Below are 53,880 nucleotides of genomic sequence, written 5' to 3' on the forward strand. Positions count from 1 at the left end.
CTTGCGAGCTTGCGGGACAGCACATGTGCGACAGCAGGCTAAGGGATATGTTCGAGGAGATGATACTCGCGTCAGTTCCCAATTCGTTCGTTAACGGCAAAGACGCACCCCGCGTGCCGAACACATCCAACATCGGTTTCAGAGGGCTTGAAAATCAGGCTATAGTGATAAATCTTGACCTTGAGGATATTGCCGCATCAACAGGCGCGGCTTGCAGTGCAGCGAAAAAGGAAGCGTCACACGTTCTGACGGCTATGTGTATGTCGTCTGCGGAAGCGCGCTCATCGGTTCGCTTCTCTTTCAGCAGGTATAACACGGAAGAGGAGATAGTGACCGCCGTTGAAAAGATACGCACAACAGTTGAAAGGATGAGGAAAAGACTTGCAAAATAAACGTGTCATAGCCGCCATGAGCGGCGGAGTGGATTCGTCTGCGGCGGCGGCAATGCTGGTTGAACAGGGCTACGATGTGATAGGCGTCACCATGAAGCTCCGCGAATGTTCAGAAACGGAGGAAAGCCCCTCCTGCTGCGGTGTGGACGGCATACTGAAAGCGTCCGCCGCGTGTGCGAAGCTCGGCATCAGACACTATGTCTACGATTGTATAAAGGATTTCGAGGAGATGATACTCAAGCCCGCATGGGAGGAGTATTCAAACGGCAGAACGCCAAGCCCCTGCCTTAACTGCAACGAAAAGGTGAAGTTCGGGCTTCTGATGAAATTTGCAGACGAACTGGGTGCGGATTACATAGCCACAGGGCATTATTCCAGAACAGTAACGGATGAGAACGGCGTGACATGCCTCATGCGCGGACAGGACAAGAACAAAGATCAGTCATATTTCCTTGCTGGGCTAACCCGTGAACAGCTCAAAAGGGTTCTGTTTCCGCTTGGCGAGATGGTGAAACCGCAGGTTCGTGAATATGCCAGAACGCACGATATCCCAAGCGCAGAAACCCCCGACAGTCAGGACGCCTGTCTTGTGGGCGCGTTCGGCAGTTTTTCCGAGATGCTCCGTCACAGGTTTTCCGGCGTTGCTCTGAAAGGGGATGTTGTTGACGAACAGGGCGTTAAGATAGCACCCCATGAGGGCATCCACAGATTCACCGTCGGTCAGCGGCGCGGACTGAATCTGAATACCCATAAGACCTACTGGGTTAAGAATATATCCGGCAATACGGTAACGGTCACTGACAACAGCGAGAACGTCTTCGGCAATTTCCTGATAGCTGATAATATGTCCACCGTATACGAATATGCAGAGGGCGAAACCGTGCGCTGTCAGGTACAGGTGCGATACAGACAGAAGCCTGTTAGCGGCACATACACCTGTCTCGGCGGCGGAAAGGGCAGTGTCGTGTTTGATGAACCTGTCTCAGCCATAGCACCCGGGCAGGCTGTCGTTCTTTTCGACGGTGAGAAGGTTCTTGGTCGCGGACGCATAATCTCTTCTTAACAAACAATAATCACATCTTTAAGGCACGGCTTTGACCGTGCCTTTTTTTTGCCTGAAAACAGTGTCGAAAATTATACACAGGTACATTTTCCTATGCAGAATAGTCGGCATGAGAACATACCGAATCACCCATTCACCATCTCTTTGTTTGTCTTCTAAAGCCTTTATATTTAAATCTTTTTATGCTTCCAGTGCCGTTCCGGAACAACTTGGCATGTTTAATGTTATTGTTCTGGAAGAATTTATTTTCAGGAGGCGATCTTATGAAAAAGATCATTATGACACTGTCCCTTATCATTTGCGTTGCGGCTCTCGCTATTGCTGCCCCCCTCAGCATCACTAAGAAAACAGGCAACTACACAGTTGTTTCCGTTTTCGACAAAAACCCTGCGACTATGGGCAAAAACAAAGTGAACATCACCATCAAAGACGGCGACAAGGCTGTTGACGGTGCAAAAGTTGCCGTTTACTACTCAATGCCCGCCATGGCAGGGATGCCCGCAATGGAATACAAAGTGATTGCAAACGGCAAAGGCGGTTCTTATTCCGCAGTGCTCGATCTGGGAATGTCAGGTCCCTGGAACGTTGATGTCAAATTTGTTCTGCCCGGTTCAAAAGCAGTTCAGCAGGCATCTTACTCCATCGACGCCAGATAATCATGCATAGAGGGGGGAGGTTTTCCTCCCCTTCTTTTGCGGAGGAAAAACGTGAAGATACAAGCATATTTACTTTCAATTTTCATTTTAACGGCAGGCGCGGCAAAGGCTGAAACGGTAGATATTGACGCTCTCACCGAAACCGCCCTTTCAAAAAATATAAAACTGGAATCCATGAAATACGGCGTAAGTGCGTCGGAAAATGCAGAGGTTTATTCTGGAAGCCTTACAGACCCGATGGTGAGCCTCGGCTTGGTCAACGAAGGAACCAACTATACCGTCGGTCAGGCGGGAATGTCCCGTTATACCGTGATGGTGAGCCAGATGTTTCCGTTCTTCGGAAAGCTGGGCGCTAAACAGACAGAGGCGAAATATAAAACTCAGGCTCTGCGCGAAAGTGTCCGTGCCGAAAAACTGGAGGTCATCAATTCAGTAAGGTCACTTTATCTTGACCTTTATAACATTCAGGAATCGAAAAAACTGCTGAACACAAAAATGAGGCTGATCCAGATGACGGAAAGCTCCGCACAGGCGAAATACAGCTCCGGCATGATGGATTCTAAAGACGTTCTCATGGTTCAGCGTGAAAAATATATGGTGATGGAAGCACTTGAGATGATGAACGAGAAAGAGCGGATGCTTAAGACCTCGCTTGCACACATCACAGGAAAGGATTCGGACGATTTCGGTGAGTTTGCACTTCTGCCCGACAGAGAGGGTGAACTCGACGTTCAGGCGCTTTATAAGATGGCAGTGGAAAGCTCCGTCACTCTTAAAAGCATGGAGAACGAGGTCAACGCAATGGCGGCGAACGTAAAGATGAAGGAGCTTGAAAAATATCCTGATTTCACAGTCACCCTCGGTTATGAACCCAGACCCGGCTATACAATGTCCGATGTCTATTCAGCAAGCATAGGGTTCAACATTCCGCTTTATTACAGCAGCCGTCAGCTTCCCGCCATAAACGAGGCGAAGGCGCAGAAGCTGAAAGCAGATACGGTCTACAGCAACATGCGCCACGAGCTTAGAAGCATGCTTACGGAGCTTGTTGCAAATGCGGATTCATCAAAACGCATAATGGACATATATCAGTCAGGTATTTCCGCCAAAGCTGACCAGACAAGAGACGCCGCACTTGCCGCATATAAACAGGGCAGAGGCAACGCATCGGACGTTATCGCGGCGGTTAACACTTCTGTTGAATACAAAATGAAATATCTCGAAAAATATTCCGAGAGAGAAAAGAGCCTCAGCAGGCTCAACGTGCTTACGGGAGGAAAGCTCTATGGAACGATCATCGAGGATTAAGATATACGCAATGACATTTCTTGCCGCTCTTGCGCTGGCTATGCCTGCGTTTGCGGATGAGTTTGATATATTTGACGAGCAGAAGCTTCTTGAGATAAAACCGGCAATCCTGCAAAAGATGGGAGTGCGCCTTACAAAAGTTAAATACGGCGACAGTACAAAATCAATAAAACTGCCCGGTATCGTGAATACCGACGAGACTTCAACCTTTACCGTTAACACAAAGTTCGGCGGCTGGATAGAGAGGCTCTATCTGGATTATACAGGCAAAACAGTGGGCAAAGGCGCGAAAATAGCGGAAATATACAGCCCCGAAATGGTTGCCGCACAGGAGGAATACCTTTCGTTCCTGCGTCATGCCAACGGGTTTAAAACCCAGCAGGATTCATACGGCGGTGTGTTTGCCGACGATGCGAAACAGCTTGCCGCCGGCGCGCGTGCAAGGCTTAAATACTGGGATATGAGCGAGGCGCAGATACGCGAACTTGAGCGCACGGGTAAAACGCGCCGTACTGTTTCAGTATACAGCCCGTCCAACGGCTACGTTCTGGCGAAGAACGTTTCCGCGGGTATGATGGTTCAGCCCGGAATGGCTCTTTTCACTCTGGCATCAACCGACAGAATGTGGGTTATTGCCGACGTGTATGAAGAGGATATGAAATTCATCCGGCAGGGTGCCACAGCTAAGTTTACGCTGTCAAGCCAGCCTAATGTCGCTTTTGACATAAAGGCGGATTACATATATCCCGAAGTTTCACCAAATACAAGAACGCTCAAGGTTCGTTTTCCCGTGGTCAACCGCGGAAACAAACTTAAACCCGCGATGTACGGTGATATAACTCTTAACGTTAAATCAGGAAAGATACTTAAGGTTGAAGAGGATGCCGTTATCGACGACGGAAAACGCAAGATAGTTTTCGTTTCAAAGGGCGAGGGCAAGTTTGAACCCCGCGAAATAGTGACAGGCGTGAAAGCCGACGGTTTTTATGAGATACGCCGCGGGCTTAAAGCCAATGACGTTGTTGCCAGAGGCGCGAACTTCCTTCTGGATTCCGAGGCACAGCTTAAAGGTATCAACCCCGTCAAGGTGCAGTAATGATAGAGAAACTTATCGGTTTTTCCGCCAGAAACAAGTTTCTGGTGATACTGTTTATTCTGGCGGCAGTGGGCGCAGGGTTGTGGTCTGCTAAAAAGACCCCTCTGGATGCAATACCCGACCTGAGCGACGTTCAGGTCATAGTTTTCACCGAATGGTCAGGGCGCTCCCCCGACCTTGTGGAAGACCAGATAACCTACCCCATCGTCAGCAGTCTGCTGGCGGCTCCGAAGGTTAAGGTGGTAAGGGGTTATTCGTTCTTCGGATTCTCCTACGTTTACGCCATTTTCGACGACGGAACGGATATCTACTGGGCGCGCAGCCGTGTTCTTGAGAACATAAGCAAGATAAGCGGAAAACTGCCGCCGAACGTCAGCCCCGCTCTGGGACCCGATGCGACTGGCGTAGGCTGGGTGTATCAGTATGCGCTGGTGGACAAATCCGGCAAACATAACCTCAGTGAACTGCGGTCATATCAGGACTGGTATCTGAAGTACGCTCTTGAAGAGGTAAAAGGTGTTGCGGAAGTAGCATCTGTGGGCGGACACGTCAAAGAATACCAGATAAACATAGATCCCGACAAACTCCGCGGATACGGCATAAGCCTGAACCAGCTTGTTAAAGCGGTGCGCGACAGCAACCGCGACACGGGCGGGCGCTCCGTTGAGCTTTCCGGCAGAGACTTCATGGTCAAGGGTATCGGATATATCAAAAATCTGGACGATATCCGCAACATAGTCATCAAAAACGACGGAATGGGCGTTCCCGTGCTTGTCAGTGACGTTGCATCTGTTGAAACAGGACCCACCATGCGAAGAGGCATAGCCGACTTTAACGGCGACGGCGAAGCTGTCGGCGGCGTTGTGGTCATGCGCTACGGCGAAAACGCACTCAACGTAATCAACAATGTTAAAGCCAAAATAGAAACCCTGAAATCGTCACTTCCCGAAGGTGTTGAGCTGGTTCCCGTATACGACCGCTCAACTCTCATCGTGGATTCCATAAAGACACTGCGCGACAAACTTATCGAGGAGATAATCATTGTCAGTCTCGTGTGCATAGTGTTCCTGTTCCATTTCCGTTCGGCGCTGGTGGCGATACTCACGCTTCCCGTGGCAATTGTGATGTCGTTCATCATGTTCCGCTGGCTTGGCATCACATCAAACATCATGTCGCTTGGCGGTATAGCTATTGCAATCGGTGCAATGGTGGATGCGGCGATAGTTATGGTTGAGAATGCTCACAAACAGCTTGAGCATAATCCCGATGCGAACAGGGTAGAGGTGATTATCGCCGCCGCGCAGAAGGTGGGCAAGCCGCTCTTCTTCTCGCTTCTGATAATCACCGTGTCTTTCCTTCCCGTTTTCGCTCTTGAAGCGCAGGAAGGCAGGCTGTTCAAGCCACTTGCATATACAAAGACCTTTTCAATGCTGTTTGCGTCCATCCTTTCGGTGACGCTGGTTCCGGCACTTATGGTCATATTCATAAAAGGAAAGATACGCCACGAGCAGGATAACCCTATAACCAAGGCGCTGGTGTTTCTGTATAACCCGTTCGTGCAGTTCGCACTGAAATACAGATATTTTGTAATGGCGCTGGCGGTGGTATCTCTTGCCGCAACCTATCCCATAGTTAAAAAACTCGGCTCGGAGTTTATGCCCGTACTGAACGAAGGCGCCATTTTCTATATGCCGACCACTCTGCCGGGGATATCCGCATCCGAGGCGGCAAAGAGCTTACAGGCGCAGAACGAGCTGATAAAGAGCGTTCCTGAAGTTGACACCGTTTTCGGAAAGGCGGGCAACGCAACCACAGCCACAGACCCTGCCGGTCTCTCAATGGCAGAGACGGTCATTACCCTTAAACCCCACGACCAGTGGCGCAAAGGCATGACGTTTGAAAAGCTCATAGACGAGATGAACGAAAAGGTGAAGGTTGCAGGCTGGGTGAACTCGTGGACCATGCCCATCAAAGCCCGTATAGACATGCTTTCAACAGGCATCAAAACGCCTGTGGGGATCAAAGTGTTCGGCCCCGACCCTGCGAAACTTCAGGAGATTGGACAGGAGCTTGAAACGTCGCTCATGAGAGTTGACGGCACAAGAAGTGTCTATTCCGAGCGTACCGACGGCGGATACTATCTTTATATCGAGCCCGACATGTTCAAAATGTCCAGATACGGCATAACCGTTGAGGATGTCAACATGGTCATAGAATCTGCCATAGGCGGTATGCCTGTCACAAAAACAGTTGAAGGCAGGGAACGTTACCCCGTTGCAGTACGCTATAAAAAAGCGTTCAGAAACGATGTCGAGTCCATAAAGAACGTGCTTGTCCCCGTTGGCGGCATGAACGGGCAGGCAAACTATATTCCCCTCGGCGATATAGCGAACGTCTATCTGAAGTCAGGTCCCGACATGCTGAAAGAGGAGAACGGAATGTTGGTCTCCTATGTATATGTCGACCTGCAGCAGGGACTTGACGTAGGCAGTTATGTTAAGAAAGCTATTGCAGAGGTTGACAACACTATAAAGCTTCCGCAGGGGTATACTCTCAAATGGAGCGGTGAATATGAGTCAATGCAGAGGGTTAAAGAGAAGCTGAAACTTGCCGTTCCGCTCACGCTGGGACTGATATTCATGCTTCTGTATCTCAACTTCCGCTCGGTGACAAAAACTGCGATAGTCATGCTTTCAGTACCTTTTGCACTGGTTGGCGGATTCCTCTACCTGTATTTTCTGGGCTACAACATGTCCGTTGCGGTCTGGGTGGGGCTTATAGCCCTTGCGGGGGTGTCAGCGGAGACGGGGGTTGTTATGATAGTCTATCTGGACGAGGCGTTTGACGAATGGAAGGCGCGGGGACAGATGAACAATGACGAAGACCTCAAGGCTGCCGTTGTTTACGGAGCAGTGCAGAGAGTGCGTCCGAAGATAATGACCGTGGCGACGCTTATCATCGGTCTGGTGCCTATCATGTGGGCAACGGGAAGCGGTGCGGACGTTATGAAGCGTATCGCGGCACCAATGATCGGCGGTATGGTCACGTCAACCATTCTGACCCTTATAATCATACCAGCTCTATATTTCTCATGGAAAAAGTGGGAAATTAAAAAGCAAACAGTATAAATCATTTGCCCCTTTTGCAAACTCAAAAGGGGCTTTTCTTTTAAAATAATCTGTTGACACAAAACGTTTCGTGGAGTATTGTTCATTCATCTAGTAAATCTATAGGTAATATGATAAATAGAGGAGAGGATAATATGGCAAGGATAGCAAACACACTGACAGACCTGATAGGAAACACACCCCTGCTCAAAATAAACAGAGCGGCAGAAGGAGCCGGAGCGGAGATAGTTGCGAAGGTTGAATCTTTCAACCCCGGCGGAAGCGTTAAAGACCGCATCGGTTTCGCAATGATCGAAGACGCGGAGAAGAAAGGGCTTATAACAAAAGACACAGTTATCATCGAACCCACAAGCGGTAACACAGGTATCGCGCTGGCGCTTGTTTCTGCGGCTCGCGGTTACAAACTAATCCTGACTATGCCCGAAACAATGAGCGTTGAACGCCGTTCACTGCTTAAGGCTTACGGAGCGGAGATAGTTCTCACCCCCGGCGCACTGGGCATGAAAGGTGCTGTTCAGAAAGCGGAGGAACTTGCTGCGGAAACACCCAATTCGTTCGTTCCTCAGCAGTTCAACAACCTTGCCAACCCTGCTATACACAGGGCTACCACAGCGGAAGAGATCTGGAGAGACACAGACGGCAAAGTTGACATAGTTGTGGGTGGCGTGGGTACAGGCGGAACGATCACTGGTATCGGTCAGGTGCTTAAAGGGCGAAAAGCAGACCTTCATGTTGTTGCTGTCGAACCCGTTGAATCACCCGTTCTTTCAGGCGGAAATCCCGGTCCTCACAAAATTCAGGGTATCGGTGCAGGTTTTGTTCCCGGTGTACTGGACAGAGAAGTTATATCCGAGATCTATCAGGTGCAGAGTGAAGAGGCTCTTGTCGCCGCACGCAAACTGGCGAAAGAGGACGGTCTTCTGGTGGGTATCTCATCCGGCGCGGCTTTCCATGCGGCATACGAGATATCAAAAAGACCTGAGAACAAAGGCAAGCTGATAGTGGTTATTCTGCCCGACACAGGTGAAAGATATCTCTCCACAGTTCTTTTCAACGAGGTAACTGCGTGATAGAGTGTCTGAGCAAAAGTTTATAACTTTTGACATCATGTTTTGGGGATATAAATGGCAGAAAAAGAGATAATTAAAGATTGCTCCGTTTGCGGCTCGCTTAATTGCTATAAAAGGGACAAGAACTTCTCAAAAAACTGTCCCACGGAGAATCTTGATGCTGAGCTGAATGACAGTTCGTTCAGAGAGTATTTCGATGATGAGTTCACTGCGAAGGCCTCCAGAGTTTCGGCGGAGGTCGAAGGCAAGTTTTACGGGAAGATAACCCGCATTGAAGAGATAGCGGAATTTGCATCCCGCATGGGGTACAAAACTCTCGGCGTAGCCTCCTGTGTGGGGCTGGCGAAAGAGACGGCGGTATTCGCCAGGTTTCTCAGGGGCAAGGGCTTCACCGTACACGATTTTGTGTGCAAGGTAGGCTCCAGAGACAAGACGGAAAGCGGTATTCCCGAAGAACACAAGATAGCGCCCGGAAATTTTGAAGCGATGTGCAACCCCGTGCTTCAGGCACAACTTCTGGCTGAACACGGGACAGAGTTTAATATAATAGTGGGGCTTTGCGTGGGGCATGATTCAATATTCATACACCACTCCAAGGCTCCCGTTACATACTTTATTGTGAAAGACCGCGTGCTGGCGCACAATCCGGCGGCGGCGGTCTATACCTGCGGTTCATATTATAAAAGGATTTTTGATTAAAAATTAACGGGGAAAAACATGAATATCGAAACGAGGCTTGCCCATTCGGGCAGCAGACGCGACCCTGCCACCGGAGCCGTGACGGTACCGGTGTACAATTCGGCGACATACAGGCACCCTGCGCTTGGGCAGAGTACGGGATATGATTACTCCCGCTCGAAAAATCCCACCAGACAGGCGCTTGAGGATGCCATAGCAGATGCGGAGGACGGAGCGAGGGGGCTTGCCTTCTCATCCGGTCTGGCGGCTATCGACAACGTGATAAGACTGCTTAAGCCGAACGACAGGATAATCGTTACGGAAGACCTTTACGGCGGAACCTACAGACTGTTTCAACAGGTTTATTCCGTTTACGGGATTCAGGCGGTATATGTTGATACGTCAGACATTGCGGCTGTAGAAGAGGCGCTTAAAGACAGCGCCGTAAAAATGATATTCATAGAAAACCCCACAAACCCCATGCTTAAAGTTGCAGATATAAAAGCTATTTCGGCGGCGGCATCCGCAAAAGGTGTACTGACTGTGGTGGACAATACGTTTTTGTCTCCCTGCCTGCAAAATCCGCTCAGTCTCGGTGCGGATGTCGTTCTGCACAGCGCCACAAAATACCTCGGCGGTCACAACGATGTGGTGGCGGGTGTTCTTGTGACAAAAGATGCTGAACTGGGCGAAAAACTGGCTTTCTTTCAGAATGCTGTGGGTTCGGTTCTGGGTCCCAACGATGCGTGGCTTGTCCTTCGCGGAATGAAGACCCTGCATCTCAGGGTGAAACAGCAGGAGCAGAACGCACTTGAGATTGCAAAATTCCTTGAACAGCATCCGCTGGTGACAAAGGTGAATTACCCCGGACTTAAAACCCACTCCGGTCACACGCTTCTGAAAAGTCAGGCGAAGGGGTTCGGCGCGATGGTTTCTTTTGAGGTGAAAGATCCTTCTTTGGTGCCTTCGGTGCTTGAACGTGTTAAAGTGTTTCTGTTTGCGGAGAGCCTTGGCGGTGTGGAATCGCTGATAACGTTTCCCGCTGTGCAGACCCATGCCGACATTGAGCCTGAGATACGCGAAAGGCTTGGAGTTTCAGACAGACTTTTAAGAATATCCGTCGGTGTGGAGAACGTCGAAGACCTTATAAACGACCTTGCACAGGCGCTTCAGGGAGGCATAGATGGCTAAGAAGAAAGCGGGAAAAAACACCAGACTTGTTCATAACGGATTCGGCATTGATCCTGCCACCGGAGCATTGAGCGTGCCGCTCATCCACGCATCCACATTTGCGCAGGTTTCTGCTGACAGTTTCGGAAGGTATGATTATTCCCGTTCGGGAAACCCAACCAGAGAGGCGCTTGAAACCATCATAGCCGAGCTTGAAAGCGGCAGTCACGGGTATGCGTTCGCATCGGGAATGGCGGCGATATCGGCAGTTCTGATGATATTTTCCCCCGGCGATCATATAGTCGTCTGCGAGGACGTGTACGGCGGAACGTGGCGCGTGCTGACCGGACTTCTGTCCAGATTCGGCATAGAGGCGACCTTTGCAGACGCCACGTCTGTGGAAGCTTTTGAGGCGGCAATAAAGCCCAATACAAAGGCACTCTATCTGGAAACACCATCCAATCCCCTGCTTAAGATAACAGACCTTAAGGCAATGGCTGATCTGGCGAAGAAACACGGACTTATATCAATTGTGGATAACACTTTTATGAGTCCGTATCTGCAAAGACCCATCGAGCTTGGATGCGATATTGTTGTCCACAGCGGAACTAAGTTCATCAACGGTCACAGCGACGTGCTTTGCGGGTTCGCGGTGACAGCGGATAAAGATCTTGCCAAACGCATTAAATACATCCAGAACGCTGTTGGTTCCGTACTGCCTCCCAACGACTGCTGGCTGGTGATACGCGGACTGAAAACCCTCGGCGTGCGGCTTGAGGCGGGGCAGCGTTCCGCAGGTATCATAGCGGAAGCACTGTCTAAGCATCCGAAGGTCAAAAAAGTATATTATCCGGGGCTTGAGAGCCATCCGGGATATGAGATAAACAAAAAACAGGCTGACGGTGCAGGAGCCGTGCTGTCTTTCGAGCTTGAAACCCCCGAACTTGCCCATAAACTGCTGGAAAATGCAAAATATGCGGCGTTTGCTGTGAGCCTCGGCGGTGTTGAGAGTATTATCTCCTACCCCGCGAAGATGTCCCATGCGGCAATGCCTGCGGAAGAACGTGCGGCAAGGGGGATAAGCGACAGTCTTGTTCGGTTGTCTCTGGGTGTTGAAGATGCCGAGGATATTCTTAATGATATTCTTAACATAATCGAACTGTACTGTAAAAAGAAATGATAGAAAAAATATATGAAAAGGCGCTTGGCGGCGGGCTGATATGCCTCAGCGAAGCCTGCGCACTGATAGACGGCGACCTTGAAGGGGTCATGGGCTATGCCCGCAGGCTGCGTGACAGGTTCACTGGGAAAACGGTTAAAACCTGTGCCATTGTGAATGCAAGAAGCGGACATTGCAGTGAAGACTGTGTTTTCTGCGCTCAGTCTTCTCATTACGGCACAAAAGCTCCAGTATTTCCGTTCATTGATATCGCCGAGATCGAAAAAGCGGCAAAACGCGTCAAAGAGCTTGGAGTTGAGCGGTTCAGCATAGTTTCAAGCGGACTTTCGCCCACGCCGGAAGAATTTTTGAAGATAAAACAGGCGGTGTCGCTGGTCTCCTCAATTGGTCTGCAAACCGATATATCTGTCGGGTGCCTGTCTTATGAACAGCTTAAAGAGCTTAAAAAGGCGGGGCTTGATTCGTATCACCACAACCTTGAGACCTCTCGGAGCTTTTTCCCGGAGATATGCACCACCCACAGCTACGACGACGACGTGAACGCTGTTAAAGAGGCTCTGCGGGCAGGGATAGACGTATGCAGCGGAGGGATATTCGGCATAGGTGAGAACTGGGAACACAGATACGAACTTGCGGTTCTCCTGCGTGAGCTTGGCGTGCAGTCAGTGCCGATAAACTTCCTGAACCCTGTTGCGGGCACTCCGAAAGAGGGCACAGACGTGCTTTTGGAAGAGGAGGCGATGCGCATAATCGCCGTTTACAGGTTTATTCTTCCCGACCGTACGCTTCGTGTTTGCGGTGGACGCAATGCAGTTTTTAAGGCAGACAGCGCCATGAAGATTTTCTCAGCCGGAGCCAGCGGTATGATGGTGGGTGACTATCTCACTGTTAAGGGAACTGATATTTTTGAAGATATGGATTTCATTCACCGTAAACTCGATTGACAAAGATAACCTGCTGAAATAGAATTATTTTATATTCAATTTTTTCAGCGGGGTTATTGTGTTGCAAAATGTTATTTTTTTAATCTTTTTTGTTATTTTCCCTCTTTTTTCATTTGCAGACGGTCTTTCAGCAGTGCAGAAAGATTTCATTAAAAATCACGGTACGGTTAAAGTCTGTGTGGATCCCGACTGGTACCCTTTTGAGATGCTGGACGGTAATGGCGGACACATCGGCATCGGAGCCGATCTTTTGCGGCTTGCGGCTAAAAAGGCGGGTGTCAAACTTGAAATTGTCAGAACAGCCGATTGGGATGAAAGCTTAACGTTCTCCCAGAGCGGCAGATGTGAGGTTTTGAGTTTTCTTAACAGCACGCCGGAACGCGACACATGGCTGAATTTCACCCGACCCGTATTCACAGACATCAACGTATTCGTAACCCGCGAAGAACACAGATATATCCCTGATCCTGCGGAGCTTTCCGGCGAAACAATAGTGTTTCCCAAAGGAACCGCCATGGAGGAGCTTATCCGCAGGGATTATCCTGAATTGCGTGTGCTGACATGCGAGAGCGAGAGGGATGCTTTTCAGATGGTTTCCGACAGAAAAGCCGACATGACAATGCGTTCGCTGATAATGGCGGCGTATACCATTAAAGAAAAAGGGCTTTTTAATCTAAAAATATCAGGACAGCTCCCTGACTATACGAACGAACTGAGAATAGGCATTATCAAAAGCGAACCTGCTCTGGCGGAGATACTGGATTTTGGCGTTTTGCATATAACCAATGCAGAGAGGCAGGAGATAGTCAACAGACACATCTATATAAAAGCCGAAACTGGCACGGATTACGAACTCGTTGCGATAATTCTTGGGATCTTCGCAATCTTAGCGGTTTTGGTCGGCTTCTGGGTTGTAAGCATCCGCAGGCTGAACCGCGAGCTGGTGCGCATTTCTCAGGTTGACAGCCTTACCCAGATCAGCAACCGCACAAGGCTGGACACTATATTTGAGCAGGAGCTTGACAGAGCGCGCAGGTATGGCAGAGAACTTTCTATTTTACTTCTGGATATAGATTATTTTAAACGGATTAACGATGAGTTCGGGCATCTTGCCGGAGACCGCGTACTGAAGGATTTTGTTAAGGCGGCTAAAGACAGCATCCGCACAACGGATTTCATAGGCAGATGGGGTGGTGAGGAATTTCTTGTTATATGCCCCGAAACCGGCATTGAACAGGCAGAGCTTATAGCTGAACGTGTGAGAATAGCCGTCAGCAATTTCATGTTCCCCACAGGCAGACAGCATACTGTCAGCATAGGGGTGACTTCTTACAAAGAGGGTGATACGGCTGATATGATGCTTATGCGTGCGGATGCGGCGATGTACTGCGCAAAAAATTCAGGCAGAAACAGGATTTGCTGTAAATAGAAACAAAAAAAGCACGCAGATGCGTGCTTAAATTAGTTTTAATACGTTTTTGCCGCTTAGTTGCTGCAATTTTTGCAGACACCCTGAAGCATCACTGCGATGCGCTCATATTTGTGTCCGCTCTGTCTTTCAGCTTCCTTGAGCATGGGCGCAGTGTCGATATCCATGATATCAGATACCTCCCCGCATTTTGTACAGCAAAGATGCACATGGTCGCCTATGTTGATTTCGTAAACGGGTTTTCTTCCGTGGATGGGAACCTCTCTGAGGATGTTTTCCTCAACAAGAATGTGTATGTTCTTGTATATTGTTGCAAGGCTGACAGAGGAATATACCTCTTTAACCCTTTCGTGGAGGTCTTCGATTCCGGCGTGTCCCATTTTTCTGATCTCTTCAAGGATGAAAATCCTCTGAGGAGTGACCTTGAGTTCTTTGTCTCTTAAAATTCTGTCGTACATTGTTATTCTCCGCAAATAATTAATTAATCTCGAAAGCCAAGCAAAAAACTTGTATATTTGGTAGTAGCTATAATATTCTATGATAATAAAAAATATCAATAGTTTTTTTTGCGGAGTTAACTATGTTTATCAGAATTATAATTCTTTTATTTCTGCTTTTTTCGTCTTTCGGCGCATATGCTCAAAAGACTGTAACCGTGTCTACTACACAGATATACGATATAACGAAAAATATAGCGGGAGATGATATCCGCGTGCTTTCTATTCTTGCTCCGGGGCAGGATCCGCACACATATACCCCTGTTCCTGCGGACATGGACAAGGTTAAATCCAGCGACCTGCTTATCGAAAACGGTTTTCACCTTGAGGGGAAAAACTGGATGAGATCGCTGGCTATTGACGCAAAAAAACCAATAGTAACAGCTACTGACGGAATTCAGCCCCTCACCCTTGAAACCGGCGGGGAAAAGATAAAAGATCCCCATTCATGGTTCACACCTGCAAATGCCGCAGTGTATGTGAACAATATCACCCGCGCACTCATTAAACTTTCCCCTGAAAACAAAGATAATTTCATCATGCGGGCAAGGCTTTACCTTGCACAGCTTCGCGCGCTTGATTCCTGGATACGCAAGGAGGTCTCCGTCATTCCGCCTGCAAAACGGATACTTGTGACAAACCACGATGCGTTCGGGTATTTTGCACATGAATACGGATTTGTGAACACTGCGCCCGTTGGCTGGTCTACAGGTGGTGAGGTCGGCGGCGGTGTTACGCCCCAGAGACGCGAGGCGGCGGTGAACTCCATCAGACAGCACAACGTTAAAACCATTTTTGTGGAGACCACCATCAACCCGAAACTCATCCGCGAGATAGCAAAGGATGCGGGAGTTACAGTCGGCGGAACGCTCTATTCCGATTCCATGGGCGATTCAGGTACACCCGGCGAAACATACATAGGCATGATGCGCGAGAATGTGTTAAAAATAGTGAGGGGGCTTAGATGAAGTTCTTACTCACCATAGCTGTTTGGATCGTCACTGCATGCATAGTTCTGTTCTTTTTCATATACAGAGGCACACAGCGCACCGAAACAGACCACACGCAGTTTTCTGCTGAGCGGGAAATAACTATGGATATCACGACGACCTTTGCCACGGCGAAAGATCCCTTTGCCCTTGATATAGGTGAAAAAACGAAAGGATTTTCCGTCCTTCTGGACGGCAAAAAGATATATGAGACCGACAGCGGCATATCCAAAGGTGTTCCGCTGGAACTCAAGGCTGCGCACATTGCAGACGGAAAACACGAGATAACCGTGAACGCAAGCCCTGTTTCAGACGGAGGAGCGAATGCGGTACGCATCCGTGCGCTTGAAAACGGGATCGTGATAAGCGAAGAGACGCAGTGGTTTGACGACGGGCAGGATATCGTTGCCGCTCTAAGATTTGAAACAGGAAAAAATAATGGTCAGCAGTGATTATGCAATTCAGGTCAGGAACCTGACAGTAAGCTACGGTCCCAAACCTGCGCTTCTGGATGTGAGCTTTATGATACAGAAGGGCGAGCTTGTTGGGATAATCGGACCCAACGGGGCGGGCAAATCCACTCTGATGAAAGCTATGCTGGGGTTTGTGAAAAGGGACATAGGCGAGGTTCTTGTGTTCGGAAAACCTGTTGAGCAGACCCGCGGGATGATAGCCTACGTCCCTCAGCGCGGAACCGTGGACTGGGATTTCCCCGTCACGGTTGCGGACGTTGCCATGATGGGGCGTTACGGGCATCTCGGCTGGTGGAGAAATCCTTCTAAGGCTGATGTTGAGATAGTTGACAAATGTCTTGAGATGGTTCGGATGAGCGATTTCAAAAAACGTCAGATAGGTCAGCTTTCCGGCGGTCAGCAGCAGAGGGTTTTCATGGCGCGGGCATTGGCGCAGGGGGCTCAGATACTCTTGCTGGACGAGCCGTTCGCGGGTGTTGACGCCGCGACGGAGAGCGCTATTCTTGACGTTCTGGCGGAGGCAAAGAAGGCGGGCATAACCCTTGTGGTGGTGCATCATGACCTTGCCACCGCTTCAGAATATTTTGATAAACTGCTTCTGGTTAAGCAGAGGCTTTATGCCGCAGGTCCTCCCGATCTGGTTTTCAGACAGGAGCTTCTTTCCGAAGTTTACGAAGGCAGGCTGAAGGTTTTCACCGACCTTCTGAAAGGGTGACGGCATGGATACATTATATACACTGTTCATAGACCCGCTTACGAAGATATATTTTTTAAAGGCGCTTGCGGGAGGCAGTATCGTTGCCATCGTTTGCGCCGTTACAGGATGTCTTGTTATTCTGCAAAGGATGGCGTTTCTTGGTGATGCCCTTTCACACGCCATGATAGCAGGCGTCGGCGCTGGGTACCTTTTCATGAAGCTGGTGTTCGGGGTTGAGGCGGCGGCGGGCGCAATGCTCGTGGGTTCGCTTATTTCCGCATTCATCACAGTGTTTATGATAGGCTTTGTTGCAAAGGTTTCACGGATAAAAGAGGATGCGTCCATTGGCATAATGTATACGGGTGTGTTTGCGGCGGGTGTGGTGCTTGTTTCCGTGTTCGGGAAATATATACACATAGACCTTATGCATTTCATAATGGGGGACATTCTCGGTATCTCGGATTTTGACATGGTGGTTTCCGCCATAGTTTCAGCCGCTGTGCTTTCTGTCATCATATTGTTCTTCCGTTACTTCAAAATAACCAGTTTCGATCCCGTTATGGCGGCGTCCATAGGGATTCCGGTTCTGTTGTTCAAATACGTTTTTACAGGATGCGTTTCCCTCATAGTCGTTTCCGCAGTGAGCATGGTCGGAGTCATACTTGTCGTCGGGCTTCTCATAACCCCCGCAGCGACTGCATATCTGCTTACGGACAGACTGGAAAAGATGATGGCTCTGGCGGCGCTGTTCGGTTTTACAAGCATACTGGGCGGGCTTTATCTGTCTGTCTGGCTCAACTCCGCAGGCGGCGGCGCTGTTATGCTTTTTGCTACGCTTCAATTCCTTGCGGTTCTGATGCTGGCGCCCAGATACGGACTGCTTGCCGACTGGCAGCGCAGGCGGAATATGGTTCCTCAGCAGGTGATAGAGGATATTATCGCCAGTATGTTCAAATCCGCCAAGCCGGTTGCTGACACGGATATAACAAAATATGTTGAGATGAAGCCCAAAATGATGAGAAACGCCATGAAATATCTCATTGAAGAGGGGCTTGCGTCAGGAACTGATATGTACGAGCTGACTGACAAGGGCAGAACCGAGGCGCTGCGACTTAAAAAAGCACACAGAGTCTGGGAAACTTATCTGCATTATATGGGGGTTCCCGACAGTGAACTTCACGAGAAAGCCCATGTGCTTGAACACTATAATGACCTTGAATCAATAGATTATATTTACGAAAAAATGGGATATCCCGATACGGATCCCCACGGGGCTAAGATACCGCCGGTATATTCCGACGGTTCGTTCTGTCTGACCGCTTTATACGGTTTTTCGGATAAGGATGTTGAGATAGTTTCGGTTGATACTGATAAGGATGTAGCTGTCGGCGATATTGTGCGGATAATCCATACGGACGACGGCTGGAGTGTGCAGAAGGACGGTGGTACGATAGATCTGACGGATTCAGAGGTCGAAAGTATGACTGTACGGTTTTTGTCATAATATTTTGATTTTTCCGCCGGAATCTGTTATCGTACTTGCTTCAAAAGGGGGCATATGTTGAGATTTATTCTACTTTCACTGATTACGGTGCTTTTTCTTTCAGGCTGCGGTTATGATTTTTACATGAACAAGCCTGTAACCAAACAGATAGTGAGTGTTACCCGCGGCGATCAGACGCTTTCGCTTGATTCCGAAGTTGCTGTGGGCAATGACTTTTTTGCGACAAAACTTAAGTCAAACTTTTTCAGAGGCTATGCAGATATAAAGTATGAGAACGGTCAGTATTATGTGAAATACCGCAATCTGCCCATCGATGAAGACAAGATTAAGCAGCTTGAAAAAGATATATACGCCATATACTTCGCGGGAGATTACCCGTACATTGCTACAAGTAAGATGTTCGGCAAAACAACCATGTCCGGCAGAACAAAGACAGTTTACGATACGGACGGTTACGAGCTTTACAAGGTGACGTATTCAAACAATCAGATATATCTTTACAACAACTTAATGGAGTATTCCATTGTAATAGATGTGGGTGCCGACTCGTGGGGTCAAAACTGATTGACAGACGGTATCGGCTGAATTATTTATGATACGGTTAAGACCGTTTAGAGGTGGTTGTATGAAAAAACTGTTATTATTGGCGGTTCTTGCTTCGTTCCTCGTTCTTCCCGGCTGTTCAAAAAAGAAGGAAGAGGAAGCGAAAGCTCCTGAGGCGAAATCCGCAGAAGCGGCTTTACCCGCAGGAAAAGACATCAGAGCGGCGTTTGTTTATGTCGGACCTGTCGGCGATGGCGGATGGACATTTGCACATGACCTCGGCAGACAGATGATGGCAAAACTTCCCTATGTGAAGGACGTTACATTCATCGAATCAGTTCCGGAAGGCGCTGAATCCACAAGGATAATCACCAGTCTTGCACAGAAAGGCTATAACCTGATATTTACAACCAGCTTCGGCTATATGGATCCCACCATCGAAGTTGCGGCAAAATTCCCCGACGTTGTGTTCATGCACTGCTCCGGCTACAAATCTGCCGAGAACGTGGGAACATACTTCGGACGTATTTACCAGCCCCGCTACCTTGCGGGTATGGTGGCGGGTAAAATGACAAAGAGCAACATCATCGGCTATGTTGCGGCTTTCCCAATTCCCGAAGTTATCAGAGGCATCAACGCCTTCACACTCGGCGTACGCAGTGTTAACCCCAAAGCAGTTGTCAAAGTTGTCTGGACACAGACGTGGTTTGACCCCGGCAAAGAGCGCGATGCGGCAGAATCCCTGCTTGATGTGAAAGCAGACGTCATTACTATGCACCAGGATACTCCCGCACCTCTTCAGGCTGCTGAAAAACGCGGCGCATTCGCCATCGGTTATAACTCCGACATGGCTTCACAGATACCCGGCGCATGGCTCACTGCTCCCGTCTGGAACTGGGGAACCCTGTATGAAGAGATAGCAAAAGAGGTTCACGAAGGCACTTGGAAGTCCAGCAAGATATGGTACGGACTTGAACATAACCTTGTTGACCTTGCACCCATGAGCAAACTTGTTCCTGCCGACGTTCAGGAAATCGTTAACGCGAAAAAAGCTGAACTTGCATCAGGCAAGGACGAGATATTCATGGGACCCATCAAGGACAATACTGGCAAGGTTGTTGTTGAAGCAGGAAAGACCCTTACCGACGACGAGAAACTCAGCATGAACTTCCTCGTTGAAGGTGTTCAGGGTACCATCCCCAAATAACTATAAGACATTTAGAAACTTACGGTCCCCCCGCTTAACAAAAACGGGGGGACTTGTTTTTTTAAGGACAGAAATTGGAAGCATTACTCAAAGTTGAATCCGTTGTTAAGACATTCCCCGGTGTTAAGGCGCTGGACGGTGTCTGCCTGAATGTCTATCAGGGTGAGATACACACACTGCTGGGCGAGAACGGCGCAGGCAAGTCCACCTTAATGAACGTTCTTAACGGGCTTTACAGCCCCGACAGCGGAAATCTTCTGATAAACGGTCAGCCGTATATATTCAGATCTCCCAAAGACTCCATAAAAGCAGGAATAGGCATGGTACATCAGCACTTTATGCTGGTGTATAACCATACCGTGTTTGAGAATATACTCCTTGCCGTTTCCGATCTTCCATTCTGGCTGGATAAAAAGAAACTGCGTATACGCATCAAAGAGATAGTGGACAGGTTCGGTCTCAGCATCGACCTTGACGAACCTATCCGCAAGCTGTCCATAGGTCAGCAGCAGTGGGTTGAACTTATCAAACTGCTCATCCGCGACTGTAAAGTTCTTATCCTCGACGAACCTACGGCGGTTCTTACCCCGCAGGAATCCGACAGACTGTTCGGGTTTCTGAAACGTTTTAAAGAGGAGGGGAGGTCTGTAATCTTCATAAGCCACAAGATGCGCGAAGTTATGGAGCTTTCCGACAGGGTGACGGTTCTTAAAAAAGGTACGACCGTGAAAGAGCTTGCCCGCGGCGAGTTCGACGAGAATGTTCTCGCAGGGCTTATGATCGGCACCGACGAGATACCAGTCTGGGAAAGAGAGAAGAAACAATTCACCGAAAACGTTCTTACCATAGAGCATCTCTTTGCGGATAAAGAGAAGAATATGAGCGACCTCATAGACTTCAGCCTTGAACTGCGCAAGGGCGAGATTCTGGGCATCGCAGGAGTTGCCGGAAACGGTCAGAAGACTCTGGCAGAGGTTCTGACAGGGCTTAAACCGCCTGTTTCAGGGAAAATATTCGCCGACGGAAAGGACATCACAAACGCTGACAGCCGTAAAGCATATATTGCAGGTATAGCTCATGTTCCAGAAGACAGAAAGAGTATGGGCATCGCCCCTGAAATGACTGTGGACGAGAACCTTATACTCAAAAGTTACAAGGAAAAACCGTTCAGGAAGTTCATCTTCCAGAACTTTAAAGCTATCAAGGAAAATGCTGAAAAGCAGATAGCTGATTTCGCCATAAAGGCGGGACCAAAAGGAACACCTATCAGACTGCTTTCCGGCGGAAATATACAGAAGGTCATAATCGCGCGGGAACTTTCCATGCGCCCCAGCGTTCTGGTTGCGCTTTACCCAACCAGAGGGCTTGATATGGGTTCCGCAGAATACGTCCATAAGGTCATTATGGATGCGAGAAAGGACAACATGAGCACCATTGTAATATCGGAAGACCTCGACGAACTGCTTAAGCTGTCCGACAGGATAGCCGTAATGTTCAGAGGACGCATAACAGGCATAGTTGATCCCGAACACACAAGCCGCGAGGAGATAGGACTTCTCATGAGCGGGGAGACAGTGCAATGATAAGATTTGAAAAGCGCAAAGATGCATCAAAACTTTTCACGGTTTTTGCTCCCTTTATGTCGGTTCTGTTCGCTTTGGCAACTGCCGCTGTAATAATGCTTTTCGCGGGGATTAACCCAATCGCGGCATACGCCGGAATGCTGAACGAATCCCTCGGCTCGTTTTATGGCATCTCCGAAACACTTGTAAAATCCACCCCTCTGATACTCACAGGTCTGGGGGTTTCAATAGCGTTCCGCATGAAGATATGGAATATCGGTGCGGAAGGTCAGCTCTATATGGGAGCCATGGGTGCATCGTATGTTGCACTTAACAGCGGACTGACAGGCTTTGTCGGACTTGCCGCAATGTTTGTCATGGCGGCTGTTTTCGGCGGCATATGGGCCGGTATCTCAGGCTTTCTTAAGGCTAAGGCGAACGTCAACGAGATAATTGTCACCCTGCTTATGAACTACATAGCTATTGCATGGGTTTCTTATCTTGTTTATGGACCATGGAAAGATCCGAACGGGTTCAACTTTCCCCTTACGCCCCGTTTTTCGCCGGATCTTGTGCTTTCAACATTTTTTAATACACGCCTTCACACAGGGTTCATAATTGCCCTTGCGCTTGTCGCTGTCATGTATATCTTCATGGAGAAGACAGTCTGGGGTTATGAGATAAAGGTCATCGGAAACAACCCTAAAGCCGCTAAATACGCCGGAATAAGCATAGACAGAAAAATAATCGGCGTGATGTTCATCAGCGGGGCACTGGCAGGAATCGCAGGTTTCGGCGAGGCTGCGGGTGTTCAGGGCAGGTTGCAGGAGGGGATATCCCACGGCTATGGCTATACTGCGATAATCGTTGCATGGCTTGCCGGACGAAGCGCCATAGGTGTTTTCATTGTTTCAGTAATTATGGCTGTGATACTGGTCGGCGGTGACAGCCTCCAGATTCTTATGCAGCTTCCCGTTGCTTTTGTTAATTTGTTTCAGGGACTTATACTGTTCTTTATCCTTGCCTCCGACTTTTTAATACAGAACAAACCCGTCATGAAAAGGAGCGGAAAATGATCGAGATACTGCTCTTTGCGACAATAAAGGCGGGAACTCCTCTGCTTTTTGCCACGCTCGGTGCAATCCTTATGGAGCGTTCCGGCGTGATAAACCTTGGTGTTGAGGGGCTTATGCTGGTGGGTGCGCTTACCGGATTTGCGGCGGCACATACTGCGGACAGCCTTTTCATAGGCGTTATAGCTGCCTTTTTTGCGGCTATGGCGGCGGGCGCGATACACGGGTTCATATGTGTGTATCTGCGCGGCAACCAGATAGTGAGCGGTCTTTCACTCACAATGTTTGGAATAGGGATAACATCTCTGTTCGGGCGTTCCTTTGTGGGGCTTACCATCGCAGGATTCTCAAAGGTTGAGATACCTGTACTGTCAAAGATACCTTACATCGGTCAGGCAATTTTCAATCAGGACGTTCTTGTGTATTTCTCCATCATTCTGGTGGCAGCGATGCACATATTTTTATATAGAACAAAAACAGGTCTTTATCTGCGCTCCGTTGGTGAAAACCCGGGTGCGGCAGATACGTCGGGGATCAACGTAGGGCTGTACAGAATGTCTGCCGTGCTTGTGGGTTCCGGACTGGCAGGAATAGGCGGAGCTTACCTTTCGCTGGCGTATACACCTTTCTGGGTGGAGAATATGACAGCAGGAAGGGGCTGGATAGCCGTTGCTCTGGTCATCTTTGCACAGTGGAACAGCACGCGCGCAATGGCGGGTGCATATCTTTTCGGCGGAATAAACGCCGTACAGCTTCGGATGCAGGCAATGGGAACCAGCCTTTCGCCGCATCTGCTTATGATGCTTCCCTATTTATTTACAATTGCGGTACTTGTCATGGCAACACTGAGACTCGAAAAAGGCTCCACACCGGAACCGGAGGCGCTTGGAACTGCGTATGACAGAGAGGACAGAAAGTGACGAGAGAATCCAGAAAACTGCTTATCAAAGCGCTGAGAGACAAGGGAAAAGTTACAGATAACATTATTAAGGTCGATACGTTTTTAAACCACTGCGTGGATATGAATCTGGCAAAACACATAGGTCAGGATATCGCGCGCTATCATGCGGGAACAAGCATTGACAAGATAATCACTGTTGAGGCGAGCGGAATAATACCCGCCATGGCGGCTGCCATGTACATCGGCTGTGATATGGTATATGCTAAGAAAAAAATTCCGTTGACAATGGAAAAGCATTATTCGGCAAAAAGCTACTCTTTTACAAAGCAGGAAGAGACCACTCTGCACGTTTCCGAAGAGGTTTTGCACAAGGGAGACAGACTGCTTTTTGTTGATGACTTCTATGCCGGCGGGAACACGCTGAAAGCTGTCGAATCCATTGCCGAACAGGCGGGCGCGAAGATAATCGGACGCGCAGTCATAATCGACAAGGCGGGCAGGGACGATATTTTCAGCATAGTTACTCTTGACGAGATAAAAAAGGTCTTTGCTGCACAGGAGATAGAGGACGACGATGTTTGCTTACGTTGCGGCTTTGGCTGCTGGCCTGATGGCGGGGATGCTCCTGGCTGCTGGCTTCGCGGCAAAAATTAAGAATACGTTTTTCAATTTTTCGCTCCTTGCTCTTCTGTTCTTTATGGGTGTCAGCCTCGGAAAGGATAAGGATATCCTCTCAAAAATAGCTGATTTCGGCATAATTTCAGGCATCATGAGCATTTCTGTAGTGATTTTCAGCATTATCGGTGTGCTTATCATAACCAAACTCTTCAAAAAGGCGGAAAAATGATTATTGTCATGATGATAGCCATACTGGCAGGGGCTTCTGCGGCATATCTCGGTTTTCTGCCGGAACAGGTTTTAAATCTCAGCGGATCGCTGACCGACTGGTCGCTTATCCTTCTGCTTTTTCTCATAGGATTTGATATAGGCAATAACAAACAGTCCATGAAAACTCTTATGTCTGCCGACAGATTCACCGTGCTTGTGCCTGTGGGAACGATTCTCGGCACACTTTTCGGAGGTTACGTCGTTTCCTTCATCACGGTGCTTGCACCGAAGGATGCGCTTGCTATAGCTTCCGGTTTCGGGTGGTACTCTTTTTCAGCGGTCATGATTGCGCAGGTGAAAGGCAGTGATCTGGGCGCAATCGCTTTTCTTTCAAACGTTTTCAGGGAAACGATAACTCTTCTCTGCGTTCCTTTCGTTGTAAAATATTTCGGAGCTTATGCGGCTGTGGCACCGGGCGGAGCGACCACTATGGACGTCACCCTTCCTGTCATAGAGAAATATGCAGGAAAACGCGCAGCTATCGTCGGATTTGTCCACGGCGTTATTCTTTCCGCACTTGCTCCCGTGTTTGTCCCTCTGTTTTTATGATTTTTTACATGGTCATCACAGAGAGTACATAGGATAAAAAAAATCTCACACTTACCCTTTCAAACAACAGACATAACCAGACTATCAGACCGGAACAAACTCCTATAATCATTAAGTATTTCATCCCCATACCCCAGTTGCTCCGCAGGAAAATAATCTAATAATTCTGAACAGAATGAGCGCTATAGGTTATAAATAACCTGGTAGTAACACCTATAGTTCATATTTTATTCAAAGTCAACACCTATAGACGGTATTTAACATGAAAAAAACACCGATACTTATAATATGGTGCAACATGTCTGACTTACTTTTAAAAATGGGACTGAAAATCAGAGAGCTTAGAAAAAAGCGTGGTCTGTCTCAGGAAAAGCTTGCTGTGAAAGCGAATATCAGTTCAAAGTATGTCGGCGAGATAGAGCGCGGCGAGGTCAATATTTCTGTGTCCGTACTGTTTGTGATAGCGGATGCACTTGGTGTTTCGTGTGATGAACTTATGGAAACAGATCATATCGCCGACAAGGCTGAACTTGTGAATAAAATTCATGATTTCATCAAAAAGGCGGATGAAGAGAGTGTAAAGAAGGTCTATCTGTTCATTAAGAATTTCTGTTGAGCATACATATCGCTGCACAGCCGGAGAGTCCGGCATTATTGCGGAGACCTGAAAGTTCTATAATAACCCTTTCTTTGTAAGACGGATAAACGTGCTTTGAAAATACCTTTATGGCGTTTGGCAGGAACGCTTCCGCCATTTCGGAAAGCCCGCCCCCTATCTTTATCTTTTCCGGAACCAGAATGTTCGCCAGTGTTGCCATGCCTATGCCCAGACACCCGCCCAGCACGTCAAAACTGAGTTTAGCCACCCTGTCGCCCGATTTATACAGCGAGAATACTTTGTTTGCTCCGTCCGGTTTAACGTTGCCGGACGAAAGGTTTTCATATGTACGCAGAAGCCCGCCCACATTTGCGTAGGTTTCCAGACATCCGCGTTTTCCGCATCCGCATCGCGGACCTTCGGGGTTTATGTTTATATGTCCCGCCTCAAAAAGCGATATGTCGGAAGTCAGAAGCTGGCCGTTAAGTATCGCTCCGCCGCCGACACCCGTTCCGAGGGTGAGGAATATCATATTTTTTATTTTGTTGCGTTCAAAGAAGAAATATTCGCCCAGCGCCGCCATGTTCGCATCGTTTTCAAGGAACACAGGAATATCCAGCGCGTTTTCCAGATCGTGTTTCAGGTTATGTCCGTTCAGAGCCGTGAGGTTCGGGCAAAAAATGACCTGTCCGTCCTGAGGCATACAGGTGCCGGGAACTGCAACAGCACAGGCGCATACGCCTTTGAAACTTTTTGCTGTCAGTATGAGTATTTCAAGTATCTGTCTATACTCTGACGGGGTTTTGACGGATATTTTTTCAACCATTTCTCCGTCGTGTCCGAAAAGTCCTGTCTTAATGTTTGTTCCGCCTATGTCAAAACAGATATACATATCAGCCCAGCACGAATCTGTTGAATGTGAACTCTTTCCCGTCGGTAGAGGTTATTATGTTCAGTTCACGCATACGCTTAATATCGTTTCTTGCCGTATTTTCCGTATAGCCTTTATAAAGTCCGCTGAACACGGGATTCGTGAGCAGGTCGGCGAAAGTGAACGGTTTTTCGTATACGAACAGAATCTCAAGCAGATCTTTCTGACGTTCGGTTATTTTTTTCTGAGCGCGCAGTGTGCGGATGTAGTCGCGCAGACCTATTGCGCGCAGTCCGCTGACCGCCATATCCGTCAGCAGTCTGTACGCGCGTGTTGCACCGTCCAGACAGAACACAAGAAACGGCGTCATATCGAATCCGCCTGTTTTTTCGTTCTGTATGAAAGCTTTTATATAGTCTTTGCGGTTTCGTCTGTAATATTGGGAGAGCGCATGGTGCAGGTATCTGTGTCCGCTCTGTTTCAGAAGCATCGCCTCCGCAGCTCTTGCCGTTCTGCCGTTGCCGTTTGTAAACGGCTGGAGCATCCCGATGTGGTAATGGGCAAGGAAAGCACGTACAGCAGGATGCTGTTTCTGCATATCCTCAGATGCGAACCACTTGCAGAGGTCTTCCGTAAGCTGTTGAAGAGAGGTTGCAGGTGGTGTGTAATCGCGATTTCCCTCCTGACGTTTGCTGTCGCGGAATACACCGGGCATGGCATTTTCGGTGTCCAGAGTGAACATCATATGGAGTTTGCGCAGCTCTTCCGTGTTCATTTCAAAGGTTTTATGGTTGCGGTCAATATATTCAAATGCCCGCTTAATATTGTTTACGAATCTTAGCTGTTTTTCGTCCAGAGTGTTTGGGGAATTTTTCAGAAACAGGCGCACATCCTGCTCGTCCAGCTCCGGTCTGCCTATGAGCGCAGTGGAGAAAACGGAAGAGGCGACCAGCTCGCCTGTGAGAAAATTGCGTACGTCGGGAACTATAGGCAGCTTGGCAAAGTGGGAAGCGCGCACGTCAAGCTCTCGCACCATAACGGAGACCGCTTCGCTGTCGTATTTATCACTGAAATGTACGTTCTCATAGTTGTCCGTGATTACCTTTCTGATCATAAAAACCCGCAAGTTCAGACTGCTTCGTCGTATTGCTCCTCGCAGAGACAGGGTTAGTCTTCGCGAGGAACGGAGTGACGCGGCGATCCCGTATTTTGTATTCTGAATCTAACTGATTATATCAGATAGATTTTTCAATGCAAGTCCGCATAGTCTGTCGCTCTTATACATATAGAAAATGTTCTATCGCTTATAATCTCCGGAAAACGGAGAGGTGTATGGCAAGACCTACAGCGGAAAAGTGGAGACAGATGAAGCAGGACTATGAAGAGGGTGTTTACGACCTTTCAGAGATAGCCGTGCATTATGAGATTGAGATTGAAAATGTGCGCAGACAGGCGGCGGAAAAGCACTGGAAGCGACCTGAGACAGACAGAACGGTGCGCAGACTTAAAGCTCACCGTGTGCAGATGCTTCAGGCAATATGCACAAGCACAATGGAGGGGCTTAAAAAAGCTGATGACCTTCTTGCGGAGTGCGAGAGTCTGCGCGATGTGGAGGTTCACTCTAAAACAGTGAAAAATTACCGCGATATCTGCCTTGGCAAAGCGACGGACGAGATGTTTGACAGCTCTAAACGTCCTGCGCTTTCCGAGCTTCAGGCGGAGCTTGAGAACCTGTCGGAAGAGGATATCCGTGCAGTCCTTGAAAACGCCTGAGAAACTCACGGCGCTTAAAATGGCGAGGGAAAACCTCGCCTCTTTTGCCGTGCTGACATGCAGAGGATACCGCCCTAACTGGCACCACAAAGTGCTTGCTGAAAAACTCACCGCGCTGATGCATGGGGAAATTGACCGCCTGATGGTTCTGATGCCTCCGCGCCACGGGAAATCGGAACTCGCCTCAGTTCGCTTTCCCGCATGGTTTCTGGGGCATAATCCGCAGAAACGGGTCATAGCCACATCCTACAGTGCAAGGCTCGCAGAGACCTTCGGCAGACGGGTGCGTGATATCTCTGACAGCTGGGTTTACCGCCTCGTTTTTCCATCTCTTTTGCTTAAAGAGGGTGCTAAATCGGCTAACCGCTGGGAGACTTCCGATGGGGGAGGGTATGTTTCGGCAGGTGTGGGAGGCTCCATAACGGGGATGGGGGGCGACCTGCTGATAATCGACGACCCGTTCAAAAATCAGGAGGAAGCAGATTCCGAGGTGTACCGAGAGAAGGTGTGGGAGTGGTACCAGTCCACCCTGTATACCCGTATCGAAAAGGGTGGAAAGATTCTGGTGATTTTGACGCGGTGGCACGAGGACGACCTCGCGGGCAGACTTCTGGAACAGAGCGGCGAGGAGTGGACGGTTGTTTGTTTTCCGGCGGTTGCGGAGGAGGAAGAGGAGTTCCGCGCCGTAGGTGAACCTCTCTGGGCAGACAAATACGGCATCGACACTCTGAAACGGATGGAACGCGCTGTGGGGTCGCGGGTATGGAACGCGCTCTATCAGCAGAGACCGGCACCGGCATCCGGCACGGTCTTTCGGCGCGAATGGTGGCGATTCTACGACGAACTGCCCACAGGGCTTAGGCTGTTTCAGTCGTGGGATATGACGTTTAAGGACAGCGCCGGAGCAGATTACGTTGTTGGGCAGGTGTGGGGTAATAAGGGGGCTGACTATTACCTTATCGACCAGATACGCGACAGGATGGATTTCTCGCAGGCGCTCAAGGCGCTGAAACATCTTTCGGAGCAATACCCGGAAGCCACGGCAAAGTATATTGAGGATAAAGCCAACGGACCCGCTGTGATATCCGCTCTGAAGGGTTCTGTGGGTGGTCTGATAGCAGTTAATCCGCGCGGAAGCAAAGTTGCGAGGTCAAATGCCGTCTGTCCGCTCATCGAGGCAGGGAACGTGTATCTCAAGCGGGGAGCGGCGTTCACGCGGGAGCTTATCGAGGAGGCGGCATATTTCCCATCCGGCAAACATGACGACATGGTGGATGCCATGACGCAGGCGCTCTCCGCAGGTAAAGAGAAGAGTGCTCCGAAGACGGCATTTTCAGGCTTAAACAGGGGCGTCGGAAGGATGATAGACAGGTATTAAAGAGAGATTGCTTCGTCACTGCGTTCCTCGCAATGACGTCTCTGCGAGCGGAGCGAAGCAGTCTATAGGAGTTAATATAATGAAAAGACTTACAAACGTGCTTACGGCAGGAACAGGAAACTGGTTCGGAAACATAATGCCCAATCCCGATGTACTTTTCGGCAAGGGCGGCGTGCGCATGAGCATCTTCGACGAGATGCTTCAGGATGCGCACATCTATGCGAAGCTGGAACAGCTCAAAGACACAGTGCTTTCAATGCAGTGGGATGTCAAACCGTCCGACAGCGAATCCGCAGAACAGGCATCGTTTATTAAAGGCTGCCTGCAAAAACTCGGCGTTCAGGGGATGTTGCAGGATATCCTGACGGCAGTGGAATACGGTTTTTCGGTAACGGAGATTGTATGGGAGCTGAAAGACGGCAACTGGATTCCTGTGAGGTCGCTGGGCAGACGGTCGGACAGGTTCGCGTTTGCACCCGATGGCGAACTGTCACTTATGGACGGCAGTGTCGCAACGCCACTTGAAGAGCAGTATAAATTCATTGTTCACCGCAACAGCCCGAAGGACGAAAACCCTTACGGTACCCCCGTGCTTTCCAAATGCTACTGGCCGTGGATGTTCAAGAAGGCTGGATTCCGCTACTGGCTCACAGTTGCGGAGAAATACGGGGTGCCCACCGTGCTTGCGCTGTTCGAGTCTGCCGATGACGACGAATCCCGCGACAGGGCAAGGGAGCTTGCGGAGAATCTGTACAATATCCAGAACGATGCTGCGGTTGCCCTTGCAAACGTTGACAGTGTGCAGGTGCTTGAAACAAAGGGCACTTCCTCGGATTTCTCCTCACTTGTTCAGGTGTGCAATACGGAAATATCAAAAGCCATCACAGGTGAGGTGCTGACCAGCGACACAGGCTCAACAGGTTCATATTCACTGGCGGCACAGCATCAGGAGACGCTTGAGCGCAAGGGCAGAAAGATTGCACGCGCGGCGGCGGAGACCATAACGACGACTATCGTGAACTGGATCTGGGAACTGAATTTCGGCGGCGAATGTAGGGCGGAGTTTGTGCTTTCAGAACAGGCGGAGGCTTCGTGGGATGTTGTGCGTGAGGCAAACGAAATGGGAATGAAGATTGACTTTGATGAAGTTTCCAGAAGGTTTGGAATACCTTTGGCTTGAGACTGCTTCGTCGTATTACTCCTCGCAGAGACAAATAAATGTCATTGCGAGGTCGTAGACCGAAGCAATCTATTTACAGCCCCAGTGTATCTTTTAAAAGTTTCAGATATCGTCGGCTGACGGGAACAATTCTGCCGGAAAGCGTATACGCATCTGCGGATGAGTTCTCGTTCAGCACGATGCGGTCTATCTTTGCCAGATTTATCAGATATTGCCTGTGGCAGCGGAACAGCCCGCTTCTGCACTCTATAAGTTTAAGTGTCAGGTCGGTGAGATATTCCCTGTCTGATGTGACCGCATGAACGCCTGTCATATCGGAATAAACGTACTCTATGTCTGCCATGTCTATCAGCTTTATTGTGTTTATCAGAGCGCAGGGAATTTTTGTCAGCGGCTGGCGTTCGTATATCGGAACCTCTCCCTTTTCCAGAGAAAGCAGTATCTTTTCAAGCGTTTTTTCCAGTCGTTCCTGTTCAACAGGTTTCAGCAGATAATCAAGAGCCTTCTCCTCGAAAGCTTTCAGCGCGTACTGGTCATATGCTGTTACGAACACGACATAGGGCATTATTGATTTTTCTATCATGCTCAACATATCAAACCCGTTGATTACAGGCATATTTATGTCGAGGAATATGATGTCGGGATGATTTTTGTTCACCAGTTTAACGCCTTCAACAGCGTTTCCAGCCTCGCCGACGATGTCGAATATTTTAGTTTTTTCCAGTTGAAATCTCAGTTCCTCTCTTGCGTAGGGTTCGTCGTCAATAATCAGGGCTTTGTATCTCATGCTGTCCTCATGGGCAGGTGTATTTCCACTATTGTGTATTCTGATTCTATGCTGCGGACGACGAGTCCGTATTCAGCGCCGAATTCGTTCTTTATGCGGGTGTCAACGCTGTTCATGCCTATGCCGTTGCTGCTTTTTCCGTCGGCGCGCCACATCCCGGCGTTGTCCTCAACCCTTATGACACACTGACTGTTTTCCGCGTGTGCAGATATCTTTATCCTTGCTTCGCCCAGAATGTTTGATAGTCCATGCTTAATTGCATTCTCAATTATCGGTTGTATTGTGAACGCAGGCATGGAGACGTTTCCGACGTTCTCGTCTATGTCTATTGTAACTTTCAGCCTGTCGCTGAACCGTGCCTCTTCTATAACGAGATAGGAGCGGATATGGTCTATCTCTTCTGCAAGTGTTGCCGTTTCGGACGAACGTTTCAGGTTGTTCCTGAAAAAGAGCGACAGGTGATTGATGAGTTCCTTCGCTTTTTCCGGCTGACTGCGGACGACCGCGCCTATGGTGTTAAGTGTGTTGAAAAGGAAATGGGGATTGACCTGCGCCTGCATGAGTTTCAGTTCGGCTTCCGTCAGCAGCCGCTTCTGCTCCTCATATTTTGAAAGAAAAAGCTGTGTGGAAAGCACCTCTGCGATGCCTTCACCGAACGACTGGTTGAATCCGAGGAACCTTCTGTTTTTCGGCTCATACATTTTTATGGTTCCTATTACTTCGCGTTCAAGCATCAGCGGAACTATCAGTGCGGAACCCAGCGGGCAGTTTTCGCTGATCGAGCATATATAATGCTCGGTTATGCCGTCTAAAAATATAACCTCACCAGTCTTTATGGCGAGTGCCGTTTGTTCGGAGGATATCGGATTGTCGGGGAGGTGGTGGTCTGCGCCTATCCCCTGAAAAGCCAGAACGTTAGTTTTGTCGGTTATCGCAACCGCGCCTACACCCGTTTCGTTCAGTATCACACGGGCCAGAGCCTGTGCAGAGCAGCTGTTAAGTCCTTTGGAAAGCACCGGAAGGGTTTTATTGGCGATGTTAAGCGCCTTGCGTGAGAACTCCGCACCGTAGCTGTCCAGAGCATTTTTGCTGTCTTTGAATATACTGACGAAAAGTCCCGCGCCCGCCGCATTGGCGAACATCATAGGCAGAGCTATTACTTTAACCAGCTCCCACGCATCCGAATAGGGGCGGGAAAATGCGAGGATTATTATCATCTGAGCCATTTCGCTTATGAACGTTGTGAGAAAAGCCGCTTTAAAGCTGAAAACGCTGTCCGGCTGTCCCTTCTTTTTCAGCCAAAGATATACAAGTCCGCCGATAAGTCCTTCCGTAGTGGTGGATATTCCGCAGGATGCAGCCGTGAAGCCGCCCAGCATATATCTGTGCAGACCGCCAGTAACACCAACTGCAATACCCATCCACGGACCTGCCAGAAGACCCGCCATAACGGCGCCTATCGCTCGTGTGTTGGCTATTGCTCCACCGACTTCCACACCTAGATATGTTCCCATGATGGTGATGGCTGTGAAAAATGCGTACACGGCTACATTGTCCAGCGGCTTAAGCAGTCCTGTGGACAAAGGGCGGAAAGCCGGCGTCTTGCTGAAAAGGTACGCAGCCACCGCAAAAACAGACATTTCCTGAATAAGACTGAAAAATATGTTCATAAAACAGCATAAAACATGTCCGTGATTTTTTACAGAACAAAATATGATATCAAAGGTGTATAATGAACCGTTGTTGGGAAGGAGTTTGATCCTCTGTGCGTATCAAATCTGTCAATAAGACAGGCTTTCAAGAGGCTATTTGATAATTTTATAACACGGTTTATGTTTTTGTGAAATATTGCGTCCCGCTCTGCAATAGTCTGTTTATGCGGGACTTTATCATTTTATTGCTGTATATTGTATACAATCCGGTTGACACGGAAACACTATTATGATAACTGTTGTAATTGAGATTTTAACAGTGTTTGTATCTTAAATACTTTTTTCAGGAGTGTAAGATGCCGAGGAAAGACCTTGAAAATTACCCTAAGAAAACAGGGTACCGCAAACACCCCGGAATGGTGGCGTGGCTTCTTCACCGTGGCACAGGAGTGATAATCGGACTTTATCTGATCCTTCACATTCTGGGTGTCTCCGGTACAGTTGCTCCCTTTCTGGAAGTGACAAAGCTTTCTGTTGTGAAAGCGCTCTTTCTTGCCAGCTTCTCTTTTCACGCTTTTAATGGTGTCCGTATCGTCCTTATGGAATTCGGAGCCGCAGCCGAAAGGGAATCTTTCAAGAAATACTTTATGGCCGTTGTGTTTCTCACACTTATAATCACAATTATCGGAATCATTCCGATATTCGCAGCGTAAGGGGGAATTGCAATGAGACATTACAAGTATAACGGAACCAGCGACGCTGGTACTATCGGATGGATAATGCAGAGAGTTTCAGGTATCATCCTGATCCTCGTTGTGTTCACACACTTTTTCTCAATGCTGAAAGGCGGAGAGGCAGGTATGATGCAGATCGTAACGGGTCCCATCGCTGCATTCGGCGTATTCCATACTTTTAACGGCTTTAAAATGATCACAGACGACTATGTGGCTTCTGCCGGATGGCGCGGCGTTATCTACGGCATCTACTGGCTGCTGGGAATCGCTCTGGTGATCCTTGCTGTTAAAATATAAGACAGGAGTTGTAAGGATGTCAGTAAAAATAGAATATCATAAGTTTGACGTTGTGGTTGTCGGTGCGGGCGGCGCAGGTCTGAACGCGGCTCAGGTCGCTTCACAGTACTGCAAAACTGCGGTTATCTCCGAAGTTTACCCCACCAGAAGCCACACCATTTCGGCACAGGGCGGTATTTCCGCTGCTCTTGGCAACCTCGAAGAGGATCACTGGCACTGGCACATGTATGACACGGTAAAAGGTTCTGACTACCTTTGCGATCAGGATGCCGCAGAATACATGACAAAACAGGCTCCCGAAATGATCATCGCTCTTGAGCACATCGGTCTGCCCTTCTCAAGAACACCCGAAGGCAAGATCGCACAGCGTCCTTTCGGCGGTCACACTGCCGAATTCGGTAAAAGAGCCGTTAAAAGAGCCTGCTACGCCGCAGACCGTACAGGTCACGCGATGCTGCAGACCCTTTATGAGAAATCAGTCGCACAGGGTACACACTTCTACAGCGAATTTTACGCTCTCGAACTGCTTGTAAACGACGGCGCAGTGAACGGCGTTCTCTGCTTCGACATACAGAACGGCGAACTCCACATCTTCAACGCGAAAGCGGTTGTTTTCGCAACAGGCGGTAACTGCCGTATCTTCCAGACTAACTCAAACGCACACATCAACACCGGTGACGGTCTTGCACTTGCAATGCGCAAAGGTTTTTCATGGAGTGACGCTGAGTTCTTCCAGTTCCACCCCACAGGTATCTACGGCGCAGGAAACCTTATCACTGAAGGCGTGCGCGGTGAGGGCGGTATCCTTCTGAATGCTCAGGGCGAGCGCTTCATGGAAAGATATGCTCCCACCATCAAAGACCTTGCACCCAGAGACATCGTTTCCCGTTCAATGACCAAAGAGGTTCTTGAAGGAAGAGGCGTAGGTCAGTTCAAAGACCACACTCTGCTTAAAATAGACCACATCGGCGCGGCAAACATTATGGAAAAACTTCCCGGTATCCACGAGCTTGCTCTTGTGTTTGCGGGTGTTGACTGTACAAAAGAACCCATCCCCGTTAACCCCACTGCCCACTACCAGAACGGCGGTATCCCCACAGGATATCTGTCTCAGGTTATCAAAGGCAACATGGAGAAAGAGGAATTCGTTCCCGGATTCTTCGCTGCGGGTGAGTGCGCTTCCGCTTCCGTTCACGGTGCGAACCGTCTCGGAACAAACTCTCTGCTCGACCTTGTCGTCTTCGGACGTACTGCTGGCGAACAGGCGGCAAAATATGCAATGGCAAACAGCATCGTTTCCCTTAAAGATGATGCCGGTTCAGAAGGTCTCGCAAACCTTCAGAAATATGCCAATGCAAACGGCAAGCACACATTCGGCGAAATCTGGGGCGAACTGACCAGAACAATGCAGACAAAAATGGGCGTTTTCAGAACTGAAAAACTCATGAAAGAATGTTATGCAACTCTGCTTGAACTGGAAGCCAAAATGGACGACTATCGTGTTAACGACAAATCTTCCGTTTACAACCTTGACCTTATCGAGGCTCTTGAGCTTAACAACATGATTCTCGTTGCCAAGGCTTGTACACAGGCTGCTATACTCAGAAAAGAGTCAAGAGGCGGTCACTTCCGCGATGACTATCCGGACAGGGACGATGTCAACTTCCTGAAACACACAGAAGTGTATCTTGAAGAAGACTGCAAAACTCCGAGAGTGGACTACAGAAAAGTACGTCTTCAGCCTCTCACTGTTGAAACTTTCCCGCCTAAGGCAAGAGTTTACTAAGGGGAGATGGAAATATGACTACAGTTACTTTTGAAATTTTCAGATACGACCCTGATAAGGATAAAGAGCCTTACTACCAGGCATATAAGGTTGAGCTGAGAAGACCCGGCTACCTTATGCTGGATGCTCTTAATCAGATAAAATGGGAGCAGGACCCCACTCTTACATACCGCCGCTCTTGCCGAGAAGGCGTTTGCGGATCTGACGGTCTGAATGTTAACGGCGTTAACATGCTTTCATGTATGACAAAAGTTGAGGATCTGGGTTCTGACCACATAGTTGTTCAGCCCCTTCCCGGTATGAACGTTATGAGAGACCTTGTTGTCGATGTCGACGATTTCTTCAACAAGTTCATAGCTGTTAAACCCTACCTCATCAGAAAGTCTCCGAACCCTGATAAAGAAATCTATCAGTCACCGGAAGACAGAAAGAAACTGGACGGACTGTATGAGTGTATCCTTTGCGGATGCTGCTCATCTTCTTGCCCCTCTTTCTGGGCAGACAAAAAATATCTCGGACCCAACGCGGCACTGCGCGCATGGAGATATATTGTCGACTCAAGAGACGAGGGCGCGGAAGAGCGTCTGCCTATCCTGAACGACAAGCACGGCGTGTGGAGATGCCACACCATTTACAACTGTGTGGAGGCATGCCCGAAAGAGCTGAACCCCACAGAAGCTATCATGAATATCAGGAAAATGCTGCTGGATCAGCAGGTTTAATAGAAGGGGAGCTTCGGCTCCCCTTTTTTTTGGCGCTTATATGCTTTGCATTACTGCGTCAGTTTTTCAATTTTTCGGGTCATGTACTTATGTGTACACTCCCCTTCAAAATCAAAAATCTTCCTTGTACTGCTTGCATCTAAGCACCAAAATCCTGCTCCTCCCTTTGATAAAGCATTTGCCTTCTTTTGTGGAATGTTTCTGAACCAAGTAGCTTTAAAATTATCCTCACATACTTCTATGTATGCTCGTCAATTTTTACTCGTCCGCCTTGAACTACTCGGTTCTGAAAAGCAAAAGCATATTATTGTTTTTGCTTCACAGATACGTTTGATCTGATGTATTATCTATTATGAATATTGAAAAAGCACCTGATTCAGAACTACTTTTTTATCAATCAGAAAACGGAGAAACACGGATTCAGGTGCGTGTCCATGAAGACACCATCTGGATGAATCAAAAGAGTATTGCAGAACTTTATCAAGTTACAGTTCCTACCATCAATCATCATTTAATGAACATCTATGAAGATGGAGAACTTGCACCCGAATCAACTATTAGAAAATATCTAATAGTTCAAACCGAGGGCAGAAGGGATGTTGAACGTTTGGTTGATCATTACAGTCTTGAGATGATTATTGCTGTTGGTTATCGTGTGCGCTCAAAAGCCGGTACTCGATTCAGACAATGGGCAACAGATAAAATCAAAGAATATGTAATTAAAGGCTTCACCATTGATGACGAAAGACTGAAAGGCAACCGAAGTGTTGACGGCAAAGACTACTTTGATGAACTGCTGGAACGCATCAGAGACATCAGGGCATCAGAGAGACGTTTCTATCAGAAGATTACAGATATATACGCTTCATGCAGCGTTGATTACGACAATAATTCTGAGATCACAAAGGAATTCTACGCCACGGTACAAAACAAACTTCACTGGGCAATACATGGTCACACAGCGGCAGAAGTCATAAAAGAACGTGCTGACGCAGATAAACCTAATATGGGGCTTACTACCGTCTTTGGACGCATTACGAATAGAACACTCGTTTCTTCTCTGAACTTTTCCTGTAAAAAATTTTCTTAGTTCCGCTATCATTTTGACGCGCGTTAATATATAATCCGCGCAAACTACACTGAGGTGAAAAGTATATGGAGTGGCTTGCCGATCCGTCCCAATGGTTTGCATTTGCAGTGCTTCTGCTGCTTGAAATCGTTCTGGGTATCGACAACATCATATTTATCAGCGTCCTGACAAACAAACTTCCCATAGAAAAAAGGGAAAAAGTGCGCAGGCTCGGGCTTACCCTTGCAATGGTGATGCGTATCCTGCTTGTTATGGGTATCTCATGGGTAATAGGACTCACTGAACCCGTGTTCACAGCTTTTGAAAAGGCGATATCATGGAAAGACCTGATCCTTGTCGTGGGCGGTCTGTTCCTTCTGGCGAAAAGTACAATGGAGATACATCACTCCGTTGAAGACGGCGGACATGAAGAGAAAGAGGTTAAGCTCTCAGCAAATATGACGGGGATCATCATACAGATTCTGATGCTCGACCTTGTTTTCTCAGTAGATTCCGTGATAACTGCCGTCGGCATGGTGAAATTTGTGTCCATGATGGTTGCGGTGATAATCATATCCGTAGCCGTTATGATGTTTACCAGCAAATACATTGCAGACTTCATCGAAAAACACCCGACATTTAAGATGCTGGCTCTCAGCTTCCTTATGCTCATTGGGATGAGTCTTGTCGGCGAAGGTCTGCATTTCCACATTCCTAAAGGATATCTGTATTTTGCGATTTCCTTCTCACTGATTGTTGAGGTGCTGAATACGAAGGTGCGTAAGAAACATCAGAAGAGCATGCTGCTGCGTGCGCCTGCTGTCAGTAAAGATTAATGAGACTGCCGCGTCGGCTTAAAGTCTCCTCGCAGAGACAGGTTATTTTGACGTACTGTTTCAAAGCTCGATAATGAAACTAAGACCGGCGGAGTCTTTGCGAAGATGCATTGCTCCGCCGTGTTTTTCCACTATAACGTTTGAAATGACTATGCCCCAGTAATCGAAACTCTGGGAGAGAACCTGATGGTTCCATGGCTGGAGCATGGTATTTATGATGGCTGTGTCAACGTCAACGTAGTGCAAATGTATCTCTATGATAAATCTGTCTTTTCTTTGTTCTGTGGTTATTTTGAACTTAAGCGGTACATACTCGTCGAAAAACCGTATGGAATCTTTGATTATGTAACATATCGCCATCTTAAGGAACATGCGGCTGCCGTGGGCTGTGAAGTTTGCGTTATCTTTAAATTCGGTTGTCATGGTGTACTGGTCGAGGAAGTTGTAAAGGAACGCGGAGAAGTTCTTTGAAAAGTTCTTGTCACGCACCTCGCCTATCACCGTGCGGAGAAATTCCGCTATGTCGAAATCCTCATCAAGCCTCATGGATATTGCGTTTGTGTAGTCGTTGTATCCCGTGACTATCTCCTCGATAAGTCTGCATTTATGCTCAACAACGTTCCATTTCTGTTCCTGCTGTTCGTTCAGCTGTGATTCCGAGCGTATCTTTCTGAGAAATCCTGCGGCAACTGTGAGCGCATTGAGAATGTTGTGCGAAAGGTGTCTGGAAAATCCGGCGACGATAGCCTTTTCCTCCAGTTTTTTCATATGCTGTTCGATGAGCAGTTTTTTGCTGATGTCTTCAAAGATGATTTCATAGTGGGGGATAGCGTTGGTGACCATTGTGGCGTAGGCATTAACGGTGATATATGCACCGTTTTCCGCTCTGAGCTGCATCTGTAGATTTGCAGTCTTCTCCGTTGCCACCAGATTCAGCGTATCCTTGAAATGATTGATGTCCTGAGTGTGGATGAGCGCCGAAAAATCTTTTCCCACAGATGCCTGCATGTCGTATCCTGTTGTGTCGGCAAACTTCTGGTTGGCATATGTTATGTGCATATCCTCGTTCAGCTCAACGATGCTTTCGCCTGCGGAGTTGATAATGTTCTCCAGCTTGGTTTTAAGGAATTCTATCTGGTGGTTTTTGTTGTCTATGAGGTTATAAAGTTCCACAAGCCCTTTGTTCGCTTCGGAAAGCAGGGCATTTTGCTCCTGCAGAAAGCTGATGCGGTCTATGCGGGGTGAAATAGAATAGGTTTTTACTACAAGCTTAATCGCTTCCAGCATATAAGATGTTGGGATATCAGGACTAATGCTGACATGGTTTTCCGGAACGTTTTCGGATATTATTATATTCAGCTTATTTTCTTTAATGAAATCCGTATTGTCCGTGACGATTATATCGGATTCGTCCGGATCGTCTGTGATACGGAAGCAGGTTTCAAGCTCTGCATCCAGCTCCTTAAAATTGTTCAGCCTCTTATACACTGCGGCTTTCAATTTCTTTGAAAAGCTCCTTCTTAATATCTTCGAGAATAGCAGAATCAGTGAGTTTGCGTCCTTCGGCATCTGTGAGATAGAAGGAATCCACAACTCTGTCAACGTCGGTGGATATTTTTGCTTTATCCACGCTGACGCCCATGCGGTTAAACACTCCCAGTATGCTGTAAAGCAGTCCGAGCCTGTCCTGTGCGTATATATCTATTACAGTGTACTGCGAAGATACTTCGTTGTCGAATGTGATTTTTTCTTTTTTGCTCATGAGCTTCGGCTGTGCCAGAATAGAGTTTGATGAGCGCTCCAGAAGCTTTTCTATGTCGGTGGCACCGTTTATGGTGTCGATGATGCGGTTTATCAGAAGTTCTTTTTTGCTGTCAGGTATTTTTGAGCCTGCAAAAGGGTTGTCCACCAGAATATTGTCGATGGTTATGTCGTTGTTCATTGTGTATATCTGCGCCCATTTGATGTTATAGCCCAGAGATGCCAGCGCACCGCATATTTTGCGCAGAAGACCGACGTGGTCATATGTACAGACGAGTATCTGCATGGTGTCCAGCTCTTCTCTGGTGTCCACCTCGACGATGATTCTGTTGCTTTCGTTTATTTTAAGCGCCATTGACAGATAGCTGATTATCTGACCGACCTTGTTTCCGTAGATGAACTCTTCGTCAAGAGTTTTTGATGCTTCGTATATCTCCGGCGTGAGTTTGCAGCGTTCTTCCAGTTTTTCCCGACGCAGTTTCACCACGGCGTTGTACTCTTTTACGAGGTCTTCGTTGTTCAGCGCCTGTTCGGCTTTTTCATGCAGTTCCTTGAGCAGGCTGTTTTTCCACTCGTTGAACGATGCTCCGCCGACGGCGTTCATGTCTGCGTATGTAAGCAGGAAAAGGATGTCGAGTTCCTGCTGGTTGTTAACGTAGCTTATGAAGTGGTTTATAACGTCTATACTGTGCAGGTCGCGCCTTTGGGCGATGTGGCTCATCAGAAGGTGATGCTCCACCATACTGCACACAGTGTCCGTATCTTCAAGCCCCATTCCGAGGAATTTACAGATTGAACGTGCCATCTGTGCGCCCACGATGCTGTGGTTTTTGCCCTGTCCCTTGCCTATATCGTGCAGAAGCAGTGCAAGCGCCAGCAGGTCTTTGCGTTTAAGCCTGTTGAACGCCTCCTGATATCTTTCAAGGTGGGGCGGAAGAGTGCCTGTGAGCTTGTCCAGATAGCTGAGGGCAAGGTATGTGTGTTCATCCACCGTGTAGTGGTGGTAATAGTCGAACTGCGCACGGCAGATGATGTATTCAAATTCGGGTATGATCGCCTGTAAAACGCCGCATTTTGCCATGTTTGATACTATGCGGCTGGATTCTGGAAAAGACGCTATCGCTTTAAGAAATACGGAGCCGTATTTCTGTGTGAATTCGGAATCTATGAGATATGTCTTCTCTTTGATAAGGTCAATGGTGGAATCCGCCAGTTTAAGCCCCTTGTTAGCGGCATAGGTGAATACTGATATCAGTTTTCTGGGGTTTTCGTCGAAAATATTTTTGCTTTCCACTGTAAGGGTGTTTGCGTACTGAACGAAACCGTCTGAAAGTCTGAGAGAGAATACTTTCTTCTGGAACCATTTATGGGAAAGCTCCGCCAGAGTACGGTTGATTACCTTCTGGGTTATTTCCGAGGTGGATTTCGCCATTATATAATAGTCGCGCATGAAAATTTCGACGCTCTGCACGCTGGAAGTGGCGGTATAGCCGAGGTTCTTGGCTATCTCCATCTGCGCCTCAAGGCTCATAACATCGTATTTTCTGTTGTGATAATAGTGCAGTTCGTTGCGCACGCGGAACATAAATTCCGCGTTCTCTATCAGTTTTTCGTATTCGCTGTTGGTGAGGATGTTGTGTTTAACTGTTTCGTGGAGACTTTTTGTTTTATAGAGTATTTTGCAGATCCAGTAGATGGTGTTGATATCGCGCATGCCGCCGTTGCCCTCTTTTATGTTTGGCTGGAGGCGGAAGATGGAGTCGCGGAATTTGCTGTTCCGGTTGCGCACCCCGTCTATCTTCATCAGGAGAAATTCGTGTTTTCCTTTCTCCATGACCTTTTCGTTGATTATCTTAAGAAAGGCTTCATACTCCTTGCGGGAGCCGAAGATGAATCTGTTGTCAATGAAGGATGTGCGGACAACTTCGTCTTCAAGTGCCGCCTTAGCGACCTCTTTAAGCTCCTTCACCTGAATTCCGGGGTTAACGCCTATGTCCCACATGAAGGTCGTGAACTCGCTTATGAACCGCTCATAATTTTTGTTCATTCTTCCTTTATGGAGTATGAGTATGTCGATATCCGAGAAGGGAGCCATCTGTTCTCTGGCATATCCGCCGAGGGCAAGAACGGCTATTCCGTCAGTTTCTCCGGCAGACTGACAGGTTTTGATGACTATCTCGTCTGCAAGCTCCGTAAGTCTCTGGCTGAGCTGCCATGATGTAGTGTAGGAAAAGCGGTTCTTTTTTATGTTTTCCCACGTTTCCTGATAATATTTTTTAATGGCTTGAGAATTACACATAACCTTCTCTTTCTAACCTTTAAACAGCAAATAAGACACACCGCGAAAGTTTTTCAGGAACTTTCCGTGCTGTGGAAGCATCAATTTGTGTTAAAAGATAATTCTTTGCATGAATATATTAATTATATACATAATTTGTAAAATACAAATCCTTAATTTTGATATCAGGGTAATATTCCTCAATTTTCATGGCGATAAGCTGTTTTGCCCTCATGCGTTCCGCTTCGGAATTCAGCTCGTCAGGCGTGAGCGATGTCATCACGGAATTGATGATTATTGCGACCCTGTCCTTGCGCTTTTGTATTTCTTTCGCGCTGGCTTTGTCATATGTCTCAAAAGAAAGGTCGTATCTGTAATACTGTTTTCCGCCGGAACCTGTACTTGTGACCAGATCCTTGAGTTCAACGCGGAATATTCCGTCTTTGAAATTGGTCTCGGTCTTATAATCTTCAAAGGCGTTTTTTCTGGTACCAATATCGCCGATGCTGAAAGACAGGTTGCCTTGAAGGAAATAAACCATATATGCGAGCAAGCATACAAATAAAATTAAAAGGATAAACTGAAAAAACTTTTTCATAAAAAACTCCGGGCAAAGTTTTTCTACAATATAGCACTATACTTTTGAATTAAAACAGATATATTCTTTTTAATGAAAAAAAGCACTTCCGCTATAAACGCTGAAAGTGCTTTTTTATATCTAAAACCTACAGGGGAATACACCTGAAAAAATGAATATATTTATCTATACCTTTGGATGCAAAGTAAATCAAGTGGAAAGTGAAAATATTGTAAATAATGCAAAAAAATACGGTTTTACTCCTGTTTCCAATATCGAAGAAGCTGAACTGATAGTGATTAATAGTTGTGCAGTTACAGAGAACGCAGAGAAAAAGTTCCGCAATCTTATAAAAAAACTGAAAAAAGACAATCCTGCTGTTATTGTCGCCGCAACAGGCTGTGCAGCGGAGAAAGAGAAAGAGAAACTTAAGAATATAGGCGCTGATATTGTGGTTACTAACTCCGGAAAAATGGACATTTTGCAGTATATTTCTGAAAATTCCGATTTTTTGCGCAGTATTTCGGAACCTCATGAGTTTGTTCTTGCTGAAAACCCGAAGATGATCACCAGAACACGAGCATTCGTAAAAATTCAGGACGGATGCGACAGTTTCTGCGCCTACTGCATAATCCCGTCTCTGCGCGGAAAACCTTCAAGTCGCGATATGGATTCTATTGTGAACGAGGTCAGGCACCTTGTTGAAAGCGGACACAAAGAGATAGTCCCGGTCGGTATACACGTCGGGAAATACGGTTTGGATCTCGGAGACGGAGTTAACCTAGTTACCCTTATAAAAAAACTGCTTAAAGAGATAGACGGGTTCCGCATAAGGCTCACCTCCATAGAACTTAACGAGCTTACTGATGAAATGGTTGCTCTGCTGACAGAAAATCAGGACAGAATATGCCGTCATTACCATATACCACTCCAAAGCGGTTCCACAGAAATACTTAAAAAAATGAGAAGACACTACACCGCCGAAGAGTATATTGAAAAAGCGCAGATGCTCAAAAAACTGGTGCCGGACTGTACCATTGGCGCGGATATCATCGTCGGTTTTCCCACAGAGACGGACAAAAATTTTAAAGAAACGATGGACACTGTCCGCAGGGCGGCGATAGATCATATACATGTATTCAGCTATTCCGACCGTTCCGGCACTGAAGCTAGTCTTATGAACGGCAAAATAGACGGCAAAACGAAGTCCGCCCGTGCAAAAGAACTGCGCGTGACAGCAGGCGAAATGAAACGGATGTCGGCTGAAAGAATGGTGGGCAAATGCCTGAAAACTCTGACTCAGAATGATAATACGGGGCTGACGGATAATTTTTTTACGGTCATATTCCCAAATGGGGTTGTGCAGAATCAGCTTTTAGATGTATTAATAACAGATGTCGAAAGCGATAATACACTGAAAGCGGAGATAATTGAGCATGAACACTAAAATAGTTATAATCGGAGGGGTCGCCGCAGGCGCGACAGCGGCAGCGAAAGCCAGACGCACCAGCGAGGACGTCTCAATCACTATGGCGGAAAAGGGCAGATATATTTCGTTTGCCAACTGCGGTCTGCCATACTACACAGGCGGAACCATCGCCTCCAGAAACAGCATCCTTCTTCACACCAAAAAAACCTTCGGCGACAGATTCAACGCCGATGTAATGACAAACACCGAGGCTCTTTCAATCGACCCTGTGAAAAAAACTGTTCTTTTCGCAACAGAGAAAGGGCAGGTTGAAACACCATATGACAAATTACTCATTGCAACAGGAGCAAAGACTTTCATCCCGAAGATTGAGGGGATAGACACCGTTCCGTATTTCACCATGCGTACGGTGGACGATGCCGACGGCGTTAAAGCGTGGATAGAGACGAAAAAACCTAAGAGCGCCCTTATCATCGGCGGCGGTTTCATCGGTATCGAAACTGCGGAGGCAATGCTTCACTGCGGTATAAAACCTGTTGTTGTTGAAGCGCTGGATGAAATAATGCCGAATCTACCGCGCATCATAGCCATGAACCTGCGCGAGAAGATGGTGTCCGATGGTTGTGATGTAGTTATCAGAAAATACGTCAAAAAGCTCACCCAAACGGACAGAATTCATGCCGAACTTTCTGACGGAACGGTTATTGATACCGATCTTGTTATCCTCTGCACAGGTGTGCGTCCCGCGACGGAGCTTGCTGCTGCGGCAGGTGTTGTGGTTGGTGAAAGGGGCGGTATCCTCACAAACGAACGCATGGAAACCAATGTAAAGGATATCTATGCGGCAGGTGACGTGGTCGAGAAGACCAATCTCATCACGGGTAAAAAAGTGCTGATGCCCCTTGCGGGTCCCGCAAACAGAGAGGGCAGAGCCGCCGGATGCAACATGGCAGGCGGCGATATGGTATTCAAAGGTGTCATAGGCTCATCCGTGGTGGGTTTCAACGGATTTGTGTCTGCCCAGACCGGACTTACATACGAACAGGCTATTGCCGCCGGATTCGATGCCGACTACGTTTATACTGAAGACGTTAACACCTCTTCATATTATCCGGGACACGGGTATATATTCATGATGACAGTATTTGATAAAAAAACGGGCAGACTGCTGGGGCTTTCCGCCTGCGGTGCGGACGGAACGGAAAAGAGAGCTGACGAGGCGGCTGTTGCCATCTATGCCGGACTTTCCGTTTACGATCTTGAGCATCTTGAGTTCTGTTATGCGCCACCCTTCGCATCAGCGAAAGACAACCTGAACATAGCGGGTTTTGTAGCTTCAAACAGTTTGCGCCACACAGGTTTCACCGTCACTCCCGAATTTATATACGAAAAGATAAAGAAGGGTGAAAAACTCCAGCTTCTCGACGTTCGTTCCGCGCCGGAGCATAAAGCCTATGCTATAGAGGGTTCTAAGCACGTTTTTGTAAATGATGTGAGAAATAGTACGGATAAAATTGACAGAAGCCAGCCTGTTTATGTATATTGTGCTGTCGGATTCAGAGGCTACCTTGCCGTGCGCAGTCTCAGAAACCTCGGTTTCGAGGCGTACAACATAACCGGCGGCATAGAGGCCTATTTCAGAGTGAAGAAAATTTCCTGAAACAGAGGTAACTTATAAATGAACACGGTTCTTTCCACCGAGCTTAAAGGGCTCAAACTCCTCGGAAGAGGTAAGGTCAGAGACATCTATGATCTTGATGACAGGATGCTCATCGTAACAACCGACAGAATCTCGGCTTTCGACGTTATCATGCCAAACGGCATCCCCAACAAGGGCAAGATACTCACCGAGATGTCACTTTTCTGGTTTGAGAAGACAAAACACATTATCAAAAACCACCTTATCACCGCTGATGTGAACGAAATGCCTGAGGTCTGCCGTCAGTATGCTGACATCCTTGAAGGCAGAACAATGCTTGTTCACAAATGCAAACCCTATCCGGTTGAGTGCGTGGCAAGGGGCTACATCACAGGTTCCGGCTGGAAAGACTATCTTGCCACAGGCGAAATATGCGGAATTAAGCTTCCCGCAGGGCTGAAAGAATCCGAAAGATTCCCCGAAACCCTTTTCACTCCCGCATCAAAAGCTGATCTGGGCGAACACGACGAAAACATTTCATTTGAACAGATGAAACAGAAGATCGGCGCTGAAACAGCACAGAAACTGAAAGACTATACCGTTAAAATATACGAAACAGCGAGAGACCTCGCACTTGAAAAGGGCATCATCATTGCCGATACCAAGTTCGAGTTCGGCGAGCTGAACGGCGAGATCATACTTATCGACGAGATACTGACTCCCGACTCATCCAGATTCTGGAGCAAGGCTGACTATGCCGCGGGTAAACCTCAGCAGGGTATGGACAAACAGTTCGTCAGAAATTATCTGGAAACACTGGACTGGGGCAAGAAAGCACCAGGACCGGTTCTTCCCGAAGACATCGTTAAAGGCACAGAAGCCATATATCGCAAAATAGCGGATATTCTGAAAAGTTAACTATCAATACAGCGGGTGTACAAAACACCCGCCTTTTTTAATCTGTAAATCTCTCCTTAAATATTTTGTAAAATGAGTAATTTTCTAGTGGCAAAATAATTGAGGTGTGCTATTTTTTAAATAGATATCCGATATTACTACACATATGGGTGTTTATGAAGAAATATAGCGACAACTTACTGACTTTATTGCTTGCAGCCATATTGGCGGCAGGAATGTTTATTGCTTTTTTATTGAACGACAACAGACATTTACATCATATTGATCATATGTATATTATTTCTCTCCTTTTTATAGCATTTGGCTTATTCGTTTTGAAACTCTATCGTGATAATGAAAATAAAAAGTTAACTTCCGTTCTGTCTCTTGTGGAGACCATTGGAAGCATGGGCAGTTTTGAATGGAACAGCAGAGACGGGAAATTCTATTTTTCAACTCTTGCTGCCTCCCGTCTTGATCTTCCGCCAAACAGACGTGTGGGAATGGAAGAGTTTCTGGATAAAGTGGCGGAACATGACAGAACAGCGGTTTCAGGTGCTTTTCTTCTTGATTGTTCCGTTAATAAGGAAGAGATAAACCTTACTTTCGAGACAGCGGAAAACCGCAGGCTTATAAAACTCACTGCCGTTCCCGTAATTTACAGGGAGGGATATGTCAGTGGCATTAAAGGTATAATGGAAGATATCACGGAACAGGTGAAGATAGAACGCGAGAGGGATATGCTTTTTCTTCTTTCCCGCGACGGCATAGCCATTCTGGATATGGATACCTATTTCAAAGATGTCAACGGTGCCTATGAGGCTATGACCGGATACGGGAGGGACGAACTTCTTAAAATGTCCTGTCTGGAGCTTACTCACAAGGACGATATCCCTGCGACAGTTGCTATGATGAAAACACTTGTGGAAACCGGCTACTGCGACAGATTTGAAAAACGCTGTATCAGAAAAGACGGCACATACATAAACGTCCAGATGAATCTTATCCTGCTGCCTAACGGTACCATAATGATCACCACAAGGGATATATCCGACATCATGGAATATCAGCAGAAACTGAGACGAAACGAACAGAATCTTAGGCAGCTTTTCGAGGTTTCGCCGATACCGATGTGTCTTACAGATGGCAAAGGGAAGCCTATCCTTCTGAACAAAATGTTCACAGACATTTTCGGATACGACATACATGACCTGAACACCAGCTCTGCATGGTGGAAACTTGCTTTTCCGAACGAACAGTACCGGATTATATCCAGAGAGCGCTGGAAAAAATATACTGTAAAGATTGCCGCCGGGGAAACTCCTCAGCCAATCCAGGCTACTGTTACCTGTAAAAGCGGGGCAAAACGGGAGATTGTTTTCCTTTATTCAGTCATGGAAGACGTTGGGATTATAGCTTTCTACGACATAACGGACAGGGTTGCCGCCGAAAACAGACTTCAGGAGTATATCTCTATAGTCGACGACAACGTTCTTATACTCCGCACAGGGAACAAAGCGGAGATACTCACCGTCAGCAACGCATTCTGTCGCCTTTCGGGCTATACCAGAGAAGAACTTATCGGTAAACCGGCGATGATTCTTAACCATGAGGATTTTCTGGAAAGTGTTCAACCTGTCATAATGGAGACTATCTACTCCGGCAAGCCATGGTCGGGCGAGATAAAAAAAGTTAATAAGAACGGTGAGGAATTCTGGGTACAGAGCGTTATACAGCCTGTCTTTGAAAACGGGATACGCATGGGCTTTGTATCTGTTTCCACTGATATAACCGACAAGAAACGTATAGAAGTGCTTTCCGTAACGGATAAACTTACCGGAATATACAACAGAATAAGACTGGACGAAGTGCTTTCAACAGAATATGTTAGATTTAAGCGTCACGGGCTGGTATATTCTCTTATCATGTTCGACATAGATTTTTTCAAAAAAGTTAATGATACCTACGGGCATCTTGTCGGTGATGAAGTGCTTAAATCGCTGGCGCAACTTATAAAAACTTCTATCCGCGAATCAGATGTTTTTGGCAGATGGGGCGGTGAGGAGTTTCTTATTGTCTGCTGCGGAACTGATGCTGATGGCGCATATAATCTTGCTTCAAAGCTCAGGCGGAAGGTTGAATTGTTTGAATTTCCATCCGTTGACAGACTTACTTGCAGTTTCGGTGTTGCGCAGATAGACGCTGCCGGAACGGATGATATGGTAAAAAGAGCGGACGACGCCCTTTACAGGGCAAAGCAGGGCGGACGTAACAGGGTTGAAAAATGAAGATACTTACAGTTTATGCAACAAAATACGGATCAACTGAAACTGTGGCACAGTGGATTAACGACAGGTTTCTGATAGGCGGACATGATGCCAGATGCATGAACGTTGCAGAAAATCCCGAATGCGGCGGTTTTGACATGGTTCTTCTCGGTTCGGGTATATATTCTCACAAGTTTCTTTCTGAAATGGAACAGTATATTGCATCCAATATAGATGCGCTGATGCTCAGCAAAACGGCTCTTTTCGGCGTTGCCATGCGTACGGAAACTTTTTTCCGCAGGGGCAATGCCTACGGCGGAACCGTAATGCTGGAACGCTACGGTGCAATGCTCGGTCAGAGGTGCATTGTCGGAAGAATTCTTGGCGGTGAGATGGTCTTTGAAAGGCTCACTGACACAGATAAGCACAGACTGGAAAAATTCTATCACTCAATAGCTCTGAGCGAAGCGGAGCAGGCAACCAGAAGGCACCCAAGAACATTTCTCAATAAACGTCAGTGTTGGGATTTTGCGGAAGAGATAATCGATTGCGCTGGTAAGTGACGGCTATTAAAGAATATTTAATTCCTGCTTAAGAGCGTCAATCGCGCGTTTTGCGTATGCCGCTTTCTTCTCTTTCTTGTCGCGAATGCGATGTTCAAATTGCGGAACCATGCCGAAATGGAAGTTGCTGGGGACGTATTCTTTCCTGTTTTCAGCAAGCTCTCCCGAAACGTGACGGGCAAGGGCGCCAAGAGCCGTGAATTCTGAAAATCCGTTAAAATCAGGATTACAAAGTGAATATGCAGCCAGAAGACCGCTTGCGGCGGATTCCATATAACCTTCCACACCTGTTATCTGCCCTGCGAAATAGAGCTGTTCGTCACCTTTAACGCGGAAACAGCGGTCGAGCACCTTAGGTGCGTGGATGTATGTGTTTCTGTGGATACTGCCGTATCGCAGAAATTCTGCGTTCTCAAGCCCCGGAATAAGTCCGAAGACCCGTTTCTGTTCCCCTATTTTCATCTTTGTCTGGCACCCCACAAGGTTGTAAGCTGTGCCTTCTTTGTTTTCCATACGCATTTGAAGCACAGCGGCGTATCTTTCGTTTGTGATTGGGTGTCGCAGACCAACAGGACGGAAAGGACCGAACGTAAGGGTTTTTATACCGCGCGCCGCCATTTCCTCTATGGGCATACAGCCCTCGTATACGTTGAGCTTTTCAAAATCCTCGAAAGCAACTTTGTCCGCCGCCATAAGCTCGTTGTAGAAAAACTCATACTGTTCCTGATTCATGCCGATGTTCAGGTAATCGTTGTCGCCTTTTTCCCAGCGGCTTTTGAAGAAGGCCTTATCCATGTCTATGCTGTCTTTGGATATGACAGGTGCTATTGCATCGAAGAAATAAAGTCCGCCGCCAAATTTCGACTTAATTTGTTGCGCGAAAACGTCGCTGGTTAGAGGACCTGTGGCGATTATGCAGGGGCGGTCGGTGGGTATTTCGGTAATTTCTTTTTCGATAACGGTGATGTTCGGGTGATTGCGTATCATGCCGTCAAGCTCTGCCGCGAAATTATCGCGGTCAACGGCAAGTGCGTTGCCTGCGGGGACAGATGTTTTCTCTGCGGCGCGCAGAACTACACTCCCAAGAAGGCGCATTTCGGATTTGAGAAGTCCGCTGGAAGTGTCTTCCGCGGTGCTTTTAAGAGAGTTTGAACAGACCAGCTCGCCGAGGAATTTTGTTTCATGGGCGGGAGTGTTTTTTGCAGGGCGCATTTCAAACAGCTCCACTGAAAAGCCGCGTTCGGCAAGAAAAAAGGCGGACTCGCATCCGGCAAGCCCGCCGCCTATTATCGTAACTTTCTGCATTATTTTACAGTGATGGTTCCGTCTTCAAGAACCTTTGTGGATTTGATGTTCTTGCACTCGGGATATCCTGTACATGCGAAGAATTTGCCTCTGGGTCCTTTACGGAGAGCCATTTTTTTGCCGCATTTCTCGCAGACGACGTTTTCGTCCACCTTATCGGTGTGGGGCATTATCTCGCCTGTTTCCGTTACCTTCATATTGGCTGTGAAGTCGCATTTCGGATAGTTTGAGCATCCTATGAACATACCGTTCTTTCCGCCTTTGACAGTGAGTTTCGCACCGCATTTGGGGCAGGGAACGGCGGCTTCTTCGCCTGTCGCCATGATCTTTATTGAGCCGTCTGCAAGTTTGACGTAGTTCTTGATGTTCTTGCACTCGGGATATCCTGGGCAAGCGAGAACTTTGCCGAAACGGGTGGATTTGAATACCATCTCTTTACCGCATTTTTCACATTCGATACCGCTGGGTTCATCGCCCTGTTTTTCTGTAAGGCGAAATGTGCCGTCCTCAAGCCTTTCATAGTTCGATGTGAATTTGCAGTCGGGATATGAAGTGCAAGCGGCGAAAGAGCCGTTGCGACCGTGTTTTATAGTAAGATCTTTGCCGCATATAGGGCATTTCAGTTCGAGCTTAAGGTCAACTGTGAACTGTTTCTCTGCTTTGTTCAGTTCGGGTTTGAACTTCTTGAAGAAGTCTTCCAGAACACCTTTCCATGTGTTTTTGCCCTCTTCGACGCCGTCGAGTTCCTCTTCCAGATTCGCAGTGAATTTGGTGGCAAAGAACTTGTCAAAGTTGGCAAGGAGCAGGCTCCATACTATGCGTCCAAGCTCAGTGGGTTTGAAGCGTTTTTCCACCATTTCCGCGTACTCGCGGTCTATGATGGTGGATATGATGGATGCATATGTACTGGGTCGCCCGATGCCTTCCTGTTCCAGAGTTTTCACCAGAGTTGCTTCGGAATAGCGTGCGGGCGGCTGTGTGAACATTTGCTTGCTGTCGTGTTTTGAAGCTTTCAGATTTTCTCCGACGGCAGTTTCAAAGATAATTTCCTGATCTTTTTCGGCGGCTTCGTCGGTTCCTTCTATGTAAAGGGTGCGGAAACCGGCAAATTTGATGACCTTGCCCTGAGATTTCAGCCCGTATGCGCCGTTGTTGATGTTTATGGTGTTCTGGTCATAGATCGCATCCGCCATGTTGCTGGCGACGAATCTGTCCCATATGAGTTTGTAAAGTCTGTACTGGTCGTTGTCCAGTTTGCTTTTGACACTTTCCGGCGTGCGGAGAACGGACGTGGGACGGATAGCTTCGTGAGCATCCTGAACGTTCTTTTTCTTCGCCGTGGTCTTTGTGCCTTTTGCGAGGAATTTTTCGCCGAACTCTTTTTTAACGTAGTCCGCCGCTTCTGTCTGCGCTTCCGGTGAAATCCTTGTGGAGTCGGTACGCATATAGGTGATGAGACCCACTGGACCCTCTTTGCCGAGGTCAACACCCTCGTAAAGTCTCTGAGCCACCATCATGGTCTTTTTGGCGGAGAAGTTCAGCTTGCGGCTGGCTTCCTGCTGGAGTTTTGAAGTTATGAAGGGCAGTGGAGCCTTTTCCGGCACCTCTTTCTTTATAACGTCGGCAACGATATAGTCGCCCGCTTTCAGTTCAGCAAGAACCTTTTTGGCTTCCTCTTCGTTCTCTATCTTATATTTTTTGTCGTCTTTCTTTTCCAGTCTGGCTTTGAGCTTGCCCTGTTCCTTCTTGTCGAAGGTAACGTCGATGAGCCAGTATTCTTCCGGTTTGAATTTTTCAATCTCTTCTTCACGCTCCACAAGCAGGCGAAGAGCAACTGACTGAACGCGTCCTGCTGAAAGACCGTATTTAAGCGGCTTCCAGAGCAGAGGGCTGACAAGATAGCCCACCAGACGGTCGAGTATGCGGCGCGCCTGCTGTGCGTTCACACGGTTTTCGTTCACAGGTCCGGTATGTTTGATACCGTCCTCGATACCCTTTTTTGTGATCTCGTTAAAGAGAACTCTGTGTATCTTCGGTGCGTTCTTTTTGCCGAGTTCTTCGGCAATATGCCAAGCTATGGCTTCCCCTTCGCGGTCGGGGTCAGGCGCCAGATAGATTGTTTCGGCAACGTTCGCCTCTTTTTTGAGGTCGTCGATAACCTTCTTTTTGCCTTTGATAACAGAGTATTTCGGCTCGAAGCCGTTTTCGATGTCAACGCCCAGGTCTTTTGCGGGCAGGTCTTTAACGTGTCCGACGCTGGCGAGAACTTTGAAGTCTTTTCCGAGATATTTTTCTATTGTCCTGGCTTTTGCAGGTGATTCCACAATAACTAGATTTTTAGGCATTTATATTCCCGTATCAGTGCAGGTAGTCCTCTTCATCCTCAACGCCGGAGGCATAGAGGGATTTTCTCTCCATAAGGGAGTACAGCACGAGATTTTTAACAGTTTCCACGTCCACCTTGAAAGCCTCGGAGGTCATGGC

At 47.7% G+C, this 53,880-nt stretch carries 48 protein-coding genes and 1 pseudogene (1 of these 49 cut by a window edge); 39 read left to right on the plus strand and 10 right to left on the minus strand.

Annotated elements, in window-relative coordinates; translation table 11 throughout:
* The 12 genes from LRY47_RS02025 to LRY47_RS02080 form a co-directional block, all read left to right on the plus strand.
* A protein-coding gene (locus LRY47_RS02025; protein WP_295222055.1) for a cysteine desulfurase family protein crosses the window boundary here: on the plus strand, window positions 1-392 show its 3' portion. Its footprint begins 733 nt before the window's first position; only the last 392 of its 1,125 coding nucleotides appear in the window; its start codon lies off the left edge, out of view; the stop codon is at window positions 390-392.
* On the plus strand, window positions 382-1,455 hold the full coding sequence (gene mnmA, locus LRY47_RS02030) for a tRNA 2-thiouridine(34) synthase MnmA (RefSeq protein WP_295222058.1): 1,074 nt from the start codon (window positions 382-384) through the stop codon (window positions 1,453-1,455). Before LRY47_RS02025 ends, mnmA begins: the two co-directional genes overlap by 11 nt.
* A 263-nt stretch (window positions 1,456-1,718) precedes the next feature.
* Window positions 1,719-2,111, plus strand: a complete 393-nt coding sequence (locus LRY47_RS02035) for a FixH family protein (RefSeq protein ID WP_295222059.1) — start codon at window positions 1,719-1,721, stop codon at window positions 2,109-2,111.
* Between the two features lie 51 nt (window positions 2,112-2,162).
* The gene (locus tag LRY47_RS02040; RefSeq protein WP_295222062.1) at window positions 2,163-3,419 is read left to right on the plus strand and encodes a TolC family protein; all 1,257 of its coding nucleotides are present in this window, start codon (window positions 2,163-2,165) and stop codon (window positions 3,417-3,419) included.
* Window positions 3,397-4,515 (plus strand): efflux RND transporter periplasmic adaptor subunit, encoded by a 1,119-nt coding sequence (locus tag LRY47_RS02045; protein ID WP_295222063.1) that lies wholly within the window; start codon window positions 3,397-3,399, stop codon window positions 4,513-4,515. Before LRY47_RS02040 ends, LRY47_RS02045 begins: the two co-directional genes overlap by 23 nt.
* Complete coding sequence (locus tag LRY47_RS02050; RefSeq protein WP_295222065.1) at window positions 4,515-7,643, plus strand: CusA/CzcA family heavy metal efflux RND transporter; 3,129 nt, start codon at window positions 4,515-4,517, stop codon at window positions 7,641-7,643. The genes LRY47_RS02045 and LRY47_RS02050 overlap by 1 nt, the downstream gene beginning before the upstream one ends.
* 134 nt (window positions 7,644-7,777) lie before the next feature.
* Window positions 7,778-8,713 (plus strand): cysteine synthase A, encoded by a 936-nt coding sequence (cysK, locus tag LRY47_RS02055; RefSeq protein ID WP_295222067.1) that lies wholly within the window; start codon window positions 7,778-7,780, stop codon window positions 8,711-8,713.
* A 54-nt stretch (window positions 8,714-8,767) separates the two neighbouring features.
* Entirely contained in the window at window positions 8,768-9,412 is a 645-nt protein-coding gene (locus LRY47_RS02060; protein ID WP_295222069.1) for a DUF1847 domain-containing protein, read from the plus strand.
* Between the two features lie 18 nt (window positions 9,413-9,430).
* Window positions 9,431-10,582 carry a PLP-dependent aspartate aminotransferase family protein gene (locus LRY47_RS02065; RefSeq protein WP_295222071.1) on the plus strand — a complete coding sequence of 384 codons (1,152 nt, stop codon included), beginning with the start codon at window positions 9,431-9,433 and terminating at the stop codon, window positions 10,580-10,582.
* Complete coding sequence (locus LRY47_RS02070) at window positions 10,575-11,741, plus strand: aminotransferase class V-fold PLP-dependent enzyme (protein ID WP_295222074.1); 1,167 nt, start codon at window positions 10,575-10,577, stop codon at window positions 11,739-11,741. Before LRY47_RS02065 ends, LRY47_RS02070 begins: the two co-directional genes overlap by 8 nt.
* Window positions 11,738-12,685, plus strand: coding sequence for a biotin synthase BioB (gene bioB / locus LRY47_RS02075; protein WP_295222076.1), 948 nt, complete (start codon window positions 11,738-11,740; stop codon window positions 12,683-12,685). Before LRY47_RS02070 ends, bioB begins: the two co-directional genes overlap by 4 nt.
* A gap of 133 nt (window positions 12,686-12,818) precedes the next feature.
* Entirely contained in the window at window positions 12,819-14,114 is a 1,296-nt protein-coding gene (locus LRY47_RS02080; RefSeq protein ID WP_295222079.1) for a diguanylate cyclase, read from the plus strand.
* A 56-nt stretch (window positions 14,115-14,170) separates the two neighbouring features.
* On the opposite strand, the gene LRY47_RS02085 is transcribed toward LRY47_RS02080, so the two are convergent.
* Window positions 14,171-14,572, minus strand: coding sequence for a Fur family transcriptional regulator (locus tag LRY47_RS02085; RefSeq protein WP_295222082.1), 402 nt, complete (start codon window positions 14,570-14,572; stop codon window positions 14,171-14,173).
* A gap of 122 nt (window positions 14,573-14,694) precedes the next feature.
* Between LRY47_RS02085 and LRY47_RS02090 the strand changes: the two genes are divergently transcribed.
* The 13 genes from LRY47_RS02090 (at window position 14,695) to LRY47_RS02150 (ending at window position 25,613) form a co-directional block, all read left to right on the plus strand.
* On the plus strand, window positions 14,695-15,579 hold the full coding sequence (locus tag LRY47_RS02090) for a zinc ABC transporter substrate-binding protein (RefSeq protein ID WP_295222083.1): 885 nt from the start codon (window positions 14,695-14,697) through the stop codon (window positions 15,577-15,579).
* On the plus strand, window positions 15,576-16,052 hold the full coding sequence (locus LRY47_RS02095) for a hypothetical protein (RefSeq protein WP_295222085.1): 477 nt from the start codon (window positions 15,576-15,578) through the stop codon (window positions 16,050-16,052). Before LRY47_RS02090 ends, LRY47_RS02095 begins: the two co-directional genes overlap by 4 nt.
* Window positions 16,039-16,788 carry a metal ABC transporter ATP-binding protein gene (locus LRY47_RS02100; protein ID WP_366043083.1) on the plus strand — a complete coding sequence of 250 codons (750 nt, stop codon included), beginning with the start codon at window positions 16,039-16,041 and terminating at the stop codon, window positions 16,786-16,788. Before LRY47_RS02095 ends, LRY47_RS02100 begins: the two co-directional genes overlap by 14 nt.
* A 4-nt stretch (window positions 16,789-16,792) precedes the next feature.
* Entirely contained in the window at window positions 16,793-18,274 is a 1,482-nt protein-coding gene (locus tag LRY47_RS02105) for an iron chelate uptake ABC transporter family permease subunit (protein WP_295222090.1), read from the plus strand.
* Between the two features lie 57 nt (window positions 18,275-18,331).
* On the plus strand, window positions 18,332-18,838 hold the full coding sequence (locus LRY47_RS02110) for a hypothetical protein (RefSeq protein ID WP_295222093.1): 507 nt from the start codon (window positions 18,332-18,334) through the stop codon (window positions 18,836-18,838).
* A gap of 61 nt (window positions 18,839-18,899) precedes the next feature.
* Window positions 18,900-20,024, plus strand: a complete 1,125-nt coding sequence (locus LRY47_RS02115; RefSeq protein WP_295222096.1) for a BMP family ABC transporter substrate-binding protein — start codon at window positions 18,900-18,902, stop codon at window positions 20,022-20,024.
* A 74-nt stretch (window positions 20,025-20,098) separates the two neighbouring features.
* On the plus strand, window positions 20,099-21,607 hold the full coding sequence (locus tag LRY47_RS02120; RefSeq protein WP_295222099.1) for an ABC transporter ATP-binding protein: 1,509 nt from the start codon (window positions 20,099-20,101) through the stop codon (window positions 21,605-21,607).
* Window positions 21,604-22,662 carry an ABC transporter permease gene (locus tag LRY47_RS02125; protein WP_295222101.1) on the plus strand — a complete coding sequence of 353 codons (1,059 nt, stop codon included), beginning with the start codon at window positions 21,604-21,606 and terminating at the stop codon, window positions 22,660-22,662. The genes LRY47_RS02120 and LRY47_RS02125 overlap by 4 nt, the downstream gene beginning before the upstream one ends.
* A complete protein-coding gene (locus LRY47_RS02130; protein ID WP_295222103.1) occupies window positions 22,659-23,579 on the plus strand; it encodes an ABC transporter permease in 921 nt (306 codons plus the stop codon). The genes LRY47_RS02125 and LRY47_RS02130 overlap by 4 nt, the downstream gene beginning before the upstream one ends.
* Window positions 23,576-24,214: a phosphoribosyltransferase family protein gene (locus LRY47_RS02135; RefSeq protein ID WP_295222106.1), complete on the plus strand. Its 639-nt coding sequence runs from the start codon at window positions 23,576-23,578 to the stop codon at window positions 24,212-24,214. Before LRY47_RS02130 ends, LRY47_RS02135 begins: the two co-directional genes overlap by 4 nt.
* A complete protein-coding gene (locus LRY47_RS02140) occupies window positions 24,180-24,407 on the plus strand; it encodes a LysO family transporter (protein WP_295222109.1) in 228 nt (75 codons plus the stop codon). The genes LRY47_RS02135 and LRY47_RS02140 overlap by 35 nt, the downstream gene beginning before the upstream one ends.
* A complete protein-coding gene (locus LRY47_RS02145; RefSeq protein WP_295222111.1) occupies window positions 24,404-24,997 on the plus strand; it encodes a lysine exporter LysO family protein in 594 nt (197 codons plus the stop codon). Before LRY47_RS02140 ends, LRY47_RS02145 begins: the two co-directional genes overlap by 4 nt.
* Window positions 24,998-25,295: 298 nt before the next feature.
* Window positions 25,296-25,613 (plus strand): helix-turn-helix transcriptional regulator, encoded by a 318-nt coding sequence (locus tag LRY47_RS02150; protein ID WP_295222115.1) that lies wholly within the window; start codon window positions 25,296-25,298, stop codon window positions 25,611-25,613.
* On the opposite strand, the gene LRY47_RS02155 is transcribed toward LRY47_RS02150, so the two are convergent.
* Together LRY47_RS02155 and LRY47_RS02160 are read right to left on the minus strand one after the other, a co-directional pair.
* Window positions 25,597-26,487, minus strand: a complete 891-nt coding sequence (locus LRY47_RS02155) for an ROK family protein (protein WP_295222141.1) — start codon at window positions 26,485-26,487, stop codon at window positions 25,597-25,599. The genes LRY47_RS02150 and LRY47_RS02155 overlap by 17 nt on opposite strands.
* Before the next feature lies 1 nt (window position 26,488).
* Window positions 26,489-27,580, minus strand: a complete 1,092-nt coding sequence (locus LRY47_RS02160) for a Fic family protein (RefSeq protein WP_295222144.1) — start codon at window positions 27,578-27,580, stop codon at window positions 26,489-26,491.
* 218 nt (window positions 27,581-27,798) lie between these two features.
* On the opposite strand from LRY47_RS02160, the gene LRY47_RS02165 reads away from it, so the two are divergent.
* From LRY47_RS02165 to LRY47_RS02175, 3 genes are all read left to right on the plus strand, one after another.
* Window positions 27,799-28,239: a hypothetical protein gene (locus tag LRY47_RS02165; RefSeq protein WP_295222147.1), complete on the plus strand. Its 441-nt coding sequence runs from the start codon at window positions 27,799-27,801 to the stop codon at window positions 28,237-28,239.
* Window positions 28,226-29,617, plus strand: a complete 1,392-nt coding sequence (terL, locus tag LRY47_RS02170; protein WP_295222150.1) for a phage terminase large subunit — start codon at window positions 28,226-28,228, stop codon at window positions 29,615-29,617. The genes LRY47_RS02165 and terL overlap by 14 nt, the downstream gene beginning before the upstream one ends.
* 79 nt (window positions 29,618-29,696) lie before the next feature.
* On the plus strand, window positions 29,697-30,797 hold the full coding sequence (locus LRY47_RS02175) for a DUF935 family protein (protein WP_295222153.1): 1,101 nt from the start codon (window positions 29,697-29,699) through the stop codon (window positions 30,795-30,797).
* A gap of 73 nt (window positions 30,798-30,870) precedes the next feature.
* On the opposite strand, the gene btsR is transcribed toward LRY47_RS02175, so the two are convergent.
* Both btsR and LRY47_RS02185 read right to left on the minus strand, forming a co-directional pair.
* Complete coding sequence (gene btsR, locus LRY47_RS02180) at window positions 30,871-31,584, minus strand: two-component system response regulator BtsR (protein ID WP_295222155.1); 714 nt, start codon at window positions 31,582-31,584, stop codon at window positions 30,871-30,873.
* Complete coding sequence (locus LRY47_RS02185) at window positions 31,581-33,254, minus strand: sensor histidine kinase (protein ID WP_295222157.1); 1,674 nt, start codon at window positions 33,252-33,254, stop codon at window positions 31,581-31,583. The genes btsR and LRY47_RS02185 overlap by 4 nt, the downstream gene beginning before the upstream one ends.
* Window positions 33,255-33,592: 338 nt before the next feature.
* Between LRY47_RS02185 and LRY47_RS02190 the strand changes: the two genes are divergently transcribed.
* From LRY47_RS02190 to LRY47_RS02215, 6 genes and pseudogenes are all read left to right on the plus strand, one after another.
* Window positions 33,593-33,949 (plus strand): succinate dehydrogenase, encoded by a 357-nt coding sequence (locus tag LRY47_RS02190; protein ID WP_295222159.1) that lies wholly within the window; start codon window positions 33,593-33,595, stop codon window positions 33,947-33,949.
* A 12-nt stretch (window positions 33,950-33,961) separates the two neighbouring features.
* The gene (locus LRY47_RS02195) at window positions 33,962-34,267 is read left to right on the plus strand and encodes a succinate dehydrogenase (RefSeq protein ID WP_295222161.1); all 306 of its coding nucleotides are present in this window, start codon (window positions 33,962-33,964) and stop codon (window positions 34,265-34,267) included.
* A 16-nt stretch (window positions 34,268-34,283) separates the two neighbouring features.
* Entirely contained in the window at window positions 34,284-36,053 is a 1,770-nt protein-coding gene (sdhA, locus tag LRY47_RS02200; RefSeq protein WP_295222163.1) for a succinate dehydrogenase flavoprotein subunit, read from the plus strand.
* A 14-nt stretch (window positions 36,054-36,067) separates the two neighbouring features.
* A complete protein-coding gene (locus tag LRY47_RS02205; protein ID WP_295222164.1) occupies window positions 36,068-36,775 on the plus strand; it encodes a succinate dehydrogenase iron-sulfur subunit in 708 nt (235 codons plus the stop codon).
* Window positions 36,776-37,127: 352 nt separating this feature from the next.
* A pseudogene (gene rhuM, locus LRY47_RS02210) lies at window positions 37,128-37,796 on the plus strand (RhuM family protein); the annotation flags it as partial.
* Window positions 37,797-37,930: 134 nt separating this feature from the next.
* On the plus strand, window positions 37,931-38,680 hold the full coding sequence (locus LRY47_RS02215; RefSeq protein ID WP_295222167.1) for a TerC family protein: 750 nt from the start codon (window positions 37,931-37,933) through the stop codon (window positions 38,678-38,680).
* 60 nt (window positions 38,681-38,740) lie between these two features.
* Here the strand turns inward: LRY47_RS02215 and LRY47_RS02220 are convergent, their stop codons facing one another.
* The 3 genes from LRY47_RS02220 to LRY47_RS02230 all read right to left on the minus strand — a co-directional run bounded on the left by LRY47_RS02220 (window position 38,741) and on the right by LRY47_RS02230 (window position 43,317).
* Window positions 38,741-40,180, minus strand: a complete 1,440-nt coding sequence (locus LRY47_RS02220; RefSeq protein WP_295222169.1) for a PAS domain S-box protein — start codon at window positions 40,178-40,180, stop codon at window positions 38,741-38,743.
* Window positions 40,161-42,740: a [protein-PII] uridylyltransferase gene (glnD, locus tag LRY47_RS02225; protein ID WP_295222172.1), complete on the minus strand. Its 2,580-nt coding sequence runs from the start codon at window positions 42,738-42,740 to the stop codon at window positions 40,161-40,163. The genes LRY47_RS02220 and glnD overlap by 20 nt, the downstream gene beginning before the upstream one ends.
* Window positions 42,741-42,858: 118 nt before the next feature.
* On the minus strand, window positions 42,859-43,317 hold the full coding sequence (locus LRY47_RS02230) for a flagellar basal body-associated FliL family protein (protein ID WP_295222174.1): 459 nt from the start codon (window positions 43,315-43,317) through the stop codon (window positions 42,859-42,861).
* Between the two features lie 151 nt (window positions 43,318-43,468).
* Between LRY47_RS02230 and mtaB the strand changes: the two genes are divergently transcribed.
* From mtaB to LRY47_RS02255, 5 genes are all read left to right on the plus strand, one after another.
* Window positions 43,469-44,743 carry a tRNA (N(6)-L-threonylcarbamoyladenosine(37)-C(2))-methylthiotransferase MtaB gene (gene mtaB / locus LRY47_RS02235; protein ID WP_295222177.1) on the plus strand — a complete coding sequence of 425 codons (1,275 nt, stop codon included), beginning with the start codon at window positions 43,469-43,471 and terminating at the stop codon, window positions 44,741-44,743.
* Window positions 44,733-46,385 carry an FAD-dependent oxidoreductase gene (locus tag LRY47_RS02240; protein WP_295222179.1) on the plus strand — a complete coding sequence of 551 codons (1,653 nt, stop codon included), beginning with the start codon at window positions 44,733-44,735 and terminating at the stop codon, window positions 46,383-46,385. The genes mtaB and LRY47_RS02240 overlap by 11 nt, the downstream gene beginning before the upstream one ends.
* Before the next feature lie 18 nt (window positions 46,386-46,403).
* Window positions 46,404-47,282 (plus strand): phosphoribosylaminoimidazolesuccinocarboxamide synthase, encoded by an 879-nt coding sequence (locus LRY47_RS02245; RefSeq protein WP_295222182.1) that lies wholly within the window; start codon window positions 46,404-46,406, stop codon window positions 47,280-47,282.
* A 368-nt stretch (window positions 47,283-47,650) separates the two neighbouring features.
* A complete protein-coding gene (locus LRY47_RS02250; RefSeq protein ID WP_295222185.1) occupies window positions 47,651-49,549 on the plus strand; it encodes a PAS domain S-box protein in 1,899 nt (632 codons plus the stop codon).
* Window positions 49,546-50,091: a flavodoxin domain-containing protein gene (locus LRY47_RS02255; protein WP_295222187.1), complete on the plus strand. Its 546-nt coding sequence runs from the start codon at window positions 49,546-49,548 to the stop codon at window positions 50,089-50,091. The genes LRY47_RS02250 and LRY47_RS02255 overlap by 4 nt, the downstream gene beginning before the upstream one ends.
* A 6-nt stretch (window positions 50,092-50,097) precedes the next feature.
* Here LRY47_RS02255 and trmFO read toward each other — a convergent pair whose 3' ends face one another.
* Window positions 50,098-51,396 (minus strand): methylenetetrahydrofolate--tRNA-(uracil(54)-C(5))-methyltransferase (FADH(2)-oxidizing) TrmFO, encoded by a 1,299-nt coding sequence (gene trmFO / locus LRY47_RS02260; protein ID WP_295222189.1) that lies wholly within the window; start codon window positions 51,394-51,396, stop codon window positions 50,098-50,100.
* A complete protein-coding gene (gene topA, locus LRY47_RS02265) occupies window positions 51,396-53,741 on the minus strand; it encodes a type I DNA topoisomerase (protein WP_295222190.1) in 2,346 nt (781 codons plus the stop codon). The genes trmFO and topA overlap by 1 nt, the downstream gene beginning before the upstream one ends.
* Window positions 53,742-53,880: the final 139 nt, after the last annotated feature.

It is taken from the genome of Seleniivibrio sp. (assembly GCF_021209385.1).
In the GTDB taxonomy this organism is placed as follows: Bacteria; Chrysiogenota; Deferribacteres; order Deferribacterales; family Geovibrionaceae; genus Seleniivibrio.

Excerpts from the sequence above, each read along its gene's own strand:
- LRY47_RS02035 (WP_295222059.1), top strand. The coding sequence starts at position 1,719 with ATGAAAAAGATCATTATGACACTGTCCCTTATCATTTGCGTTGCGGCT.
- LRY47_RS02045 (WP_295222063.1), top strand. The coding sequence starts at position 3,397 with ATGGAACGATCATCGAGGATTAAGATATACGCAATGACATTTCTTGCC.
- LRY47_RS02050 (WP_295222065.1), top strand. The coding sequence starts at position 4,515 with ATGATAGAGAAACTTATCGGTTTTTCCGCCAGAAACAAGTTTCTGGTG.
- cysK (WP_295222067.1), top strand. The coding sequence starts at position 7,778 with ATGGCAAGGATAGCAAACACACTGACAGACCTGATAGGAAACACACCC.
- LRY47_RS02060 (WP_295222069.1), top strand. The coding sequence starts at position 8,768 with ATGGCAGAAAAAGAGATAATTAAAGATTGCTCCGTTTGCGGCTCGCTT.
- LRY47_RS02065 (WP_295222071.1), top strand. The coding sequence starts at position 9,431 with ATGAATATCGAAACGAGGCTTGCCCATTCGGGCAGCAGACGCGACCCT.
- LRY47_RS02070 (WP_295222074.1), top strand. The coding sequence starts at position 10,575 with ATGGCTAAGAAGAAAGCGGGAAAAAACACCAGACTTGTTCATAACGGA.
- bioB (WP_295222076.1), top strand. The coding sequence starts at position 11,738 with ATGATAGAAAAAATATATGAAAAGGCGCTTGGCGGCGGGCTGATATGC.
- LRY47_RS02085 (WP_295222082.1), bottom strand. The coding sequence starts at position 14,572 with ATGTACGACAGAATTTTAAGAGACAAAGAACTCAAGGTCACTCCTCAG.
- LRY47_RS02090 (WP_295222083.1), top strand. The coding sequence starts at position 14,695 with ATGTTTATCAGAATTATAATTCTTTTATTTCTGCTTTTTTCGTCTTTC.
- LRY47_RS02095 (WP_295222085.1), top strand. The coding sequence starts at position 15,576 with ATGAAGTTCTTACTCACCATAGCTGTTTGGATCGTCACTGCATGCATA.
- LRY47_RS02100 (WP_366043083.1), top strand. The coding sequence starts at position 16,039 with ATGGTCAGCAGTGATTATGCAATTCAGGTCAGGAACCTGACAGTAAGC.
- LRY47_RS02105 (WP_295222090.1), top strand. The coding sequence starts at position 16,793 with ATGGATACATTATATACACTGTTCATAGACCCGCTTACGAAGATATAT.
- LRY47_RS02115 (WP_295222096.1), top strand. The coding sequence starts at position 18,900 with ATGAAAAAACTGTTATTATTGGCGGTTCTTGCTTCGTTCCTCGTTCTT.
- LRY47_RS02125 (WP_295222101.1), top strand. The coding sequence starts at position 21,604 with ATGATAAGATTTGAAAAGCGCAAAGATGCATCAAAACTTTTCACGGTT.
- LRY47_RS02130 (WP_295222103.1), top strand. The coding sequence starts at position 22,659 with ATGATCGAGATACTGCTCTTTGCGACAATAAAGGCGGGAACTCCTCTG.
- LRY47_RS02140 (WP_295222109.1), top strand. The coding sequence starts at position 24,180 with ATGCTCCTGGCTGCTGGCTTCGCGGCAAAAATTAAGAATACGTTTTTC.
- LRY47_RS02145 (WP_295222111.1), top strand. The coding sequence starts at position 24,404 with ATGATTATTGTCATGATGATAGCCATACTGGCAGGGGCTTCTGCGGCA.
- LRY47_RS02150 (WP_295222115.1), top strand. The coding sequence starts at position 25,296 with ATGTCTGACTTACTTTTAAAAATGGGACTGAAAATCAGAGAGCTTAGA.
- LRY47_RS02155 (WP_295222141.1), bottom strand. The coding sequence starts at position 26,487 with ATGTATATCTGTTTTGACATAGGCGGAACAAACATTAAGACAGGACTT.
- LRY47_RS02160 (WP_295222144.1), bottom strand. The coding sequence starts at position 27,580 with ATGATCAGAAAGGTAATCACGGACAACTATGAGAACGTACATTTCAGT.
- LRY47_RS02165 (WP_295222147.1), top strand. The coding sequence starts at position 27,799 with ATGGCAAGACCTACAGCGGAAAAGTGGAGACAGATGAAGCAGGACTAT.
- LRY47_RS02175 (WP_295222153.1), top strand. The coding sequence starts at position 29,697 with ATGAAAAGACTTACAAACGTGCTTACGGCAGGAACAGGAAACTGGTTC.
- btsR (WP_295222155.1), bottom strand. The coding sequence starts at position 31,584 with ATGAGATACAAAGCCCTGATTATTGACGACGAACCCTACGCAAGAGAG.
- LRY47_RS02185 (WP_295222157.1), bottom strand. The coding sequence starts at position 33,254 with ATGAACATATTTTTCAGTCTTATTCAGGAAATGTCTGTTTTTGCGGTG.
- LRY47_RS02190 (WP_295222159.1), top strand. The coding sequence starts at position 33,593 with ATGCCGAGGAAAGACCTTGAAAATTACCCTAAGAAAACAGGGTACCGC.
- LRY47_RS02195 (WP_295222161.1), top strand. The coding sequence starts at position 33,962 with ATGAGACATTACAAGTATAACGGAACCAGCGACGCTGGTACTATCGGA.
- sdhA (WP_295222163.1), top strand. The coding sequence starts at position 34,284 with ATGTCAGTAAAAATAGAATATCATAAGTTTGACGTTGTGGTTGTCGGT.
- LRY47_RS02205 (WP_295222164.1), top strand. The coding sequence starts at position 36,068 with ATGACTACAGTTACTTTTGAAATTTTCAGATACGACCCTGATAAGGAT.
- LRY47_RS02215 (WP_295222167.1), top strand. The coding sequence starts at position 37,931 with ATGGAGTGGCTTGCCGATCCGTCCCAATGGTTTGCATTTGCAGTGCTT.
- glnD (WP_295222172.1), bottom strand. The coding sequence starts at position 42,740 with ATGTGTAATTCTCAAGCCATTAAAAAATATTATCAGGAAACGTGGGAA.
- LRY47_RS02230 (WP_295222174.1), bottom strand. The coding sequence starts at position 43,317 with ATGAAAAAGTTTTTTCAGTTTATCCTTTTAATTTTATTTGTATGCTTG.
- mtaB (WP_295222177.1), top strand. The coding sequence starts at position 43,469 with ATGAATATATTTATCTATACCTTTGGATGCAAAGTAAATCAAGTGGAA.
- LRY47_RS02240 (WP_295222179.1), top strand. The coding sequence starts at position 44,733 with ATGAACACTAAAATAGTTATAATCGGAGGGGTCGCCGCAGGCGCGACA.
- LRY47_RS02245 (WP_295222182.1), top strand. The coding sequence starts at position 46,404 with ATGAACACGGTTCTTTCCACCGAGCTTAAAGGGCTCAAACTCCTCGGA.
- LRY47_RS02255 (WP_295222187.1), top strand. The coding sequence starts at position 49,546 with ATGAAGATACTTACAGTTTATGCAACAAAATACGGATCAACTGAAACT.
- trmFO (WP_295222189.1), bottom strand. The coding sequence starts at position 51,396 with ATGCAGAAAGTTACGATAATAGGCGGCGGGCTTGCCGGATGCGAGTCC.
- topA (WP_295222190.1), bottom strand. The coding sequence starts at position 53,741 with ATGCCTAAAAATCTAGTTATTGTGGAATCACCTGCAAAAGCCAGGACA.